This is a genomic window from Marinitenerispora sediminis (assembly GCF_003336425.1).
Taxonomy (GTDB): domain Bacteria; phylum Actinomycetota; class Actinomycetes; order Streptosporangiales; family Streptosporangiaceae; genus Marinitenerispora; species Marinitenerispora sediminis.
On sequence record NZ_QEIO01000018.1, the window covers coordinates 1 to 55683 of the forward strand.

The window sequence follows — 55683 nt, forward strand, 5'->3', positions numbered from 1 at the left end:
ACCCGGGGCCGCCGCCCGCCGCGCCGCCGTGGCCCGGCCAGGCGCCGACGGGAGGCCAGCACCCCCTGCAGGGCCGGGTCATCCCGCCCGGCAGCCCCGATCCCGGGGCCTCGCGGGCCGAACCCGTCTTCCCCGACGCCGCGACGCAGAACATGAACGCGGTCGTGGACGACGGCGCCACGCAGATGATCCCCCCGGTGGCCGACGACGGCGCCACCCAGACCATCCCGCCGGTACGCGACGAGCGCCCGCCGGCACCGCCCGCCGAGGACGTGTTCGGCGGCCGGCCGATGTTCCGGGACGAGGCCCCGGCGCGCGACGCCGGATCCGCGACCGCCCAGTTCGACATGTCCGGCTTCGACGCCGGCCCCGGCCCCGGCCGCGACGAGCGCGGCGGCCGGCCGCCGCGCGGCAGCGGACCGCAGGCCCGGCCGCGGCGCTCCGGCGGGCTGTCGCCGAAGGTCCTCGTGGGCGCCGGGTTCGGCGTGCTGGTGCTGCTCGGCGGGATCGGGGCCTTCGTGCTGGCCACCAACGGCTCCACCGGCCCCGGGGAGTACGAGGTCAGCCGGGTGGCCGACGAGGGTGTCGACCCCGACCCGCTGCAGGTGGACGACGTCTTCGGCGCCGAGAGCGTCGAGATCGGCGGCGAGACGTTCACCCGGGTGCAGACCGACGACACCGAGAAGTGCGACACCGTGACGCACGGGGACTACGGCCAGGTACTCGTGGAGAACGACTGCCGGCAGGTCGTACGGGCCTCCTACGTCAACGAGGAGGGCACCCGCGCCGTCACGGTCGGGGTCGCCGCGATGGCCGACCAGGGGGGCGCCCAGGCCGCGCAGGAGGGCCAGGACCTCGCTTCGTCCCAGTGGTTCGCCGGCCTCGCCGGCCAGGACGGCAGCGGAGCCGAGCGCATGGACGTCGCCGGCGGCCACGGCTCCGGCGCCACCTGGGGCCGCTACGTGGTCTTCGCGCTGGCGGCCAACGCGGACGGCCGCACCCCGGAGGGCGACGCCGCGGACCTGGCCGAGCTCAGCGGCCAGTTCGTCAACCTCCCGCTCGTCCCGCTGGGCGAGCGCGCGGCGTAGCCGCCGTCCCGGCACGCGGCCGGGACACCGCCCGAACCGGACGAGGGCCTCGCGGACCGGTGGAGCAGGACGTCTCCACCGGCTCCGGAGGCCCTCGCCGTCGTCCGCGGGTCCCGCCTGCGACCGCCGCTCGGGCGGTCCCGGCAGCCAGGAACCGCCGGGCCGCGGGTCCCGCCTGCGACCGCCGCTCGGGGCGTTCCGGCACCCGGGAACCGCCGGCCGGACCCGGCCAGGCGCATCGCCGCCCTCCCGGCGGGGCTCACCCTCCGGGCAGCGTCCGGACCCGGCGGGTGGCGCGGGCCCGTCCGGCCAGCTCGGCGTCGGGCGGGTAGCGCACCTCCTCCAGGCTGAGGCCGTGCGGCGGGACGACGTGCACCGCGGAGTCGCGGACTCCGGCGGCCAGCACCTGCCGCGGCCAGTCGGGCGCGCGACGGCCGTCGCCCACCGCGAGCAGGGCGCCGATCAGCGCACGGACCATGTTGTGGCAGAACGCGTCGGCCTGCACGGTCGCCGCGTACAGGTGGGCCTCCTCCCGGTCCCAGCGCAGCCGCAGCAGCTCGCGGATGGTGGTCGCGCCCTCCCGTCGGCGGCAGAAGGCGGCGAAGTCGTGCTCGCCGAGCAGCTCGGCAGCGGCCGCGTTCATCCGGTCGAGGTCCAGGGGGCGCTTGTGCCAGAGCACGTCGTTGCGCCGCAGCGGTGGTACGCCGGCCGGCGCGTCGCAGACCCGGTACACGTAGCGGCGGAACAGCGGGGAGAAGCGCGCGTCGAACCCCTCGGGGGCCGGCCGGACCGCGCGGACCCGCACGTCCGGCGGCAGGACGCCGGCCAGCCGCCGGAGCAGCCGGCCGCCCTCCGCGTCCCAGACCGCGGCGGGCACGCTCACCTCGGCCACCTGCCCCCGCGCGTGCACCCCGGCATCGGTGCGCCCCGCGCAGGTGATGGCGGCCTCCTCCGGCAATCGCAGCACCCGCGTGACGGCCTCCTGCAGGACGCCCTGCACGGTGCGCCGGCCCGGCTGGGCGGCCCAGCCGGAGAAGTCGGTGCCGTCGTAGGCGATGTCCAGTCGAAGTTTGACCGGTGCCGCCGCGTCGGCGCGGTCCTCAGTCATCCAGATCCGTCTCCCCCAGCAGATGCGAGAGCCCGCCACCTGCGCGGTGGCGGGCTCTCCCCGACTCTCGGGCGACCGAGGACGCGAGCGTCCTCAGCGGGTCACTCCTTGGTGTCCTCGGCCTTGTCCTCGGCGGCGGCCTCCGCGGCCCCCTCCGCCTGCGTGCCCTCGCCCGCCTGCGCGGTCTGCTCGGACGTGGTGTCCTCCGCGGGCTGCGAACCCGCCTCGGTCGCTGCCGGGGCCTTCGCGGTGGTCGCCGCGGGGGCCGGCAGCGCCTCGACCAGCTCGATCACGGCCATGGGCGCGTTGTCGCCCTTGCGCGGACCGATCTTGGTGATACGGGTGTAACCGCCCTCGCGGTTCTCGTACCGCGGGCCGATCTCGGTGAAGAGCTCGTGGACCACGCTCTTGTCGTGGATCTTCGTCAGCACCTGCCGACGCGCGTGCAGGTCGCCGCGCTTGCCCAGGGTGATGAGCTTCTCCGCGTAGGGACGCAGGCGCTTGGCCTTCGCCTCCGTGGTCTTGATACGACCGTGCTGGAACAGCGAGGTCGCCAGGTTCGCCAGCATGAGCCGCTCATGAGCCGGGCCGGAACCCAGGCGCGGCCCCTTCGTTGGCGTGGGCATGGTGTCGTTCTCCTAGTGGTGCGATCCTCGACCAGCACTCGGTCGTGGACCATGGGCGACGTCTTCTAGTACTGCTCGGTCTCGACGTAGGACTGGTCGTCCTCTTCGGACCCGTAGGAGTCGGCCGCGCTGGTCGGGTCGAATCCGGGCGGGGAGTCCTTCAGCGACAGGCCCATGTCGATGAGCTTCTGCTTGACCTCCTCGATGGACTTCGCACCGAAGTTGCGGATGTCGAGAAGGTCCTGCTCGGAGCGGGCCACGAGCTCACCCACACTGTGGATGCCCTCGCGCTTCAGGCAGTTGTAGGAACGGACGGTGAGGTTCAGGTCCTCGATCGGCAGCGCCAGGTCCGCGGCCAGGGCGGCGTCCGTCGGCGACGGGCCCATGTCGATGCCCTCGGCGTCGACGTTGAGCTCCCGCGCCAGGCCGAACAGCTCGACCAGCGTCTTGCCGGCGCTCGCGACGGCGTCGCGCGCCCGGATGGACGGCTTGGTCTCGACATCCAGGACGAGGCGGTCGAAGTCCGTCCGCTGCTCGACACGGGTCGCCTCGACCTTGTAGGTCACCCGCAGCACCGGCGAGTAGATCGAGTCGATCGGGATCCGGCCGATCTCCTGGCCCGGCTGCTTGTTCTGCGTCGCCGAGACGTAGCCGCGGCCGCGCTCGACCGTCAGCTCCATCTCCAGCTTGCCCTTGCCGTTCAGGGTGGCGATGTGCAGGTCGGGGTTGTGCACCTCGACGCCTGCCGGCGGCGCGATGTCGGCCGCCGTGACGACACCCGGTCCCTGCTTGCGCAGGTACATCAGAACCGGCTCGTCGTGCTCGGAGCTGACGACGAGGCCCTTGAGGTTCAGGATGATCTCGGTGACGTCCTCTTTGACGCCGGGCACGGTGGTGAACTCGTGCTCGACGCCCTCGATGCGGATGCTGGTGACAGCGGCACCGGGGATGGACGACAGCAGGGTCCGGCGCAGAGAGTTGCCGATGGTGTAGCCGAAGCCCGGCTCCAGGGGTTCGATGACGAACTTGGAGCGGAACTCGGAGACCGACTCCTCGGTCAGGGTGGGACGCTGAGCGATCAGCATGGTCCGTCTTCCTTTCCCACGACCGCCCGCTATATGACGGTCACTGGTCAGCTCCGCGGTCGCGGAGCCTGGTACCCGGCCCCGGGGGGCCCGAAGGCCCCCTCGGGGTCAGCGCGGCTGATTCCGCGGAGTCGGGTCAGACCCGGCGCCGCTTCGGCGGACGGCAGCCGTTGTGCGGAACCGGCGTGACGTCCTGGATGGAGCCCACTTCCAGGCCGGTGGCCTGCAGCGAACGAATGGCGGTCTCGCGTCCGGAGCCGGGGCCCTTCACGAACACGTCCACCTTGCGCACCCCGTGCTCCTGGGCGCGGCGCGCGGCGGCCTCGGCGGCCATCTGCGCGGCGAACGGGGTGGACTTGCGCGAGCCCTTGAAACCGACCTGTCCCGAGCTGGCCCAAGAGATCACCGCACCGCTCGGGTCGGTGATGCTCACGATCGTGTTGTTGAACGTGCTCTTGATGTGGGCGTGCCCGTGGACGATGTTCTTCTTTTCCTTGCGACGCACCTTGCGCGCGGCGCCCTGACGGCCCTTAGGCGGCATTCTGCATAACTCCCAAGATCATCGATCCGTTGGCGATCCGGACGAACAGCCCTCGTCCGGCTCTGAGGCGGACTACTTCTTGCCGGCCTTCTTCTTGCCGGCCACGGTCTTCTTCTTGCCCTTGCGGGTCCGCGCGTTGGTCTGCGTGCGCTGACCGTGGACGGGGAGGCCACGGCGGTGCCGGATGCCCTGGTAGCAGCCGATCTCGATCTTGCGGCGAATGTCGGCCTGGACCTCGCGGCGCAGGTCGCCCTCGACCTTGTAGTTGGCGCTGATCCACTCGCGCAGCTTGACCAGCTCTTCCTCGGTCAGCTGGTGGACGCGCGTGTCCGGGTTGACCCCGGTGTTCTGGAGGGTCTCGATGGCGCGAGAGCGCCCGATCCCGAAAACGTAGGTGAGAGCGATCTCCACCCGCTTGTCGCGGGGAAGGTCGACGCCTTCGAGGCGTGCCATCTGGGCGAACTCCTTCGTGCTGTAGCGGAGGTCTGTCCCGTCCGCGGTCCTCTCGTCGCCCAATCGACGAGGCCCCGGCCTCCGACCGGGGGTGGTTCCCGCCGACCGCCGCTCGGCGGGCGTCGGGAATCGGGACGGGTTTCGGTTGTGGTGTCCCGCGGACCGGTGGTCCGCGAGGCGGATCGCGCGATCAGGAAGTCAGGCTGGACTAGCCCTGCCGCTGCTTGTGGCGCGGGTCCGCGCAGATGACCATGATCCGGCCGTTGCGGCGGATCACTCGGCACTTCGCGCAGATCTTCTTGACGCTCGGCTTGACCTTCATGGTGGCTCCGGACTCGATGCATCCACCCCATCCCGGCCTGCGACCAGGTCGGGCGCGAGTGGTGCGGCTACTTGTAGCGGTAAACGATGCGCCCGCGCGTGAGGTCGTAGGGGCTCAGCTCCACGACGACGCGGTCGTCGGGGAGGATGCGGATGTAGTGCATCCGCATCTTGCCGCTGATGTGGGCAAGCACCTTGTGCCCGTTGTCGAGCTCCACTCGGAACATAGCGTTGGGTAGGGACTCGATAACGGAGCCCTCAATCTCGATGGCGCCGTCTTTCTTGGCCATGTCCTCCACGCTTCGTTCATCGACTTGGTTAACGTAACCCGACGGGTCTCCTACCGGGTGACCGGCACGCGTTCACGCGGGGCCGTCCCGGTTCGGGGTCCGGCTCCGGTTCTGGGAACGCTGGAAGATCAGGTCAACTGCAATAGCATACGCCAACGCGACGAACAGACGCGAACGAAGGCAGACTGACCCAACAGCCCGCGTGTGGGCACGCCCAGTCTACCCGGTCCCGGCACCAGCGGCGCCGGGGCGCGGGCGGGCGGGGCAGCGCGGCGCTAGTCGCGGCCGTCCGGTACGTCCGACCGGCGCACGGCGGCGATGCCGATGGTGGCGAACAGCATCACGATGCCCCACGGCGCCATCACCCAGATCCACCAGGGATAACCGCCGTGGGCGCCCGTGACCACCGTGATCAGCCAGATGGTGAAGCAGAGCGTGTTGACCCCGCCCCAGATGAGCCACGGGATCTGGACGATGGGCTCGCGCAGGACCCCGCGGCGGCGCCCCGGGCTCCGGCCGGCCGGCCGCCGCGGCGCCGGGCGCAGGTCGGCGAGGTCCCGCTCGGGGAGGTCCTCGGTGATGCGCTCCAGCTCCGCGCCGGTGCGCGCGCGGTACACCCGGGTCAGCCGCTCGTTGAAGTCGTCGCTGTCCAGCCGCCCCTGGGCGAAGTGCTCCTGCAGTCGCCGCGCCACCCGGTCGCGGTCGGCGTCGGAGGCCCTGGTCTCCGGGGAGAACTCGGACACGGTCATTCACCCATCTGGTCGGGGGCCGCGACCCGCGCGAGGCCCGTCACCGCCATGGTAGTGGCGGACGGGCCTCGCGATCCGGACTTCTCGGACGGGCTGGCGGCTCAGTACCCCGGGTCCGGCAGCCCCATGGCGGCGATGCGCTCGCGGTTGTCCTCGCGCGCGGTCAGCACCAGCGGCCCGTCGTCGGTGACCGCCACGGAGTGCTCGAAGTGCGTCGACCGCTTGCCGTCCCGGGTGACCACCGTCCAGCCGTCGTCGAGCTGGAGCACGTGCCGGGTACCCCGGTTGACCATCGGCTCGATGGCCAGGCACATGCCCGCCACGAGTTCGATGCCCTTCCCCCGGCGGCCGTGGTTGAGGACGTGCGGCTCCATGTGCATCTCAGTGCCGATCCCGTGGCCGCCGTACTCCTGCACGTTGCCGTAGCGCCCGCGCGCGGATATGAGGGAGTCGATCGCGTGGCCGATGTCGCCGAGCCGGTTGCCGACCCGCATGGCGTCGATGCCGGCCCACATGGCGTCCTCGCAGACCCGCATGGCCTCCTCGTCGGCCGGGTCGGCGGCGCCGACCGCCACCGTGATGGCGGAGTCGCCGTGCCAGCCGTCGAGGATGGCACCGCAGTCGATCGCGATGAGGTCGCCGTCCCGCAGCACCTTGTCGGCGCGCGGGATGCCGTGCACGACCTCCTCGTTCACGGACGCGCAGATGGAGCCCGTGAAGCCGTGGTAGCCCTTGAAGGAGGGCACGGCCCCCGCCTCGCGGATGCTGCGCTCGGCGATGGCGTCGAGGTCCAGCGTGCTGATCCCCGGGCGCACCGCCGCGCGCAGCGTGTCGAGCGTGCGGGCCACGACCTGGCCCGCCGCCCGCATCTTCTCGATCTGCGCCGGCGTCTTCAGCTGGACGTCCGGCTGGTCCCTGCGGAACATCAGTCCCGGGCTCTCAGCACCTCGAGGGCGCGCCGGGTGACCTCGTCCACCGCGCCGGTGGCCTCGATCGCCGTCAGGAGCCCCTCGTTGGCGTAGAAGGAGACCAGGGGCTCCGTCTGCTCCCGGTAGACGTCCAGCCGGTGCCGGATCGTCTCCTCGCGGTCATCGTCCCGCTGGAAGAGCTCGCCGCCGCAGACGTCGCACACGCCCTCGCGCTTCGGCGGGTCGTAGGCGACGTGCTGCACGTGCCCGCACCCGCGGCAGGTGCGCCGCCCGGAGAGCCGCTTGACGACCTCCTCCTCGTCGACCTTCAGCTCCAGGACGACGTCGAGCGCACGGCCGGAGTCGTCGAGCATCTTGTTCAGCCACTCGGCCTGGGCGACGTTGCGCGGGAAGCCGTCGAGCAGGAAGCCCTCGCGCGCGTCGGGCTCCGCGAGCCGGTCCCGGACCATCGCGTTGGTCACCTCGTCGGGGACCAGGTCCCCGCGGTCCATGTAGGACTTGGCGAGGTTACCCAGCTCCGTGCCGCCGCTGACGTTGGCACGGAAGATGTCACCGGTGGACACCTTCGGAATAGACAATTCGGACGCCAAGATTTGGGCCTGGGTGCCCTTACCGGCTCCCGGGGGTCCCACCAATACGGCACGCACTATCGCAGAAAACCTTCGTAGTTCCTCTGCTGGAGGTGACTCTCGATCTGCTTCACCGTGTCCAGCCCGACACCGACCATGATCAGGATGCTGGTGCCGCCGAACGGGAAGTTCCCGCTGGCTCCGGACGCTCCGAGCGCCAGCATCGGCAGCAACGCGATCAAGCCCAGGTAGAGCGCGCCGGGAGTCGTCAGCCGGGTCAGGACGAAGTCCAGGTACTCGGCGGTCGGACGCCCGGGGCGGATGCCTGGGATGAACCCACCGTACTTCTTCATGTTGTCGGCCACTTCAGCGGGGTTGAAGGTAATCGCGACGTAGAAGAACGCGAAGCCGACGATCAACGCGAAGAAGCTGGCCATGTACACGGGGTGGGTGCCCGTCGGGCCGAAGTAGGTCGAGAGGAAGTCCACGACCGGGTTGTCGCTGTCCTGGCCGAGCAGCCCGATGGCGAGCTGCGGCAGGTACAGCAGCGACGACGCGAAGATGACCGGGATGACACCGGCCTGGTTGACCTTGAGCGGGATGTAGGTGGAGCTGCCCCCGTACATCCGCCGGCCGACCATCCGCTTGGCGTACTGCACCGGGATCCGGCGCTGCGCCTGCTCCATGAAGACGACACCGGCGATCAGCACCAGGCCGGCGACGCAGATGATGGCGAAGATCCAGGGGCTCTGCTCGCTCCAGATCCGCGCCATGGAGGACGGGAAGACCGCGACGACCGTGGTGAAGATCAGCAGCGACATGCCGTTGCCGACACCGCGCTCGGTGATGAGCTCGCCGAACCACATGATGACGCAGGTGCCCGCGGTCATCACGAACACGATCGTGATCAGCGTGAGCAGGTCCTCGCTCGGCATGTAGCTGGAGGGCGGGCAGGCGCCCTGGAAGAGCTGGCCGGTCCGGGCCATCGCGATGATGCTGGTGGACTGCAGCAGCGCCAGCGCCACGGTCAGGTACCGCGTGTACTGGGTGATCTTCGCCTGTCCCGCCTGGCCCTCCTTCTTGAGGGCCTCCAGCCGGGGGATCACCACCGTGAGCAGGTTCAGGATGATGCTGGCGGTGATGTAGGGCATGATGCCCAGCGCGAAGATGGCCAGCTGCAGCAGCGCCCCGCCGCTGAACAGGTTGACCAGGGAGTAGAGCCCGGTCGTGTCCTCGGTCTGCGCGCCCTGGAGGCACTGCCTGATCGCGTCCGGGTTGATGCCCGGAGCGGGGATCACGGAACCCAACCGGTAGATGGTCAGGATGAAAAGCGTGAACAGCAGCTTGTTACGCAGGTCAGGCGTGCGGAACGCACGGACGAACGCACCTAGCACGTCTCCTCCTGCGAGGCTTCGGCGGCGGCGGAGCCGATTCGAGACATCGCGGCCGATCCTGAGTCGTCGTTGTACGTCAGCTCGGAGCCGGCGCCCCGAGCCCGGGAGTTCTCTTCGTAAGCAGATGGCACTTTAACAGCCGTTCGACAGGTGACGCGTGACGGCGACCTCACTACGCGTGCGACAAGGCCGATCGCCAGGTAACCCGCCGCTCTCCCTAAAAGATAACGGGGCGCCGGCCGGTTTCCCCAACCAAATGGGTTGACCCGGCAGACGCCCCGTGAACTCAACTATACGAGTCCGCGCTACAGCTCGGTGACAGTGCCACCGGCCGCGGCGATCTTCTCCTTCGCCGACGCCGAGAACGCGTGCGCGCTCACCTGCACGGCGACCGAGATCTCGCCGGTGCCCAGCACCTTCACGGGCTGGTTCTTGCGAACCGCGCCCTTGGCGACCAGGCCCTCGACGGTGACCTCGCCACCCTCGGGGAAGAGCTCGCCCAGCCGGTCCAGGTTGACGACCTGGTAGGTCGTCTTGAACTGGGCGTTGCTGAAGCCCTTGAGCTTCGGCACCCGGCGGATGAGCGGCATCTGGCCGCCCTCGAAACCGGCCGGCACGGTGGAACGAGCCTTCGTGCCCTTCGTACCACGACCAGCGGTCTTACCCTTGGACGCCTCGCCGCGGCCCTTGCGGGTCTTCGACTTGTTGGCGCCCGGAGCGGGACGCAGGTGGTGGATCTTGAGCAGCTCGTCGGGAGAGTAGTCGTTCATTCGCCGACCTCCTCGACGGTGACGAGGTGCGCGACCACGTTCAGCTGGCCGCGGACCTCGGGACGGTCCTCACGCACGACCGACCGGCCGATCCGCCCGAGTCCGAGCGACCGCAGGCTGTCGTGCTGCTTCTGCTTGCCGCCGATCTTGGAGCGGACCTGCGTGATCTTCAGCTTCGCCATGACCTAGGCCCCCGCCTTCGCTTCCGCGCGGGCCCGCAGCATGGCAGCCGGAGCGACGTCCTCGATCGGCAGACCGCGGCGCGCCGCGATCTCCTCGGGACGGTTCAGGCCCTTCAGCGCGGTCACCGTCGCGTGCACGATGTTGATCGGGTTGGACGAACCGAGCGACTTGCTCAGGACGTCGTGGATACCGGCGCACTCCAGCACGGCGCGCACCGGGCCGCCCGCGATCACACCGGTACCGGGGGCCGCCGGACGCAGCAGCACCACGCCGGCCGCGTCCTCGCCCTGCACCTGGTGGGTGATCGTGCCCTGGATGCGCGGGACGCGGAAGAAGTTCTTCTTCGCCTCCTCGACACCCTTGGCGATCGCGGCCGGGACTTCCTTGGCCTTGCCGTAGCCGACACCGACCATGCCGTTGCCGTCGCCGACGACGACCAGGGCGGTGAAGCTGAAGCGCCGGCCGCCCTTGACGACCTTGGCGACCCGGTTGATGGTCACCACACGCTCGATGTAGGAGACACCCTTGTCTGCGGCGCCGCCGCGGCGATCGTCACGGCGGTCACGCCGCTCGCCACCGGCGCCGCGCCGCGGAGCTGCAGCCATCAGTGGTTCCTCTTCTCGTTGACGTAAATGCCCTTGGCCGGAGTCATCACTTAGAGCTCCAGCCCGCCGGCACGCGCGCCGTCGGCCAGCGCGGCGATACGGCCGTGGTACTTGTGACCGCCCCGGTCGAAGACGACCGCGGTGACGCCGGCGTCCTTCGCACGCTTGGCGAGCAGCTCGCCCACCTTGCGGGACTTCTCGGTCTTCGTGCCCTCGAACGCACGGAGGTCCTTCTCCAGCGTGGAGGCCGACACGAGGGTGATGCCCTTGGTGTCGTCCACGATCTGGACGAACATGTGCTTGGAGGAGCGCGTCACGACCAGGCGCGGACGCTCGGGGGTGCCCGTGACCTTCTTGCGGATCCGCAGGTGCCGCCGCGCACGGGAAGCCGCGCGCGAGGCCGTGCCCTTGCGGACCAGCGTCGTGCTCTTCGCCATGCTTACCTACCAGCCTTTCCGGCCTTGCGGCGGATCTGCTCACCCTTGTAGCGCACGCCCTTGGCCTTGTACGGGTCGGGCTTGCGCAGCTTGCGGATGTTGGCCGCGACCTCGCCGACCTTCTGCTTGTCGATGCCGTCGACGTGCAGCAGGGTCGGCTTCTCCACCCGGAACGAGATGCCCTCGGGCGGCTCCACCACGACGGGGTGGCTGTAGCCGAGCGAGAACTCCAGGTTGGCGCCCCGGGCCTGGACCCGGTAGCCGACGCCGTGGATCTCCAGCGTCTTGCTGAAGCCCTTGGAGACGCCCTCGATGTTGTTCGCGAGCAGCGCGCGGACCAGACCGTGCAGTGCACGGTTGTCCGGCTTGTCGTCGGGACGCCCGACCTTGATCTGGCCGTCCTCCAGGACGACGGTGATCGGGTCGACGACGGTGTGCGTCAGTTCGCCCTTCGGCCCCTTGACTTTGACGTCTTGCCCGTCAATCGTGACTTCGACGCCCTTCGGGACCGAGATCGGCAGTCGACCGATACGCGACATGCTGAAATCTCTCCCTCTACCAGACGTAGGCGAGGACTTCGCCGCCCACGCCACGCTTCTTGGCCTGCTTGTCGGTCATCAGGCCGCCGGACGTCGAAATGATCGCCACGCCGAGGCCACCCAGGACCCGCGGAAGGTTGTCCTTCTTCGCGTAGACCCGCAGGCCGGGCTTGGAGACCCGGCGGACGCCGGCGATCGAACGCTCACGGGTGGGCCCGTACTTCAGCTCCACCACGAGGTTCTGGCCGACGGGCGCGTCCTCGGTACGCCAGCCCTGGACGTAGCCCTCCTGCTGGAGGATCTCGGCGATGTGCGCCTTGATCTTGGAATACGGCATCGTCACGGTGTCGTGGTACGCCGAATTCGCGTTACGCAGACGCGTCAGCATGTCTGCGATCGGGTCGGTCATCGTCATGGCCGATTGGCCCTTCCTCGCCGCGGTTTCCCCAAGGACAGACTGTCCCTCACAGCCTGTTCCCCCGCCTGGGCGGGAGTTCCTCTAGGACCTTCGGCGTGGTCATGGGCACCGTGTCGGGGCCGAGCTCGGTCGGTCCGACACCGTGCCTGGTCGGTTATGTGTCTTCGTGCGGCGGATCACCAGTGACTTCGCGGGCCACTGGCTCCGGGGGCCGCCGCGGGCGCCGCCGGACCCGGTACACACCGGGGCCGGCCCTCGCGGGCCGGCCGACCGGTCGCTACCAGCTGGACTTGGTGATGCCCGGGAGCTCACCCCGGTGCGCCATCTCGCGGAAGCAGATGCGGCAGAGGCCGAACTTCCGGAAGACGGCGCGCGGGCGGCCGCACCGCGAGCATCGAGTATACGCGCGAACCTCGAACTTGGGCTTCCTGTTCGCCTTGGCGATCAGTGCCTTCTTAGCCATGTCTGGTTACCCTTCGGGCTTCCTGGTCGTCCCCGGCCGCCTCGGCCACCCGGAACGAACTACGCTTCCTTGAAGGGGAAACCAAGCCGCCTGAGCAGGCTCCGCCCCTCGTCGTCGTTGGTCGCCGTGGTGACGACCGTGATGTCCATACCGCGCTGGCGGTCGACCTTGTCCGGGTCCACCTCGTGGAACATGACCTGCTCGGTCAGCCCGAAGGTGTAGTTGCCGTTGCCGTCGAACTGCTTCGGCGAGAGGCCGCGGAAGTCCCGGATACGGGGCAGCGCCAGGGAGAGCAGCCGGTCGAGGAACTCCCACATCCGGTCGCCGCGCAGCGTGACGCTGGCGCCGATCGGCTGGCCCTCGCGCAGCTTGAACTGCGCGATGGACTTCTTCGCGCGGTTCACCTTCGGCTTCTGGCCGGTGATGGCCGACAGGTCGGCGATCGCGCCCTGGATCAGCTTCGCGTCGCGGGCCGCCTCGCCGACGCCCATGTTGACCACGATCTTGGTCAGCCCGGGCACCTGCATGATGTTGCCGATCTCGAACTCCTCGCGGAGCCCCGGCACGATCTCGGTGCGGTACTTCTCCTTGAGGCGCGGCAGCGCCGGAGCGGCCGTGTCACTGGTGACCGTCATCAGATGTCCTTACCGGTACGGCGGGAGATCCGAACCTTGGTGCCGTCTTCCTCGAAGCGGTACCCGACGCGGGTGGGCTTGCCGTCCTCGACGATCGCCACGTTGCTCACGTGGATCGGCGCCTCCTGGGTGACGACCTCGCCCTGCTGGCCGCCCGCCTGGTTGGCCTTCTTGTGCTTCTTGATGAGGTTGACGCCCTCGACGACGACACGCTGCTCCTTGGGAAGGGCCCGCAGGACCTTCCCGGTGGCACCCTTGTCCTTGCCGGCGATGACGATGACCTCGTCGTCCTTCTTGATCTTCATCGCCTACAGCACCTCCGGCGCTAGCGAGATGATGCGCATGAACTTCTTGTCCCGCAGCTCGCGGCCGACCGGGCCGAAGATACGGGTGCCTCGCGGGTCCCCACCGTCCTTGATGAGCACGGCGGCGTTCTCATCGAAGCGGATGTAGGAGCCGTCGGGCCGGCGGCGCTCCTTGGTGGTGCGCACGACAACGGCCTTGACGACATCGCCCTTCTTCACGCCGGCGCCGGGAAGGGCGTCCTTCACCGTCGCCACGATGATGTCGCCGATGCCCGCGTATCGCCGACCCGAACCGCCGAGGACACGGATGGTCAGGATCTCCTTGGCCCCCGTGTTGTCGGCGACCTTGAGTCGCGACTCCTGCTGAATCACGTCTGCTCCTGATATATCGCGCGGGAACGCGTCCCGCGCTGCTAGGTGGTCTCACCCCAGCGGCGGCCGATCTCCACCAACCGGCCGCCGATGCAGGGGTCTACTTAGCCTTCTCCAGGATCTCCACGACGCGCCAGCGCTTGGTCGCCGACAGCGGGCGGGTCTCCATCAGGCGGACCCGGTCGCCGACACCGGCGGTGTTCGCCTCGTCGTGGGCCTTGTACTTCGTGGTGCGGCGGAGGACCTTGCCGTACAGCGCGTGCTTGACGCGGTCCTCCACCTCGACAACGACGGTCTTGTCCATCTTGTCGCTGACAACGTAGCCCTCGCGGACCTTGCGGTAGTTCCGCTGGGTCACGGCCTTGTCCTCGCTCATTCGGCTGCTTCCTTCGTCTTGTCAGCCGACTCGCCGGCCAGCGCCACGATGCCCAGCTCGTGCTCCCGCATCACGGTGTAGATCCGGGCGATCTCCCGCTTGACGGTGCGCAGCCGAGCGTGGTTGTCGAGCTGCCCGGTGGCGGCCTGGAAGCGGAGGTTGAACAGCTCCTCCTTCGCCTCCTTGAGCTTGCCGACCAGGTCCTCCACGGACTGGTCCCGCAGCTCCTGGGCGGTCAGGGACTTCGCCATCACGCCTCCACTTCGCGCTTCACGAACTTGCACTTCATCGGGAGCTTGTGCATGGCCCGACGCATGGCCTCCTTGGCCACCGCCTCCGGCACACCCGACAGCTCGAACATCACGCGCCCGGGCTTGACCGGGGCGACCCACCACTCCGGGGAGCCCTTACCGGAACCCATGCGGGTCTCCGCGGGCTTCTTGGTCAGCGGCCGGTCCGGGAAGATGTTGATCCACACCTTGCCACCGCGGCGGATGTGCCGGGTCATCGCGATACGCGCCGACTCGATCTGCCGGTTGGTGACGTAGGCCGACTCCAGGGCCTGGATGCCGTACTCACCGAAGTTGACCTTCGTACCGCCCTTGGCGCGACCGGCCAGGCTGGGGTGGTGCTGCTTGCGGTACTTGACCTTGCGGGGAATAAGCATCGGTCAGCTCCCCTCGTTCCCGGACTTCGCGCCCGCCTCCGCGCCCTGGGGCGCCTCAGCCGGCTTGCTGCTCTCGCCCTGCGGCCCCTGGCCGCCGCCCTGCTGGCCGCCGCGGCGGCGGCGCTGCGGGCGCTCACGACGCTGGCCGCCGCCGCCCGGAGCGCGCTGCGCGGCCTGGGCGGCCTCGCGCTCGGCGCGGGTGGCCGGCGCGTCGCCCTTGTAGATCCACACCTTCACACCGATGCGGCCGAACGTCGTACGGGCCTCGAAGAAGCCGTAGTCGATGTCGGCGCGCAGCGTGTGCAGCGGCACCCGGCCCTCGCGGTAGAACTCCGAGCGCGACATCTCGGCGCCGCCGAGGCGGCCGCCGCACTGCACCCGGATGCCCTTGGCGCCGCTCTTCATGGCGCTCTGCATCGCCTTGCGCATCGCCCGCCGGAACGCGACCCGGCTGGAGAGCTGCTCGGCGACGCCCTGGGCCACGAGCTGGGCGTCGATCTCGGGGTTCTTGACCTCGAGGATGTTCAGCTGGACCTGCTTGCCGGTCAGCTTCTCCAGGTCGCCGCGGATGCGGTCGGCCTCGGAACCGCGACGGCCGATGACGATGCCCGGCCGGGCGGTGTGGATGTCGACGCGGACCCGGTCGCGGGTGCGCTCGATCTCGACCTTGGAGATTCCGGCGCGCTCCATGCCGCGGTTCAGCATGCGGCGGATGGCCACGTCTTCCTTGACGTAGTCCTTGTAGAGCTTGTCGGCGTACCAGCGGCTCTTGAAGTCGGTGGTCACGCCCAGCCGGAACCCGTGCGGGTTGACCTTCTGCCCCACTATCGGGTCCTTTCCTGCGTCTTGGTGGACGAGGCGCCCGCGGTCTCACGCGGCGCGACGACCACGGTGATGTGGCTCGTCCGCTTCGTGACCCGGAACGCCCGGCCGAAGCCCCGCGGCCGGATCCGCTTCAGGGTCGGACCCTCGTCCACCCAGGCCCGGCTGACGACCAGCGTCTCGCGGTCCAGTTTGTCGTTGTGCTCGGCATTGGCGATGGCGCTCGCGAGCACCTTGCCCACCGGCTCACTCGCCGCCTGGGGCGCGAACCGCAGCACCGCCTGTGCCTCGTCAGCGGGCAACCCGCGAATAAGGTCCACCACCCGGCGGGCCTTTCGGGGCGTAACACGGACAAACCGTGCCTGTGCCCTCGTTCCCATCGCTCTTCCCTCGCTCACGGAACTCACCCCCACGCACCGTGGGGAACATTGCTCTTACTCTGCGTGCAACCGCTAACGGCGGCTACGGCGGTCTTCCTTGACGTGGCTGCGGAAAGTGCGCGTGGGAGCGAACTCGCCGAGCTTGTGACCGACCATCGACTCCGACACGAACACCGGGATGTGCGTCTTCCCGTTGTGCACGGCGATGGTGTGCCCGATCATCTCGGGGATGATCATGGAACGGCGGGACCACGTCTTGATGACGTTCTTGCTGCCCTTCGCGTTCTGCTCCTGCACCTTCTTGAGCAGGTGTTCGTCGACGAACGGGCCCTTCTTAAGGCTACGTGGCATCAGACGTGCTCCTTACCGCTTCTTCTTGCTACGCCGACGCACGATGAGCCGGTCACTGGCCTTGTTCGGCTTGCGGGTGCGGCCCTCGGGCTTGCCCCACGGGCTGACCGGGTGGCGGCCACCCGAGCTCTTGCCCTCGCCACCGCCGAGCGGGTGGTCCACCGGGTTCATGGCGACACCGCGGACGGTCGGGCGCTTGCCCTTCCACCGCATCCGGCCGGCCTTGCCCCAGTTGATGTTGGACTGCTCGGCGTTGCCGACCTGTCCCACGGTCGCCCGGCAGGACACCTCGACCTGCCGCATCTCACCGGAGGGCATGCGCAGCGTGGCGTAGGCGCCCTCCTTCGCGAGCAGCTGGATCTGCGAGCCCGCGGAGCGGCCCAGCTTGGCGCCACCGCCCGGCTTCAGCTCGACCGCGTGCACGAACGTACCCGTGGGGATGTTGCGCAGCGGGAGGCAGTTGCCCGGCTTGATGTCGGCCTGGGGGCCGTTCTCGACGCGGTCGCCCTGCTTGAGGCCGGCCGGCGCGAGGATGTAGCGCTTCTCGCCGTCCACGTAGTGGAGCAGCGCGATGCGCGCGGTGCGGTTGGGGTCGTACTCGATGTGCGCGACCTTGGCCGGGACCCCGTCCTTGTCGTGGCGCCGGAAGTCGATGACCCGGTAGGCCCGCTTGTGTCCGCCACCCTGGTGGCGGGCGGTGATACGGCCGTGGCCGTTGCGCCCGCCCTTGGAGTGCAGCGGACGCACCAGGGACTTCTCCGGCGTCGAACGCGTGATCTCGACGAAGTCGCTCACGCTGGCGCCGCGACGACCCGGTGTCGTCGGCTTGTACTTACGAATGCCCATCTTCTTCGCGCATTCCTTTACGTGGTGCTTGAGATGAAGCGGTCAGGCCGGTGGATCAGACGCCGAAGATGTCGATCCGGTCGCCGTCCCGCAGGCTCACGATCGCGCGCTTGGTGTCGGGGCGCTTGCCGTACCCGAACTTCGTGCGCTTGCGCTTGCCCTGACGGTTGATCGTGTTCACGCTGGTGACCTTCACGTCGAAGATCTTCTCCACCGCGATCTTGATCTGCGTCTTGTTGGCGTCCGGCCGGACGATGAACGTGTACTTGTTCTGGTCCATCAGGCCGTAGCTCTTCTCGGAGATCACCGGCTCGACGATGATGTCCCGAGGGTCGGGGATCCTCACTGGTCGTCCTCCTGAGACGTCGCAGCCGAGGCGCCCTGGACGTGGCCCAGGAACGCGTCGTAACCGCGCTCGGTGAACACGATGTCGTCCGCGACCAGGACGTCGTAGGTGTTGACCTGGCCGGCGTCGAGGATGTGCACCTCGCCGAGGTTCCGCAGCGCGAGGCGGTTGTGCTCGTCCTCGCGGCCGAGGACCACCAGCACCTTGTCGGAGTCGGTGACCTGGCGCAGCGCCTTCAGGGCCGTCTGGGTCCGCTTGGTGGTGACGTCGGCGGCGACGAAGTCGCTGATGACGTGCACGCGGCCGTGGCGGGCCCGGTCGGAGAGGGCGCCCCGCAGCGCGGCGGCCTTCATCTTCTTGGGGGTGCGCTGGCTGTAGTCGCGCGGCTTGGGGCCGTGCACCACGCCGCCGCCGGTGAACTGCGGAGCGCGGATGGAGCCCTGCCGGGCGCGACCGGTGCCCTTCTGGCGGTACGGCTTCTTGCCGCCGCCGCGGACCTCGCCGCGGGTCTTGGTGGAGTGCGTGCCCTGCCGGCCCGCGGCCTCCTGCGCGACAACGACCTGGTGGATCAGCGGGATGTTGACCTGCTGGTCGAAGATCTCACCGGGGAGCTCGACGCTCCGGCCGGCCGCGCCGTCGGGGTTCTTGACCTCGATCGTCGCCATGGCTTACTTCTCCCCCTTCGCGGCGGTGCGGACGAGCACCAGCCCGCCGTTGGGGCCGGGGACCGCACCCTTGACCAGGATGAGGCCCTTCTCGGCGTCAACCGCGTGCACGGTGAGGTTCTGGATGGTCTTGCGCACGTTGCCCATACGACCCGCCATCCGCAGGCCCTTGAACACGCGGCCGGGGGTGGCGCAGCCGCCGATGGAACCCGGCGAGCGGTGCTTGCGCTGGGTGCCGTGCGTGGCGCTGAGGCCGCGGAACCCGTGGCGCTTCATGACGCCCGCGAAGCCCTTGCCCTTGCTCTTGCCGGTGACGTCGACGAGCTGGCCCGCCTCGAACGTCTCGGCGGTGAGCTCCTGGCCGAGCGTGTACTCGGTGGCGTCGGTGGTGCGGACCTCGACGTAGTGGCGGCGCGGGGTCAGGTCGTGCTTGCGCAGGTAGTCGCCGAGCGGCTTGTTGACCTTGCGCGGGTTGATCTGCCCGTAGCCGAGCTGGATGGCGGAGTAGCCATCGGTCTCCGGAGTGCGGACGCGCGTCACGACGCACGGACCGGCCTTCAGGACGGTCACCGGCACGATCTTGCCGGCGTCGTCGAAGACCTGGGTCATGCCGAGCTTCTCGCCCAGGACTCCCTTGATCTGCTTGGTGGCCATGTCTGTGCGTCCCTTAAAGCTTGATCTCGATGTCGACGCCGGCCGGGAGGTCGAGCCGCATGAGCGAGTCGACGGTCTTCGGCGTCGGGTCGATGATGTCGATCAGCCGCTTGTGCGTGCGCATCTCGAAGTGCTCGCGCGAGTCCTTGTACTTGTGCGGCGAACGGATGACGCAGTACACGTTCTTCTCCGTCGGCAACGGCACCGGGCCAGCGACCTGCGCGCCGGTCCGCGTCACAGTCTCGACGATCTTGCGCGCCGAGCTGTCGATGACCTCGTGGTCATAGGCCTTCAGCCGAATGCGGATCTTCTGTCCCGCCATGGTGGCCTTTTCGTCCTTCGCTTCAGTGTCCGTAGAGGCGCGGTACCGTGATCGGCCCGGTGCCCTCCGGGGCTGCCCTTGTGTTCGAGGCTCTATTCACCTGAGAAACCGCTGCAGGGCTGTCCCCTGAGTGAGGTGGCATCACCGCTACAGAGCCCGATGACGTCGTTCATGGTGGGGCGGCCGAACCGACCAGCGGCTCGGCCGCCCCACCGGGGCGGGCCCACGGTTCCCCGTCGGCGCCGCCCCGCGCGGTCGTGCTACTTGATGACCTTGGTCACCCGGCCGGCGCCCACCGTCCGACCACCCTCGCGGATGGCGAACTTCAGGCCCTCCTCCATGGCGACCGGCTGGATGAGCTCCACCTTCATCTCGGTGTTGTCACCGGGCATGACCATCTCGGTGCCCTCGGGCAGCGTGACGACGCCGGTGACGTCCGTGGTGCGGAAGTAGAACTGCGGCCGGTAGTTGTTGAAGAACGGCGTGTGGCGGCCACCCTCGTCCTTGGACAGGATGACGACCTGGGCCTCGAACTCGGTGTGCGGGGTGGTCGTGCCCGGCTTGATGACGACCTGGCCGCGCTCGACGTCCTCGCGCTTGGTGCCGCGCAGGAGCAGACCGACGTTGTCACCGGCCTGGCCCTGGTCGAGCAGCTTGCGGAACATCTCGACACCGGTGACCGTGGTGGTCTGCTTCTCCGTCTTGATACCGACGATGTCGACGGTCTCGTTGACGTTGATGACACCGCGCTCGATGCGGCCGGTGACGACCGTGCCGCGGCCGGTGATCGAGAAGACGTCCTCGATCGGCATCAGGAACGGCTTCTCGACGTCGCGGACGGGCTCCGGGATGTTCTCGTCCACGGCCTTCATGAGCTCCAGGATGGCCTGGCCCCACTCGGCGTCGCCCTCCAGCGCCTTGAGCGCGGAGACCTTGACGACCGGGACGTCGTCACCCGGGAACTCGTACTCGTTGAGGAGCTCGCGCACCTCGAGCTCGACGAGCTCGAAGATCTCCTCGTCGTCCACCATGTCGGCCTTGTTCAGGGCGACAACGATGTACGGAACGCCGACCTGGCGGGCCAGGAGCACGTGCTCCTTGGTCTGCGGCATCGGGCCGTCCGTGGCGGCGACCACCAGGATCGCGCCGTCCATCTGGGCGGCACCGGTGATCATGTTCTTCACGTAGTCCGCGTGACCCGGGCAGTCGACGTGGGCGTAGTGGCGCGCCTCGGTCTGGTACTCGACGTGCGCGATCGAGATGGTGATACCGCGCTCGCGCTCCTCCGGCGCCTTGTCGATGTCCTCGAACGGCGTGAAGGGGTTGAGGTCGGGGTACTGGTCGTGCAGGACCTTGGTGATCGCCGCGGTCAGCGTGGTCTTGCCGTGGTCGATGTGACCGATGGTCCCGATGTTTACGTGCGGCTTGGTCCGCTCGAACTTGGCCTTCGCCACTGGATTTCTCCTACTGGGTCTAACGCCGTGTGACGTACGAGGTTGCTAGCTGTCTGGTTACGTGGCGCGGCTACTCGCCGCGGGCCTTCGCCACGATCTCCGTGGCGACGTTGGACGGAACCTCCGCGTAGGAGTCGAACACCATGGTGTAGTTCGCCCTCCCCTGCGTGCGGCTGCGAAGGTCGCCCACGTAGCCGAACATCTCCGACAGCGGCACGAGTGCCTTGACGACGCGCGCACCCGCACGCTCGTCCATCGACTGGATCTGTCCGCGTCGGCTGTTCAGGTCGCCGATCACGTCGCCCATGTAGTCCTCGGGCGTGGTGACCTCGACCGCCATGACCGGCTCCAGAAGAACCGGCTTGGCTTGCCGCGCCGCTTCCTTGAAGGCCATGGAACCGGCGACCTTGAAGGCGAGTTCGGAGGAGTCGACGTCGTGGTAGGCGCCGTCCTGCAGCGTCACCTTGACGCCCACCAGCGGGTACCCCGCCAGGATGCCGAACTCCGCGGCCTCCTGGCAGCCGGCGTCCACCGACGGGATGTACTCCCGCGGGACACGGCCACCGGTGATGTTGTTGACGAACTCGTACCCGGCACCGTCGCCGTCGCCGTCGACCTCGAGCGGCTCGAGGTCGATGATGACGCGACCGAACTGGCCGGAGCCACCCGTCTGCTTCTTGTGGGTGTACTCGACCTTCGCGACCTTCTTGCGGATGGTCTCGCGGTAGGCGACCTGCGGCTTGCCGATGTTCGCCTCGACCTTGAACTCGTCGCGCATGCGGTTGACGAGCACCTCGAGGTGCAGCTCACCCATACCGGCGATGACCGTCTGCCCGGTCTCCTCGTCGGTGTTCACCTGGAAGGACGGGTCCTCCTCGGCGAGCCGCTGGATGGCGATGCCGAGCTTCTCCTGGTCGCTCTTGGTCTTCGGCTCGATCGCGACCCGGATGACCGGCGCCGGGAAGGTCATGGACTCCAGCACGATCGGCGAGGACGAGTCGCAGAGCGTCTCACCGGTGGTGGTGTCCTTCAGACCCATCACGGCCACGATGTCGCCGGCGCCGACGCGCGCGATCTCCGTGCGCTTATTGGCGTGCATCCGGTAGATCTTGCCGATCCGCTCCTTGCGGCCCTTCACGCTGTTCAGGACCTGCGAGCCGGCCTCCAGCACGCCGGAGTAGACGCGCAGGTAGGTCAGCTTGCCGAGGTGCGGGTCGCTCATGATCTTGAAGGCCAGGGCCGCGAACGGCTCGTCCTCGCTCGGCTTGCGGGAGAGCGAGGCCTCCTCGGTCTCGTCCTTCGGGTCGTGACCGGTGATCTCCTCGACGTCCAGCGGCGAGGGGAGGTAGTCGACGACCGCGTCGAGCAGCGGCTGCACGCCCTTGTTCTTGAACGCGGTACCGCAGAGGACCGGGACAGCCGTGCCGGCGATCGTGGCGCGCCGGATGGCGGGCACCAGCTGCTCGACCGTGGGCTCCTGGCCCTCCAGGTAGAGCTCCATGATCTCGTCGTCGGCCTCGGCCAGCGTCTCGACCAGCTTGTCGTGGCCTTCGCGCGCCGCGTCCGCGTGGGAGTCCGGGATCTCGATGGTGTCGTACATCTCGCCCTTGGCGGCCTCGTCGCTCCAGACGTAGGCCTTCATGCGGACGAGGTCGATGACACCCTTGAAGCCGGCCTCGGCACCGATGGGCAGCTGGATCGCCAGCGGGTTGGCCCCGAGACGGTCCGTGATCATGTCGACGCACCGCTGGAACTCGGCGCCGATCTTGTCCATCTTGTTGACGAAGCAGATCCGGGGCACGTTGTAGCGATCGGCCTGCCGCCACACCTGCTCCGACTGGGGCTCCACGCCCTCCTTGGCGTCGAACACGGCGACCGCACCGTCAAGGACACGCAGGTTCCGCTCGACCTCGACCGTGAAGTCGACGTGGCCCGGCGTGTCGATGAGGTTGATGGTGTGGTCGTCCCAGTGAGTGGTGGTCGCGGCGGACGTGATCGTGATGCCGCGCTCCTGCTCCTCCTTCATCCAGTCCATGGTGGCCGCGCCCTCATGGACCTCACCGATCTTGTACGTCACACCGGTGTAGAAGAGGATCCGCTCGGTCGTCGTGGTCTTACCCGCGTCGATGTGCGCCATGATCCCGATGTTGCGGACCTTGGCAAGGTCAAGAGCAGTGGTAGCCATGTGGCTCGTCTTCTCTCGGTCTCTCGTCTCGATAGGCCGCGGGGATTACCAGCGGTAGTGGGCGAAGGCCTTGTTCGACTCCGCCATCTTGTGCGTGTCCTCGCGACGCTTGACGCTCGCGCCCAGGCCGTTGCTGGCGTCCACCAGCTCGTTCAGCAGGCGCTCGGTCATGGTCTTCTCGCGACGCTGGCGGGCGTACTGCACCAGCCAGCGCAGGGCGAGCGTCGTGCTGCGGGACGAACGGACCTCGACCGGCACCTGGTAGGTGGCGCCACCGACGCGGCGGCTGCGCACCTCCAGAGCGGGCTTCACGTTGTCCAGCGCACGCTTCAGGACCACGAGCGGGTCCTGTCCGGTCTTCTCGCGGGCTCCTTCGAGGGCGTCGTACACGATGCCCTGCGCGATGGAGCGCTTGCCGTCGAGCAGCACCTTGTTGATCAGTGCGGTGACCAGCGGCGAACCGTAGACCGGGTCGGTGATCAGCTGGCGCTTTGGCGCCGGGCCCTTGCGCGGCATGCTTACTTCTCCTTCTTAGCGCCGTAACGGCTGCGCGCCTGCTTGCGGTTACGGACGCCCTGGGTGTCCAGAGAACCGCGGATGACCTTGTACCGGACACCCGGCAGGTCCTTCACACGGCCACCGCGCACGAGCACGATGGAGTGCTCCTGGAGGTTGTGCCCGACGCCGGGAATGTAGGCCGTGACCTCGATCCCGCTGCTGAGCCGGACACGGGCGACCTTGCGCAGAGCGGAGTTCGGCTTCTTCGGCGTAGTGGTGTAGACACGCGTGCACACACCACGACGCTGCGGACTCCCCTTCAGCGCCGGGGTCTTGTTCTTCGAGACCTTGTCCTGTCGGCCCTTGCGGACCAGCTGCTGGATGGTGGGCACCGCGTCTCCGTCTTTCTCGTGACCTACGCCGGTTCTGTTAGCCGATTGCGCTATTGACCTGCTGGATTTCCCGTCTCCCCCGACCCCCGCATCCGGGCGTGTCGCACTCTGCCCGAACATGACGGTGCCGACACGCTCGACCTCGCGGCCGACTGTCGTGGGAGGAGGTGTCACGCGTCGCTGTCGGGACGCCACCTCAAGGCAACCGGGGAAGCCCAGGAGGAACGGTCTCCAAAGCGCACACGTGTGACCCGCTGACTCACGGGCACGAAGTTGAAGAGTACCGAACGGCGTCTACCTGGTCAAAACAGCGGCGTCCGTGCTCGGTACCCGTGGCTCCGCAGCCTCATGCTGCCGTAGGTCACCCTCTAGTGTACGGGCAGTCAAGAGTGGACGCGTTCCGATTTTCGCGCTCCCCGGCGTCCGCGCTCCGGCCCCGGTTCACTCTGCCCCTCGCCCTACCCATCCGGGACCGCGGCACACGTGCCGACCGCACGAACCTCCGAACGCGTACGGCCCGCCCCGACCGGAGTCGGAAGCGGGCCGTACGCGGCGCCGGCGGCCCCGGCTCAGAACAGCAGCGACACGCCGCCGATGACGATCTCCAGCACCGACAGCGCGATGCCGATCCACGCCGTGACGACTCCGCCGCGCACCAGGTGCTCCCCCTCCAGCTGCCCGTTGGAGGACCGGATGGCCCGCCGGACGCCGGGAGCGAGCACCAGTGCGGCGATCGCCGTGCACAGGCCGAGCACCGGGACCAGCCCGAGGATGCCCAGCCAGAGCGTGGCGCCGGCGCGCGGCGCGGTCTCCGGCCAGTCGTCGATGTTGTCGTAGCCCGGGTACTCCTCACCCGCCGAGCCGCCGAGCGGGCGGTCGTCGAAGCCGGGGAACTCGTCGGCCACCCGGTCCCGGCCGCCGCGGCCGCGCCGGCCGCGCGGCCCGGGACGCGCGGTCCCGTCCGCCTCGTCGTAGCCGCCGGACTCCGGGTAGTCCGGGTAGTCCGGCTCGTCCCGGTAGTCGGCGCGGTCGTCGTACCGGTCGTCGTAACCGCGCTCGCCGTACCGGTCGTCGGCGCGGTCGTCGTACCGGTCGTCGTAACCGCGCTCGCCGTACCGGTCGTCGGTACGGTCGCCGTACCCCCGGCCGTCGTGACCGCGATCGCCGTACCGGTCGTCGGTACGGTCGCCGTACCCCCGGCCGTCGTGACCGCGGTCGCCGTACCGGTCGTCGACGCCGTCGCCGTACCCCCGGTCCTCGTCACCGCGGCCGGGTTCGCCGTAGCCGTCGGCCTCGCGGCCTCGGGCGAAACCGGCGTCCTCGTCGCGGCGGTCCCCCCGCTCGTGCGGTTCGCCACCGAGGAGGTCGTCGCTGAGGACGGGCATCGCCTGGGTGCCCTCACCCGGGTCCGGGTGGTGCGGGTCGGCGTGCCAGTCCTCGCCGGTCACGGGCGGCACGGGGCCGTCGCCGCGCAGGTCCTCCGGCCGCAGCGCCTGGGTGGTGTGCGTCGGGTTGCCGTCCCGGCGCCGGTCCTGGGCCTCGGCGCCGATCCGCCGCACCTCCTCCGGAAGGCGCGGATCGTCCCGGCTGAACGCCCAGGTGTTGCCGCTGCCGGTCCCGAGGTCGCCGCCCAGGGTGGGCTGCTCCGCGGCCGGCGGCTCAGGACGCGACTCGGTTCCGGCCCGTCCGCCCGCGGGTTCGAAGGGATCGGTGAGCGGGTCCGCGGCGCGGTCCGCCGCCGGACCACCCGGCGAACCGGCGCCGACGGGTGCCGGGTCCCGCCAGTCGCGGGGAGCGCCGAGCTCGTCGGCAGGCGCGCCCCCGGTCGGCGGCCGGTGGCCGCCATCCCAGGGCTCGGCGCCCAGCGGGTCGTCGTACCTGCGCTCGGCATCGGCGCGGTCGGTGTCGAGGCCGCCCGTGCTGGGCGGCCAGGCGGTGTCGGCCGCGAGCGGGTCCGGCCCCGGGGTCCCCGCCGCCTCCCGGCGTGTGTCCCAGTGCCCCGCGCCCGGCGATCCCGACAGCGGGTCCGACCGGTAGTCCGCCAACGGATCCAGCGGATCGGGCCGGCGGTCCCCCAACGGTCCGCGTGTGTCGTGCTCGGCCGCCCCGGCCCCCCGGTACGTCGGTCCGCCGAGCGGGTCCGCGTCCGCCCGCTCCGGGGCCTCCGGAACCCGGTACGGCCCGTCAAGGGGATCGAAGCCCGGGTACGCCGGCTCCGGGCCGCCGGACGGGCGGCCCAGCGGATCGGCGTCGCCCGCGGACGGCCCCCGGTCCTCGGCGCGCGGCCAGGCGGTGTCGGCCGCGAGCGGGTCCGGCCCCGGGGTCCCCGCCGAATCCCGAGGCGTGTCCCAGTGCCCCGCGCCCGGCGCACCCGAGGGCGCATCCGACCGGTAGTCCGCCAACGGATCCAGCGGGTCGTGCTCGGCCGTCCCGGCCCCCGGGTACGTCGGCACGCCCGGCGGTTCCGCGTCTGCGCGGTCGGGCGCGCCCGGGCCCCAGCCGGGATAGCCGGCGGCGGTCCCGCTCCCGCCGGAGGAGAACGCCGCCGGCTGCTCGCCGGTCGGCACGCGGTAGACGCCGGCGTGCGGCGCATCGTCGCCGCCGCGGCCCGGCGAGCCGTCGGCCGCGGGTGCCGGGCCACCCAACGGGTCGCCGGCGCGCTCACCGGACGGCGCCGGGTTCCAGGCGTCGGCGGAGCCGGTGTAGGGCCGGTCCAGCGCGGGGTCCGGCCGCCGCGGTTCCCCGTGGTCGGAGGCGCCGCCGGCTTCGCCGGCACCGTTGCGGTACCCGCCCCAGTCGTCCGTGCTGCCGCCGGACGGCCATCCGCCGTCGGAGCGGGAGGAGGCCGCCCCGAGGCCGGAATGGCCGTCGGCCAGCGGGTCGCGGCCGGCGTCGGAGTACCCCCCGAAGGCGGCCGGCTCGCCGACCGGGGTGTGCGCTGCGGGCCACGGCCGGCCGTCGTCGAGCGGGCGCCCGGACCGGTCCGGTGCCGGCCCGCCGGCGTCGCCGGCGGGCCGGTAGGAGTCGCCCAGCGGGTCACCGTACCCCGTCGGCGGCCGCCCGTCCCCCTGCGCCGCGGCGGCGGCGTCGGGGTAGGCCCCCGGGTCTCCGGCCGGAGCCGGCTCCCCCATCCCGCCGAGGGCGGAGGGGTAAGGCTCGGCCATGCCGGGACGCCGGGCGGCGTCCCCGTAGCCGAGCCCCGGGTACCCGCCCGCACCGGGCGCCGCCACGTCACCGTGGCCCCGCAGATAGGGATTGTCCGTCAAAGGCGCGGGCCGCTCACCGCCGGGTGCGGTCTCGGGGCCGTCCTGAGTCCGCTGCTCGTCGCCGCTGGGGTCCTCGTACCGCGCCTGGGCCCGGTACCGGTCGCCGCTGGGCGTGAACCACGAGTCCGGCGTATGCTCCGGCTGCTCGTTCCGGTCCTCCGGCGACCTGTACGGCCCTCCCCCGTTTTCGGTCACTGTGTTCGATCTCCCGACCGCGCGTGCGCGCTCTTCCGACTGTCCGCCCGAGTATGGCGGGCGGCAACGACGAACGGCGGCAGTACCACCCCTCCGGAGTGGACCACCGCCGTCGCCAGTTCAACCAATCGATCTCACCGGTTGGTTCTCAGGTCACCTGTTGTAGGGACCGAAGTCGTACTCCTCCAGCGGGACGGCCTCGCCGGACCCCTGGCCGAAGGTGTACTCGCTGGGCTCCTCGTAGGCCGACACCGAGTACATCGACGCCTTGGCCTCCTCGGTCGGCTCGACCCGGACGTTGCGGTACTGCGGCATGCCGGTACCGGCCGGGATGAGCTTACCGATGATGACGTTCTCCTTGAGCCCGAGCAGCGGGTCGCTCTTGCCGTGGATGGCGTTCTCGGTGAGGACCCGGGTGGTCTCCTGGAACGAGGCCGCGGACAGCCACGACTCCGTGGCCAGCGATGCCTTGGTGATGCCGAGCAGCACCGGCCGGCCGGAGGCCGGCTGGCCGCCCTCGGCCACCACCTGGCGGTTGATCGCCTCGAACTTCGGACGCTCCACCATCTCGCCCGGCAGCAGCTCGGTGTCGCCGGACTCCAGGATGTTCACCCGCTTGAGCATCTGCCGCACGATGATCTCGATGTGCTTGTCGTGGATCGAGACACCCTGCGACTTGTAGACCTCCTGCACCTCCGACACCAGGTGCTGCTGGACCGCGCGCGGCCCCTGGATGCGCAGCACCTCGTGCGGGTTGATGGCGCCCTGGATGAGCTGCTGGCCGACGGTGACGTGGTCGCCCTCGCCGACGAGCAGCCGGGCCCGCATCGGAACCGGGTAGGCGATCTCGTCCGAGCCGTCGTCCGGGATCAGGACGATCTTACGGCTCTTCTCGGTCTCCTCGATCCGGATCCGGCCCTCGACCTCGCTGATCGGGGCCACACCCTTGGGGATGCGGGCCTCGAACAGCTCCTGGACGCGGGGCAGACCGTGCGTGATGTCCTGACCCGCGGAACCGCCCATGTGGAAGGTCCGCATGGTCAGCTGGGTGCCGGGCTCACCGATGGACTGCGCCGCGATGATGCCGATGGCCTCACCCACGTCGACCGGCTTGCCGGTGGCCAGCGAACGGCCGTAGCAGGTGCTGCACACGCCGATCTTCGCCTCGCAGGTCAGCGAGCTGCGCACCCGCACCCGCTCGACCCCCGCGGCGATCAGCTTGTCGATCATCGTCTCGGTGGTGTCGGTCAGCGCCGCGGCGACGACCTTGCCGTCCACGACGACGTCCTCGGCGAGGGTGCGGCCGAAACCGGTGTTCTCGACGTTGTGCTTGCGCACGACGACGCCGGCGGCGTTCTTCTCGCCGATCTCGTGCCACAGCGACCGGTCGGTGCCGCAGTCGATCTCGCGGACGATGACGTCCTGCGCCACGTCCACCAGGCGGCGGGTGAGGTAGCCGGAGTCGGCGGTCCGCAGCGCGGTGTCCGCCAGGCCCTTGCGCTGGCCGTGCGTGGAGATGAAGTACTCCAGCACGGACAGGCCCTCGCGGTAGGAGGACTTGATCGGCCGCGGGATGGTCTCGCCCTTGGTGTTGGAGACCAGGCCGCGGATACCGGCGATCTGGCGGACCTGCATCGGGTTGCCTCGGGCGCCGGAGTTGACCATCATCCACACCGGGTTGTCGGCGGGGAAGTTCTCCTCCATCTCCTTGGCGACCTCGTTGGTGGCCTTGGTCCAGATCTCCGTGAGCTCCTGGCGGCGCTCGTCGTCGGTGATCAGACCGCGGTCGTACTCGCGCTGGATCTTGTCGGCCTGCCGCTCGTAGCCGTCCAGGATGGCCTGCTTGCGCGGCGGGGCGACGACGTCGCCGATGCCGATCGTCAGGCCGGACCGGGTGGCCCAGTGGTAGCCGGCGTCCTTCAGCGCGTCCAGCGTGGTGGCCACCTGGACCTTCGGGTAGTTCTCCGCCAGCTCGTTCACCAGGGCGGACACCTGCTTCTTGCCCACCTGGTAGTTGACGAACGGGTAGTCCACCGGGGTGGTCTCGTTGAAGAGGTACCGCCCGAGGGTGGTCTCCAGCGTGTACGGCTCGCCCGGCTGGTGCTCCTCCGGCGCGATCCAGTCGCGCGGCGGCGGGGCGTCGCCCTCCAGGCGCAGCTTGATGCGCGCCTGCAGGTCGAGGTCGCCGAGGTCGTAGGCCATGATGGCCTCGCCCGGAGTGCGGAACGCCCGGCCCTCGCCCTTCGCACCCTCCTTGAGGGTGGTCAGGTAGTAGAGCCCGATGATCATGTCCTGGGTGGGCATGGTCACCGGCTTGCCGTCGGACGGCTTCAGGATGTTGTTCGTGGCGAGCATGAGGATGCGCGCCTCGGCCTGGGCCTCCGCCGACAGCGGCAGGTGCACCGCCATCTGGTCGCCGTCGAAGTCCGCGTTGAACGCGGTGCAGACGAGCGGGTGGATCTGGATCGCCTTGCCCTCGACCAGCTGCGGCTCGAACGCCTGGATACCCAGCCGGTGCAGGGTGGGCGCCCGGTTCAGCAGCACGGGGTGCTCGGTGATGACCTCTTCGAGCACGTCCCACACCACGGGGCGGGAGCGCTCGACCATCCGCTTGGCGCTCTTGATGTTCTGCGCGTGGTTCAGGTCCACCAGGCGCTTCATCACGAACGGCTTGAACAGCTCCAGGGCCATCTGCTTGGGCAGACCGCACTGGTGCAGCTTCAGCTGCGGACCGACGACGATGACCGAGCGGCCGGAGTAGTCGACGCGCTTGCCGAGCAGGTTCTGGCGGAACCGGCCCTGCTTGCCCTTGAGCATGTCCGACAGCGACTTCAGCGGCCGGTTGCCCGGGCCGGTGACCGGACGCCCGCGGCGGCCGTTGTCGAACAGCGCGTCGACGGCCTCCTGCAGCATCCGCTTCTCGTTGTTGACGATGATCTCGGGCGCGCCGAGGTCGAGCAGCCGCTTGAGGCGGTTGTTCCGGTTGATGACCCGGCGGTACAGGTCGTTCAGGTCCGAGGTGGCGAACCGGCCACCGTCGAGCTGGACCATGGGACGCAGGTCCGGCGGGATCACCGGGATGCAGTCCAGGACCATGCCGTTCGGGCTGTTGCGCGTGTTCAGGAACGCCGAGACGACCTTGAGCCGCTTGAGGGCGCGGGCCTTCTTCTGGCCCTTGCCGGTGCGGATGGTCTCGCGCAGCTTCTCGGCCTCGGCGTCGAGGTCGAAGTTGGCGAGGCGCTCCTGGATCGCCTGGGCGCCCATGCCGCCCCGGAAGTACTTGCCGAAGCGGTCGCGCATGTCGCGGTAGAGCAGCTCGTCGCCCTCGAGGTCCTGAACCTTGAGGTTCTTGAAGCGGTTCCACACCTCTTCGAGGCGGTCGATCTCGCGCTGGGCGCGGTCGCGGATCTGCCGCATCTCGCGCTCGGCGCTCTCGCGGACCTTGCGGCGCGCGTCGCCCTTGGCGCCCTGCTCCTCCAGCTCGGCCAGGTCGGCCTCAAGCTTGCGGTGCCGCTCCTCGACGTTGGAGTCGCGCCGCTGCTCCAGGTGCTGCCGCTGGACGGAGATCTGCGCCTCCAGGGACTGGAGGTCGCGCTCCCGGGCCTCGGTGTCCACCCACGTGACCATGTAGGCCGCGAAGTAGATGATCTTCTCGAGGTCCTTCGGAGCGAGGTCGAGCAGGTAGCCCAGGCGGCTGGGCACGCCCTTGAAGTACCAGATGTGGGTCACGGGCGCGGCGAGCTCGATGTGGCCCATGCGCTCACGCCGGACCTTGGCCCGGGTGACCTCCACACCGCACCGCTCGCAGATGATGCCCTTGAAGCGGACCCGCTTGTACTTGCCGCAGTAGCACTCCCAGTCCCGGGTCGGACCGAAGATCTTCTCGCAGAAGAGCCCGTCCTTCTCCGGCTTGAGGGTGCGGTAGTTGATGGTTTCCGGCTTCTTGACCTCGCCGTGCGACCACTGACGGATGTCCTCGGCCGTCGCGAGGCCAATTCGCAGCTCGTCGAAGAAGTTGACGTCGAGCACTTAATTCGTCCCCTGCTCTTGGATCGCGGAATTAGACCTCTTCGACGCTGCTCGGCTCGCGCCGACCCAGGTCGATTCCCAGTTCTTCCGCTGCGCGGAAAACGTCCTCATCGCTGTCCCGCATCTCGATGGACATACCGTCGCTGGACAGCACTTCCACGTTCAGACAGAGCGACTGCATCTCCTTGATGAGCACCTTGAAGGATTCGGGGATACCCGGCTCGGGGATGTTCTCGCCCTTGACGATGGCCTCGTAGACCTTGACCCGGCCCACGACGTCGTCGGACTTGATGGTGAGCAGCTCCTGGAGGGCGTAGGCGGCACCGTAGGCCTCCAGCGCCCACACCTCCATCTCGCCGAACCGCTGGCCGCCGAACTGCGCCTTGCCGCCCAGCGGCTGCTGGGTGATCATCGAGTACGGACCGGTGGAACGCGCGTGGATCTTGTCGTCCACGAGGTGGTGCAGCTTCAGGAAGTAGGTGTAGCCGACCGCGATCGGCTCCTTGAAGGGCTCACCGGTGCGGCCGTCGAAGAGCCGCGCCTTGCCGTGCTCGTTGACCAGGCGCTCCCCGTCGGCGTTGGGCAGGCTGGACGCGAGCAGGCCGCCGATCTCGTTCTCCCGCAGGCCGTCGAAGACCGGCGTGGCGACCTTGGTGCCGGGGGTGATGTCGTCGGCCCCGATGGCCCGCATCGCCTGCTTCCAGCCCTCGTCGTCGCCCTCGATCTTCCAGCCGCTCTTGGCCAGCCAGCCGAGGTGGATCTCCAGGATCTGCCCGACGTTCATGCGGCCGGGCACGCCCAGCGGGTTGAGCACGATGTCGACGGGCGTGCCGTCCTCCAGGAACGGCATGTCCTCCTGCGGCAGGATCTTGGAGATGACGCCCTTGTTGCCGTGCCGGCCGGCGAGCTTGTCGCCGTCGGTGATCTTGCGCTTCTGGGCCACGTACACCCGGACCAGCTCGTTGACGCCGGGCGGGAGCTCGTCGCCGTCCTCGCGGCTGAACACGCGCACGCCGATGACCTTGCCGGACTCGCCGTGCGGCACCTTCAGCGAGGTGTCGCGCACCTCGCGGGCCTTCTCACCGAAGATCGCGCGCAGCAGCCGCTCCTCCGGGGTCAGCTCGGTCTCACCCTTCGGGGTGACCTTGCCGACCAGGATGTCGCCGTCGACGACCTCCGCGCCGATCCGGATGATGCCCCGGTCGTCCAGGTCGGCGAGGACCTCCTCGCTGACGTTGGGGATCTCGCGGGTGATCTCCTCCGGGCCGAGCTTGGTGTCGCGGGCGTCGACCTCGTGCTCCTCGATGTGGATCGAGGACAGCACGTCGTCCTGCACGATGCGCTGGGAGAGGACGATGGCGTCCTCGTAGTTGTGGCCCTCCCACGACATGTAGGCCACGAGCAGGTTGCGGCCCAGCGACATCTCACCGTTGTCGGTGGACGGACCGTCGGCGAGCACCTGCTGCTCCTCGACCCGCTGCCCCTCCTCCACGATGGGACGCTGGTTGAAGCAGGTGCCCTGGTTGGTCCGCTTGAACTTGGCGACGCGGTACGTCTTGCGGGTGCCGTCGTCGGCCATCACGGTGATGTAGTCGGCGGTGACGTCCTCGACGACACCCGCCTTCTCGGCCAGGATGACGTCGCCGGCGTCGGTCGCCGCCCGGTACTCCATCCCGGTGCCGACCAGCGGCGCCTCGGAGCGGAGCAGCGGCACGGCCTGGCGCTGCATGTTGGAGCCCATGAGCGCGCGGTTGGCGTCGTCGTGCTCAAGGAACGGGATCAGCGCGGTCGCCACCGACACCATCTGGCGCGGCGAGACGTCCATGTAGTCGACCTCGCCCTTGTGGACCGCCTCGAACTCCCCGCCCTTGCGGCGGACCAGCACGCGGTCCTCGGCGAACGAGCCGTCGGCGTTGACCGGCGTGTTCGCCTGGGCGATGACGTAGCGGTCCTCCTCGTCGGCGGTGAGGTAGGAGATCTCGTCGGTCAGCCGGCCCTCGACGACCTTGCGGTACGGGGTCTCGACGAACCCGAACGAGTTCACCCGGCCGTAGGCGGCGAGCGAGCCGATCAGGCCGATGTTGGGGCCTTCCGGGGTCTCGATCGGGCACATGCGGCCGTAGTGCGACGGGTGCACGTCGCGGACCTCGAAGCCCGCGCGCTCGCGGGACAGGCCGCCCGGGCCCAGCGCCGACAGGCGGCGCTTGTGGGTCAGGCCCGCCAGCGGGTTGTTCTGGTCCATGAACTGCGACAGCTGGCTGGTGCCGAAGAACTCCTTGATGGAGGCGACGACCGGCCGGATGTTGATCAGGGTCTGCGGCGTGATCGCCTCGACGTCCTGCGTGGTCATGCGCTCGCGGACGACGCGCTCCATGCGGGCCAGGCCCAGGCGGACCTGGTTCTGGATCAGCTCGCCGACGGTGCGCAGGCGGCGGTTGCCGAAGTGGTCGATGTCGTCGACCTCGATCGGGAAGCTGCCGTGCTCGCGCGCCAGCTCGTCCTCGCCGGCGTGCAGCCGGACGAGGTAGTCGATCGTGGCGACGATGTCCTCTTCGGTCAGGGTGCCCTGGGTGTACTCCGCCTGCAGCCCCAGCTTCTTGTTGAGCTTGTAGCGGCCGACCTTGGCGAGGTCGTAGCGCTTGGGGTTGAAGTACAGGTTCTCCAGCAGCGTCTGCGCCGACTCCTTCGTGGGCGGCTCCCCCGGGCGCAGCTTGCGGTAGATGTCCAGCAGCGCGTCGTCGGTGCCCGCGGTCGGGTCCTTCTCCAGCGTGTTGCGGATGGACTCGTACTGGCCGAAGCGCTCCAGGATCTGGTCGGTGGTCCACCCCAGCGCCTTGAGCAGCACGGTGACGCCCTGCTTGCGCTTGCGGTCGATGCGCACACCGACGAAGTCGCGCTTGTCGACCTCGAACTCCAGCCAGGCCCCGCGCGACGGGATGACCTTGCAGCCGTAGAGGTCCTTGTCGGAGGTCTTGTCGACCTGGCGGTCGAAGTACACACCCGGCGAGCGGACAAGCTGCGACACGACGACGCGCTCGGTGCCGTTGATGATGAAGGTGCCCTTGACGGTCATGAGCGGGAAGTCGCCCATGAACACCGTCTGGCTCTTGATCTCACCGGTGTCGTTGTTGATGAACTCCGCCGTGACGAACATCGGGGCGGAGTAGGTCATGTCCTTGTCCTTGCACTCCTCTTCGGAGTACTTGGGCGGCTCGAACCGATGGTCGCGGAACGACAGCGACATCGTGCCCGAGAAGTCCTCGATCGGACTGATCTCCTCGAAGATCTCTTCGAGGCCAGACTGCTCCGGAACGTCCTTGCGGCCGGCGTTACGAGCCGACTCGACTCGGGTACGCCACTTCTCGTTACCGAGCAGCCAGTCGAAGGACTCGGTCTGCAGGGCGAGAAGGTTCGGGACCTCGAGTGGTTCCTGGATGCGGGCGAAGGAAACGCGGTTCGGACCAAGGGCGTTAGCGGAGGCGTTGCGCGAGGCTGCCAACAGGGGTCCTTCCGAAGGCTTGTGGCGGTTGATGCGCGCGCACGCCGGACGACCCGAATGTCGAGGAACCGCCGGACAGGGGCGGCTCCCATCTAGAGGACGTACGCACCAGCCCAATCACGCAAGAATTGGACACTACGTACGGACTCCGGCACAGGATTCGTCAATGGGCAGCGCAAAAGGGCAGTGTAGCCGAATACTACACCGCTGTCCAACGGCAGCCCCCGGAGTCAGTCACGACACCACGCAGCATCGCCGCAACCGGCGGATCCGTCAAGCCCAGATCCGACAGAACAGGTCATTCCGCCTCCGTGAGAGGTCCCACAGGCCCCGGCAGGTGTGAGGGAGCATACATCCGGGAAGGACTCCCGGTTCCCCCGCTTCTGCTGCCGGCCTCCCGCGCCGGCCCGCCCGTAACCCGTCCGCCGGCTCGGAACCGGCGGGAGGCGCGGACGGACGCCGTCGCGATTATTCCAGTCCCCGCGACCGCTCGCGGCGCCGACAGGCGGCGTCCCGCCGTTTTTCCGGGCCCGCTCCGCCCGCCGGCCCCGGGGACGCCGACGGGCGGCCGCCCCCGAGGGAGCGGCCGCCCGTACCGGCAGCCGGGAAGACCGGACTACTTGAGCGTGACGGTGGCGCCGGCGCCCTCCAGGGCGGCCTTGGCCTTCTCCGCGGTCTCCTTGTTGACACCCTCCAGCAGCGGCTTCGGGGCGTTGTCGACCAGGTCCTTGGCCTCCTTGAGGCCCAGGCTCGTGAGGCTGCGGACCTCCTTGATGACCTGGATCTTCTTGTCGCCCGCGGCCTCGAGGACGACGTCGAACTCGTCCTTCTCCTCCTCGGCGGCGGCCTCGCCGCCGCCGGCGCCCGGAGCGGCGGCCACGACCGCGGCCGGAGCGGCGGCGGTGACGTCGAAGCGCTCCTCGAACTTCTTCACGAAGTCCGCGAGCTCCAGGAGGGTCATCTCCTCGAAGGAGGCGAGCAGTTCGTCGGCGGTGAGCTTCGCCATGATTGCGGTCTCTCTTTCTCTTCCGGCCCGGGCGCCGGACGGCGCCGTGCCGAGCCTGTGCCTCCGGCGCGCGGCGCACCGGAGCGGGGTGGTCTGGGGTGGTTAGGCTTCCGCTCGCTTGTCGTGCAGCGCCTGGGCCAGCCGCACGGTCTTGGACGGGAGCGCCTGGAACAGGGCGGCAGCCTGCCCCTGCTTGGCCTTGAGCGCTCCGGCCAGCTTCGAGAGGAGAACCTCGCGGGACTCGAGGTCGGCCAGCCTGGTGATGTCCTCGGGGGTCATCGCCTTGCCGTCGATGACACCGCCCTTGATCACCAGCGGCGGGTTCGCCTTGGCGAAGTCACGCAGACCCTTGGCGGCCTCGACCACGTCGCCCTTGACGAAGGCGATGGCGGAGGGGCCCTGGAACAGGTCGAGGACCTGCTCGTCCAGGCCGGCCTCGGAGGCCGCGATCTTGGTGAGCGTGTTCTTCACGACGCGGAACCGCGCGTTCTGGCCGAGGCTGCGGCGCAGTTCGGTGACCTGCGCGACAGTGAGCCCACGGTACTCGGTCAGCACGGCGCCCGACGAACTCTGGAATTCCTCCGTGAGTTCGGCGACGGCGGCTGCCTTCTCCGGCTTCGCCATGGGACTCCTTCCAACTGTGAACACCGGCCAAGGAGCCATCGGAGTGGGCGGCGGAGGCATGAGAAAAGCCCCGGCGCGGGCGCACGGGGCGAGGGCCGGGTTGCGCTGCCGTCGGAGGGACGGGGCATCCGGCCACTGCTCACATCACGCCTGCGCTGGCCGCCCATTCGCATGGGACCTTGGGTCACCCGACGGGTGACGACCGGCGGTCTTCGGCACCACTCATACTAGGCCACGTTCCCGGGTGGTCAGAACAGGTGCGGCGCGGTCCGCAGCGGCCGGCCCTCGGTCTGCCGTCCCGGTCCCCGCGGCGCGGGTGGCCCGGAGACGCGCCGGGCGCCCCGGCCGCACGCGGGGTGCGGACCGGGGCGCCCGTGAGACCTGCGACGCCGGCGCGGGGCGCCGGCCGCTGTCAGGCGGAGGCCGCGGCGAGGTTGCGCGTCACGTTGGGGTCGACCGGGATGCCCGGGCCCATGGTCGTGGTCAGCGTGGCCTTCTTGATGTAGCGGCCCTTCGCGGCCGACGGCTTGAGCCGCAGCACCTCGTCGAGGGCGGCGCCGTAGTTCTCGACCAGCTTCTGCTCGTCGAACGACACCTTGCCGATGATGAAGTGCAGGTTGCCGTGCCGGTCCACGCGGAACTCGATCTTGCCGCCCTTGATCTCGGTGACGGCCTTGGCGACGTCAGGGGTGACGGTCCCGGTCTTGGGGTTCGGCATCAGGCCGCGCGGGCCGAGCACCCGGCCCAGCCGGCCGACCTTGCCCATGAGGTCGGGGGTGGCGACCACGGCGTCGAAGTCGAGGAAGCCGTTCTGGATCTCCTGGACGAGGTCGTCGTCGCCGACGTAGTCGGCACCCGCGGCGCGGGCCTGCTCGGCACGCTCACCGGTGGCGAAGACCAGGACCCGAGCGGTCTTGCCGGTGCCGTGCGGCAGGTTGACGGTGCCGCGCACCATCTGGTCGGCCTTGCGGGGGTCGACCCCGAGGCGCAGGGCGACCTCGACGGTGGCGTCGAACTTGACGGAGACGGTCTCCTTGGCGAGCTTGACGGCCTCGGCCGGCGCGTACAGCCGGCTGCGGTCGACCAGCTCGCTGGCCTTGCGGTGGTTCTTGCTGCGCTTCACGGAACACTCCTGTCGAGGGGCTGTGGTGTACGGGCCAGCGCCTGGCCCTGCCACGGTGGACGAGACCGGGACGGGCGTCAGCCCGTCACCTCGATGCCCATGGAGCGGGCGGTGCCGGCGACGATCTTCTCGGCGGCGTCGAGGTCGGCGGTGTTGAGGTCGGGCAGCTTGGTCTGCGCGATCTCCCGCACCTGCTCGCGGGTGATGGACCCGGCGCTGGTGCGGTTCGGGTCGGAGCTGCCCTTGTCGAGGCCGGCGGCCTTGAGGATCAGCTTCGGCGCCGGCGGCGTCTTGGTGATGAAGGTGAACGTCCGGTCCTCGTAGATGGTGATCTCCACGGGGATGACGCTGCCGCGCTGGGCTTCCGTAGCAGCGTTGTACTGCTTGCAGAAGTCCATGATGTTGACGCCGTGCGGACCGAGGGCGGTACCGACCGGCGGCGCCGGCGTGGCCTGCCCGGCCGGGAGCTGCACCTTGACGAGTGCCGCGATCTTCTTCTTCGGAGGCATTTCGGGTCCTTTGCCGGATCTACTGCGTGATGAGGTCCCTGCCCCACGCGTCGTGGGACCATGACCGTCCGCGAGGCCCCCGCCGCCCGGAGGCGGCACGGGGCGCCCCGGCCCTCGACGGGCGGGGGTGGACGCGCGTCCGCCGGGACCCGGGCGGGCGCGAACGAGCCCCGCCGAAGCGGGGCGCGGTGGGTCCGCCGGCCGGCGGACCCACCAAGTCTAGGCGATCGGCTAGATCTTCGAGACCTGGTTGAACGCCAGCTCCACGGGCGTCTCGCGGCCGAAGATCGAGACCAGCACCTTGAGCTTCTGGGTGTCGGGGTTGATCTCGCTCACCGTGGCGGGCAGCGTCGCGAACGGGCCCTCCATCACGGTGACGGACTCGCCCACCTCGTAGGCCACGTCCGAGCGGGTCTCGGTCTCCTTCTTCTTCGCCTGCTCCGCCTCCTCCTCCGGCTCCGGCGCGAGGAGGTCGGCGACCTCCTGCAGGCTGAGCGGAGCGGGGCGGTTGGACAGGCCGACGAAACCGGTGACGCCGGGAGTGTTGCGGACCGCCGCCCAGGACTCGTCCACCAGGTCCATCCGGACCAGGACGTAGCCCGGCAGCACCTTCTCGGTGACCTGCTGGCGCTTGCCGCTCTTGACCTCGGTGACCTCCTGCGTGGGCACCTCGACCTGGAAGATGTAGTCCTCCATGTTGAGCGACTGGGTGCGGCTCTCGACGTTGGCCTTCACCCGGTTCTCGTAGCCCGCGTAGGTGTGTACGACGTACCAGTCGCCCGGGAGCAGGCTCAACTGGGACTTGAACTCCTCGACCGGGTCGGGCCGGGGCGCCTCCTCCTCGGCGGCGGCCTCCTCCTCGACCTCCTCGGCACCCTCGCCGGCGGCCGCGGTGTCGGCCGCCGCGGCCTCGCCCGCGTCAGCAGCATCCGTCTGCTCGGTCCGCGGACCGGTCTCGTCCGCCGACGACTGATCCCGCTCCTCGGTGGGGAGATCGTCAGAGGTCAGTGGGGACTCGGACACGGCTGCTCTTTCTCTCGTCGGGTACGCGCTCCCAGCCGCGTGGCGGCCGAGAGAGTCGACAGCTGTCGACGCCTGTCGACAACGCCAGCTTACGGTCTCGGCCGGTGGGATGGGACCAACAGCCCATCAAAGCGCGGCACGGCCGGCGGCGCCGCGGACCCGACCCGGGTCAGGCCGGCGCGCCGAGGTTCCCGAACAGCCAGACAACGCCCTCCCCGAAGAGGACGTCGAGCCCGTAGACGTACCCGACCATGATCACGACGAACACGATGACGACGATCGTGTAGGTGATGAGCTCGCGGCGGGTGGGCCAGCGGACCTTGCGCAGCTCGCCGACGACCTGCTTGGTGAAGGTCACCGGACCGGTACGACGCTTGCGCTCCTTCTCCGGCTTGGCGTCGGCGTCAGTCTGTGTCACCTTGAGGTCCTTCGGAGTCGTCGGTTCACCTGGCACCTCCCGGCGATCCGCCGGTCGGCCGGGCGCTCACTACCACTGCGCTCCCAGATCGCTCTTGCAGGGCAGGAGGGACTCGAACCCCCAACCGCCGGTTTTGGAGACCGGTGCTCTACCAATTGAGCCACTGCCCTTCGGGGAACCCGCGTCCCCCACGATAGCCGCTGCGGCGAGCGGACGCGCGCGATTATTCGGCGTGTGCGCCACCCCAGGGCCCTCGGTCGCCTGAGTCTATGCCCATTCCGCGCACAGGACCAACCCGGCACGTCGCGGACGCCCGGCGGCGCGGTTCCACGCCTTCGCGGCGGCGCCCCCGCTCCGGGCCCGTCCGCCCCGCACCCGCCCGCCACGTGCGAGCATGGGCGTCATGACTGACCGACCTCGTATCTCCGCGCGTATCGGCGGCATCTCCGAGTCAGCGACCCTGGCGGTGGACGCGAAGGCCAAGGCCATGAAGGCCGCCGGGCGCCCCGTCATCGGGTTCGGGGCCGGGGAGCCCGACTTCCCGACCCCCGACTACATCGTCGAGGCCGCCGTCCAGGCGTGCCGCGAGCCCCGCTTCCACCGCTACACCCCGGCCGGCGGCCTGCCCGAGCTGAAGGAGGCGCTCGCCGCGAAGACGCTGCGCGACTCCGGGTACCAGGTGGACCCGAGCCAGATCCTGGTGACGAACGGCGGCAAGCAGGCCATCTACGAGGCGTTCGCCACGCTGCTGGACCCCGGCGACGAGGTCATCGTCATCGCGCCGTACTGGACGACCTACCCGGAGTCGATCCGGCTGGCCGGGGGCGTGCCCGTCTACGTCGTCACCGACGAGACCACCGGCTACCTGGCGTCGGTCGAGCAGCTGGAGGCCGCGCGCACCGAGCGCACCAAGGTGCTGCTGTTCGTCTCGCCGTCCAACCCGACCGGCGCGGTGTACACCCCGGAGCAGGTCGGCGAGATCGGCCGGTGGGCGGCCGGGCACGGGCTGTGGGTGCTGACCGACGAGATCTACGAGCACCTGGTGTACGGCGACGCCCGCTTCAGCTCGCTGCCGGTGCAGGTGCCCGAGCTGGCCGAGCGCACGGTCGTGGTGAACGGCGTCGCCAAGACCTACGCCATGACCGGCTGGCGGGTCGGGTGGGTCATCGGCCCCAAGGACGTGGTGAAGGCCGCGAGCAACCTGCAGTCGCACGCCACCTCCAACGTCGCCAACGTGTCGCAGGTCGCCGCGCTGGCCGCCGTCTCGGGCGACCTGGCGGCCGTGGCCGAGATGCGCACCGCGTTCGACCGGCGCCGGCGGACCATCGTCCGGCTGCTCAACGAGATCCCCGGTGTGTTCTGCCCCGAGCCGCAGGGCGCCTTCTACGCCTACCCCTCGGTCAAGGCGGTGCTGGGCAAGGAGATCCGCGGCCGCCGTCCGCAGACCTCCGCCGAACTCGCGGAGCTGATCCTGGAGCAGTCCGAGGTGGCCGTGGTGCCCGGCGAGGCGTTCGGCACGCCCGGCTACCTGCGGCTCTCCTACGCGCTGGGCGACGCCGACCTCGTGGAGGGGGTCGGCCGCATCGCCAAGCTGCTGGGCGAGGCCGAGTGACCCGGGCTCCCGGACCCCGCTGATCGCGGCCGCGGACCCGCTGTCCGCGGCCCCGCACCCTGCCGAGGGGGCCACCCCGATCTCCCGCGAGATCGGGGCGGCCGCGTTTTTCCGAGTACGGGACAACGGCCCGATCGGTTTGCGGCACCCTTGTGTCATGGAACGCCCGATCACTCGACTGCCCAAGGCCCACCTGCACCTGCACTTCACCGGATCCATGCGGCACGGCACGCTCGTGGAGCTCGCCCGGCTGCGCGGGGTGCACCTTCCGCAGGCGCTGGTCGAGGAGTGGCCGCCCAAGCTCAGAGCCACCGACGAGCGCGGGTGGTTCCGGTTCCAGCGGCTCTACGACATCGCCCGGTCGGTGCTGCGGGAGCCGGAGGACGTGTACCGGCTGCTGCGCGAGGCCGCCGAGGACGAGCGGGCCGCCGGCTCCGGGTGGCTGGAGATCCAGGTCGACCCGAGCGGGTACGCGGCGCGCTTCGACGGCCTCACCGCGACCATGGAGCTGATCCTGGACGCCGCGCGGACCGCCGAGCGCGGCACCGGAGTGGGGATCGGCGTGGTGGTGGCGGCGAACCGCACCCGGCACCCGCTGGACGCCAAGGCGCTGGCGCGGCTGGCCCGGCAGTACGCGGACCGCGGAGTGGTCGGCTTCGGGCTGAACAACGACGAGCGCCGCGGCCGGGCCCGGGAGTTCGAGGGCGCCTTCCGCATCGCGCGGCGGGCCGGCCTGCTGTCCGTGCCGCACGGCGGCGAGCTCCAGGGGGCCCGCAGCGTGCGGGAGTGCCTGGACGAGCTGGACGCCCACCGGATCGGGCACGGGGTACGCGCCGTCGAGGACCCCTACCTCGTGGAGCGGATCGCCACCCAGGAGGTCACGCTGGAGGTGTGCCCGAGCTCCAATGTCGGGCTCGGCGTGGTGGAGGAGCTCGCACACGTGCCGCTGCGCCGGCTGTTCGACGCCGGCGCGCCCATCGCGCTCGGCACGGACGACCCCCTGCTGTTCGGCCCGCGCCTGGCGGAGCAGTACGAAACCGCCCGGCACGTCTTCGGCTTCTCCGACGCCGAGCTGGCCGAACTCGCCCGGATGTCGATCCGCGGCTCCGGAGCGCCGGAGAGCCGGCGCAAGGAGCTGCTGGCCGGCGTCGACGCCTGGCTCGCCGCCCCGCCGGCCGGCGCCTGACCGCCGCGGCGCGCGGCGGCCGGGCGGGGCAGGCACGTCAGAACACCAACTGGCGGACGCCCTCGAAGACCATCGCGGCCCCGGCCACGAAGAACAGGACGGCCGCGCCGATCTGGATGGCGCGCTCCGGCAGCTTCTTGCCGAGCATCGCGCCGACCGCGATCGCGAGGCCGTCGGCCAGCACCATGCCTGCGGTGGAGCCGATCCACACCGGCAGCCACGGGTACTGGGTGCCCACCGTGATGGTGGCGAGCATGGTCTTGTCCCCCAGTTCGGCGAGGAAGAAGACCGCGCAGACGGTGAGGAAGCCCGAGCGGATGCGCCGGGAGGCCGCGCGCTTCTCGTCCTTGTCGGTCATCTCGTCTCCGCGCAGCGTCCACGCGCCGAAGGCGAGGAAGGCCAGACCGGCGACGAGGGTGACCCATTCGGTGGGGATCGCGAGTCCGAGCACTTCGGCGATGAGCACGCTGAGGCCGTGTACCGCGACGGTGGCGGCGGTGATGCCGAGGAGCACGGTGCGTGCGCGGTAGCGCGTCGCGAGGGACATCGCGACGAGCTGCGTCTTGTCCCCCATTTCGGCGACGAAAATGGCCGCGCCACTGACGCCGAGTGCGGTGAGGAATCCCACGGAGATCTCTGCCCTTCAGTCATGGACCGGGCAGAAGTGCGGGCGGACACACCACTTCGGCCCGGTACCGGCTACCGGGCCGAAGGTCTCGTCCGCCTGAACTCGGGTCAGGCCTGTGCGCCCGGGTCCCACCAGGGAGGACGGGGACCAGTCTGTCGAGCACACAATTGGGGACTACTCCCCTTCGACGAATTCCACGCTACCAGAAAAATGGATTCCCGCAATTTCTGGGAATGCCAATGAATTTCCGGTGAGTATCCGAAGAAATGAGTTCGGCGCACCGAAAAGAATTGCTGTCAGCCGTCAAGTGCGACGCCGACCATCACGGGCTCGTTGACCAGGGTGACGCCGAACGCCTCGGCCACACCGGCCCGCACCTCGCGCGCCAGTGCCAGCAGGTCGGCCGTGCTGGCCCCGCCGGGGTTGGTGAGGGCGAGGGTGTGCTTGCTGGATATGCGGGCCGGGCCGGTGCCGTGCCCCTTGGCGAAGCCGGCCCGGTCGATCAGCCAGGCCGCCGAGGTCTTCACCCGGCCGTCGGGCTCCGGGTAGCCCGGCGGCTCCACGTCGGGGCCCAGCCGCTCGGCGACCCGCTTGCGCAGCTCGGTGAAGGCGTCCGGGTCCAGCAGCGGGTTAGTGAAGAAGGAGCCCGCGCTGCGGGTGTCGGGGTCCGCCGGGTCGAGCACCATGCCCTTGCCGCGCCGCAGCCGCAGCACCGCGGCGCGGGCGTCGGCCAGGGGGACCCGCCCGCCCGGCTCGACGCCGAGCGTCCGCGCGAGTTCGGCGTAGCGGACCGGCCGGCTGAGGTCGGAGCGGGTCAGCTCGAAGACCACCTCGCACACCACGTAGCGGTCGGTGCCCTTGAAGGCGCTGTCCCGGTAGGAGAAGGCGCAGTCGGCGTTGCCGAGGACCCGCATGGCGCCGGCGGCGCGGTCGTGGACGAGCACCTCGACGACGGTCTCGCTGACGTCTTGGCCGTAGGCGCCCACGTTCTGGATCGGCGTCGAGCCGACGCGGCCCGGGATCCCGGACAGGCACTCGACCCCGCTGAGCCCTTCGGCGACGCACCGTGCGACGAGCGCGTCCCACTCCACGCCCGCGCTCGCGCGCACCCGCACGGTGCCATTCGCACCGGCCCGCAGGTCGATCCCCTCGGACGCGACATGCACGACCGTGCCCGGGAAGCCCGCGTCGGAGACCACCAGGTTACTGCCGCCGCCGAGGACGAGCAGCGGGTCGCCGGCGGCATCGGCCGCCACCACGGCCGCCACCAGCTCGTCGGTGGAGCGGGCCGTGACGAAGGCGGCGGCCGGGCCGCCGAGGCCGAGCGTGGTGTAGCGGGCCAGGGGCACGTTGCGGGTGGGAACAGCGGACACGGGCACCTCTGCGTCGGGGACGGGCGCGCCGGCGGGGGCCGGCGGGGACGGCCGGGTTCGTCAGGCCGCTCCGGGGCGGGGCTGCCGCGGCCCGGAGGCGGTCGAGGAACGCCTTCCTGGGCTGCTAGGCGAGCCGGACGACGGCGCTGGAGCGGGCCAGCACCTTGGCCCCGCCGCTGCGGGCGGTGATCTTCACGACGACCAGGTTGCCGTCGCGCTTCTCGCTGACCACGCCGCTCACGGCGATCTCGGCTCCGGTGTCGTCGTCGGGCACGACGACCGGGGCGGAGAACCGGACCCCGTACTCGACGAGGGCGCCGGGGTCGCCGGCCCAGTCGGTGACCAGCCGGCCGGCCTCCGCCATCGTGAACATGCCGTGCGCGATGACGTTGGGCAACCCGACGGACTTGGCGACGCGCTCGTTCCAGTGGATGGGGTTGAAGTCACCGGAGGCGCCGGCGTAGCGGACGAGGTCGAGGCGGCGCACCGGGAAGGTCCGCTCGGGAAGCTCGGTGCCGACCTCAACGTCGGCGTATCGGACGGTGGCGGTCATGGACTCTCCTCTGGCTGCCCGGGTCTGGCTACTTCACGTCCTGCTCGGCGCCGCCGCGTACCACCAGCATGATGACGGCGGTGACGACGTGCTCCCCCTCGACCGTGCTGATCTCGCTCTCCAGCGTCAGCATCTCGTTGCCGCCGAGCGCCTTGATGGCGGAGATCCGGGTGGCGGTCTCGACCACGTCGCCGGCCCGCATCGGCCGGCTGTAGCGGAAGGACTGGTCGCCGTGCACGACCATCGAGAAGTCCAGGCGCAGCTCCGGGTCGAGGGCGGCCTGGGCCACCCCCGCCATACCCATGATGATCGGGAAGGTGGGCGGCGCGACGACGTCGGTGTGCCCGGCGGCCTTGGCCGCCGCGACGTCGCGGTACACCGGGTTCGGGTCCTGGATGGCCTCGGCGAACTCCCGGATCTTGCCGCGGGTCACCTCGTAGGGCTCCGGGGACTGGTACACCCGCCCCAGGTAGTCGCGGTTGATCGGCATGGGCTCCCTCTCCAGACAGGTTCTCGGCGGCGGTCCGCCCGCGCGGCGCACCGGCCGGATCCGATCCTGCCAGCGCGGACCGGTCCGCGCACCGGGCGCCCACACAGTAGTAGCCCAGCGAGCGCGTCAGCTCACTGGGCTACGGGGTTCAGGCCGGTCGGTCCGCCACGGGTGCGGAGCGGGCCCTATCGGGTCTCGCGGTGCTCCGAGTGCTGCCGGCAGTTGGGGCAGTACTTCTTGAGCGAGAGCCGGTCAGGGTTGTTCCGCCGGTTCTTGCGCGTGATGTAGTTACGGTGCTTGCACTCCTGGCAGGCCAGGGTGATCTTCGGCCTCACGTCGGTGGCAGCCACGTTGGAGTGCCTTTCTCGCTGAACAACACGTCGAACACTGAAAAAGACCCGCGGTGACCCCTGAGCTGGCCAGGGGTCGCGCGAGTGGTAGCGGAGGCCGGACTTGAACCGACGACACAGCGATTATGAGCCGCTTGCTCTACCGACTGAGCTACTCCGCCTTAGAGCCGGGTTTCCGGACCTCTTCTGAGACTACCGGAACCCGATCAGACCGGCGAACATGATTTCCACCGGTCACCCACAGATGTGGACCGGACCTCATCAAGTGGTGGAGCCCCTTTACGGAATCGAACCGTAGACCTTCTCCTTACCATGGAGACGCTCTGCCGACTGAGCTAAAGGGGCGCGCTTCCGTGGCTTCCTCCCCGTGGGGGTTCCGCCCTTCGCGTCGGTCATGACTATACAGGGGTTCCGGGGTGCTCTGCCAACTCGGACGCGGCGGCCCGCCGGCGCCCGGCACCGGCTCCTCCCCGGCCGGGGAGGAGCGCCGCCGGCACCCGGCGGAGGGGCGCTCAGTCGACCCAGACGTTGGACATCGCGTCGCGGTGGATCATCCGGATGGTGGCCGGCAGGCCCAGCCGGTGCAGGGAGTCGGGGAGCCGGGTGTCGTGGGTGAAGACCACGAGCTGACGGTGCCGGCCGACCTCCGCCAGCACCGCCGCCAGGCCCTCGACGGTCTCGGTGTCCATGGCCTGCACCGGGTCGTCGAGCACCAGGAACCCGAACGGGTTGCCCGGGACCATGGTGCGCGGCAGGCAGATGGACAGCGCGAGCGCCTGGAACTCCCCCTGGCTGAGCAGCCCCGGCGCGTGCCCGGCGCTGCCGGTGCCGTCCACGCTGACGTCCACGGCGACCCTGCGCTGGGCGCCCCGGCCGACCAGGCGCAGCGCCTCCAGATCGATGTGGCGCTCCTGGCGGAGCCGCTGCCACACGCGTTCGGCGTGCGACGCGAGCGGGCGCAGCCGTTCGGCGCGCAGCTCCCGGGCGCACGCGGTGAACCAGTGCAGCGCCTGCTCCGCCGGGCGCAGCGTCTCGCGCGCCCGCAGCGCCGCGCGGGCGTCGTCGACCCACGCGGCGAGCTGCTCGGCGAGCTCCGCCCAGCCGTCGGTGGGATCGGCCAGCCGCTCCGTGGCCGCCTTGCGCGCGGCCACCGCGCTGGACCGCAGCCGCCGCCCGGTGCTCTCGATGTGCTCGGCCAGCTCCCCGAGGTCGGTGAGCTCGGCGCCGGCGGCCCACTGCGCCCAGACCTGTCCGAGGTCGCTGTCGGCCGGCAGCCACGAGGGCGGCGGGGCCATCAGGAACCTGGCCTGGTCGCGGGCCTGCTCGGCGCGCTCGTAGGCGGCCGCCGCACCGGCCGCCGCCGGCTCCAGCCGGGCGATCTCCGCCCGGGCGCGCGCCACCCAGTCGGCGTCGAGGGCGTCCGCCGCGCCGCAGGTCGGGCAGTCGGCGTCGCCGGGATGGCGCTGGTGGTGCTCCATGGCCTGGCGGAGCAGCTGGACCACCCCGCGGGCCCGGTCCCCCTTGGTGCCCGCGGCCATCGCCAGCTCCATCGCGGCGCCGCGCAGCTCGCTGACGACGTCGGCCATCAGCGCGCGTTCGGGGACCGCGAGGCGGCGCAGCCGGCGCAGCACCACCTGCCGGGCGGGGTCGCTGGGACCGTCGTCGGCGGCGACGGCGGCCACCCGGTCGAGGTCGATCGAGGGCGCGGTCAGCAGCTCCAGGGCGCGCGCGGCGCGCGGATCGGTGCTGCCGCGCAGCTGCTCCACCAGGTAGCCGAGGTCGCGCGCCGGGCGGCTCTGCTGCTTGTCCAGCCGGTCGCACGCCTTGGCGAGCCGGCGTTCGGTCTCCGCCAGCTCGGTGAGGCCGAGCAGCGTGGTCAGCGTGTCGTAGAGTTCGGCGGCCCGGCCGGTGACGGTCCGGCCGAGTTCGTCGTAGGAGAGGAACGGCCGGAAACGCAGCAGCTCGTCCCCCCAGCCCAGCTCGCCCAGCGGGCCCGTCTCCCCGGTGGGGAAGACCACCTCGCCGTGCGCCGAGCGGACGCTGGCGCCGGCCCAGGTCCGGGTGACGCGGGTCCACTGGGAGTCGCCGGCCATCTGGAGCTCGACGGTGATCTCGGTGCGGTCGTCGAAGTGCAGGTTGCGCCACCCGTCCCGCCATGCGGTGGGCATCCCGTCCCAGCGCAGGTTGCGGCCGGTGAGCGCCGCCTCGATGGCCTCGGCGAAGCTGGACTTGCCAGAGCCGTTGCGGCCGACGATCACGGTCAGCCCCGGGCCCGGCGGGAACTCCAGCACCGAGGCCCGGCCGATGCCGCGGAAGCCCTGGACCTCGACCCGGCCCAGGTAGCTGCGGCGCGAGCGGCGCACGGGCGAGCCCGGCTCGGCCGGCATGGGGAGGTCGGGCGCCTCGCCGCTGGCGCACGCGGCCAGGGCGTCGTCGCCGTGCAGGGCCGCGACGACCCACCGCCGGGCGGCGGGGTCCAGCGGCGCGGCCGACAGCCGCGCCGTGAGGGACTGCCCCGCCTCGGGCGCGTCCTCGTCGTTCCGTCGTCGTGGAGCCTCATTGGCGGACGTTGTCAGGGCTGTCGTCACTGTCGTCACCACACCCGCTCCATTCTTGACTTCGCCTCTGCAGACTAGGACAGGACGGGTGAAACCAGTAGAGCGTTTCTCGCATCCGGGCGGAGGCGGGCCAAGTGTGGCCGGAGTCATAGCAGGGCGGGCGCGGGCGTTCGCGCCCGGCCGGGTCCGTGCCGGAGGCCGCCGGGCCGACCGCGGGCACGGCAGGGGGCACCCGTAGCCGCGGTGGGCGTCGGCCGGGCCCCACGCCCCGGCCACCGTACGCCGCGCCCATCGGAAACGGCCACGTCCGCGCCCGCACGCGGACGCCGCCGCACCCCCGGCCGCCCCGAGGAGGCGGGTCACCGCACACGGGGCCGGCACCTGCCGCGCGTCCAGCGGGCCGTGGCCGGCCCCGGGCTGCCGACTGGCCGGGGCCACCGTGTGACGGCGGGTCCGGACCTGTGCCGGGGCGTCCCCGTCCCGGCCGCCGCCCCGGCGGCTCTCCGCCGATGGGCGGCCGCACCGGGCCGCGTCAGCGCCGCTGCGGCCGCTGACCGGCACCCGGCCCCGCCGACCGGGCTACACCCCCACCATGCGGCGCCGGTTGCCGTCCCAGCTGAAGTGCAGGGTGGCGATGCCGGGGGTGGCGGGGTCCCGCAGGCACTCGTAGATGTGCAGGCTCGGCACGGTGGGGAAGCAGCCCCAGACGCGTTCCGAGGTGAGGACGAAGTCCAGGTCCAGCTCGACGAGGAGGCCGAGCAGCCGGCCGTGCGTGGGCTCGTCGACCTTGGCGAAGGCGTCGTCGAGCAGGATCAGCCGGGGGGCGTGCGGCGCGCCGGAGGCCAGGGAGTCGAACTGGGCGGCGGCGGTGGCGAACAGCACCAGGTAGGCGATCACCCGCTGCTCGCCCTGGCTGAGCGCGGTGCGGTGGCTGAGCCGGCGCTCCCGCTCCGGATGCGCGGCGTCGGTGACGTAGACGGTGAAGGCGAACCAGGACCGGTAGTCCAGCGCCATGCGCAGCTGCGCGCCGTTCGCGGCGGTGGGGTCCAGCCGCCGGATCGCCTCGATGCAGCGGCGCAGGGCGTCGCGCAGCCGGGTGGTCTCCACCCGCGTGCGCTGCTCCGCGGGGCGCTCCAGCAGCGGGACCACGGCGCTGACGTCCTCGTCGGCGTCCGGGGCCAGCCGCCAGTCCAGGCGCACGCCCAGCCCCTGCGAGGTGGTGACGTCGCGCAGCACGGCGTTCATCCGGGCGATGAGCGAGCGCGCCTCCTCGATCTGCCGGGACAGGTGCCCGGCCAGCTCGCCCAGCAGGTGCCGCTCGAACGCCTCCTCCTCCCGCAGCCGGACGGTCTCCTCCGCCTCCGCGATGGCCTGCTCCAGGCGTTGGGCGTAGCCGGTCACGTCGTGGGCGCCGTCGTCGTCGTGGACCGTGAGCCGCTTCACGCCGGCCGGCTCGGTGAGCTCGGTGCGCGCCCCCACGACGTCGGTGGAGGCGAGCGCCCGGTGCAGCTCCTCCCGCCGGCGGAGGATGCCGTTGTCGTCGACGTCGGTGGCCGGGTCGGGGTCGAGGCGGGTCGCGACCGCGTCCACGAACGCGGCCAGGGCCGCCACCCGTTCGGCGGGCTCCGCCGTCCGCGCGGCGTCGTAGCCGGTGAGGGCGCCATCGGGGGCGGCCGGCTCGTCGAGGCCGGCCGCGGTGAGCAGCGCCGGGTCGGGCTCGCCGTGCGCGTCCTGGAGCATGGAGCGCAGCGCGTCACCGGCCGCGAGGGCCCGGCGCGCCTGCTCGGCGCGTTCGCGGCGGGCGGTCTCCAGCCGGCTCTCGGCGGCCACCCGGTCGTCCCGGGCCCGCTGGGCGGTGCGCTCCAGCTCGGGGAGCCGGTCGGCGGCGCCGTCCATGCGGGCCCGCACCTCGGCGACGGCGGCCTCGATCTGGGCGGGGTCGGCGGTGCGCGCGCGGTCGGTGAGTTCGGTCTGGCGGCGCACGGTGATCATGTCGCCGATCGCGGTCGCGCGCACGTCCTCGGCGACCACGCGGTCGGCCCGCGCCCGCTGCCACTCCTCGACGTGCGCCCGGTAGTCCTCCAGGCCGTGCGCCAGCGCCTCGAGTTCGCGGTGGGCGGCCCAGACCCGTACCAGCAGCCGGCCGAGCGCCGCCCGGGTCTGGGCGAGCTCGTCGCGGTCGGTCGGCAGCGCGTGCTCACGGGCCAGCGCCGCGACGTCGCCGCGGAGCTCCAGCGCGGTGCGCCGGGCGGAGTCGGCGGCCTCCTGCGCGGCGGCGAGCTCGCGGGTGGCCCCGGCGAGCCAGGTCCGCGCGTCGTCCAGCGCCGCCCAGGCCGCGATCAGTCCGCCGCCGCTCGGCAGGGCGCGGGCGGTCGCGATGAGCTCGTCGTGCTGGCGTTCGACGTCGCCGCGGCGCTCCTGGGCCTCGGCGAGCAGCGCCTCGGCGATCGCGATCCGCCGGTCGAGCTCGGCGAGGTGGCGGGCGCGGCTCTGCGTGCGCGCCTCCTCGCCGATGTACTCGGGGACGGCCTTGCGGTGGGCGCCCGCCGCCACGCCGAGCCGCCAGCGGCCGTCCACCGACACGGCGCTGGACGCGGGCGCGGCGCGTTCGAGGTGGAAGAGCGGACCGAGTTCGTCGGCCGGCTCGGCGCCGGCGGGGTCCAGCCGGACGGAGCCCAGCAGTGCGCGGACGTCGGCGGCCGCGACCCCCGAGCCGGGCACCTCGACCGGGATGAGGACGTCGGCCAGGCTGCGGCCGGATACCGGGCCGGCCGGGCTGAGGAGCAGATCGCGGGTGCCGGGGTCGACGACCGCACCGCCGGGGGCGATCCAGCCGGAGAGCAGCCCGGACGCCTCCAGCGCGGCCTCCAGGCCGGCGCGCTCGGCGGGGACGAGCTCGTCGGCGAAGTCCACGGCGAGGTAGAGCGGCACACCCGCGGCGGTGTCGCGGGCGGCCGTGGCCCACGCGGCGCGCGGAGCGGGGAGGTGCTCGCCCACCGCGGCGCGCCGCTCGGAGAGGTCGTCGAGTTCGGTGGCGAGTTCGCGCTCCTCCTCCACCGCCGTGTCGCGCCGGGCGCGCAGGTCGGCGAGCGGAGGATCGACGATCTCGTTCGCGCGCCGCGCCACCTCGGCGGGGACGTCGGCGTCGAGGACGCGCAGCGCGTCGTCCAGCGGCATCTCGACGCACTCCTCCAGGGCGGTGAGTGCCGCCTCCAGGTCGCTGTCGGGAGCCGCGGCCCGGACCGCGCCGATCCAGCCCCGGACCTCCGCGGCGTAGTCGGCGCTCGCGGCGCGCACGGCGGCGATGCCGGCTGCCTCGCGCTCCCTGGCGCGCTCCACGGCGGCGTCGGCCCACTCCGCCTCGTCGGCGAGTGCCTCGGCCCGGCGCTCGGCGGCGGCGAGGCCGGTGGCGCGCTCGAACAGGTCCGTCGCGGCGGCCTCGCGCTCGGCCCCCCGCTCGGCGCCCCGCGTCAGCCGGTCGTGCAGTTCGGCGAGCCGTCCGCGCAGCTCGGCGAGGTCCACGCCGGGGACGGGGTCGCGCTCGACGGCCTGCTCCAGGCCCTCCAGGTTCACGTGGGTGCTGCTCTCGCGAGGAGCGAGCACGATGCTGGCCGCCCGGGGCACCTCGCCCAGCTCCGCCGGGTCCACGCCCGCCGCGCGGGCGGCGTCCGCGAGCGGGGCGTGCGCCTGGCGCAGGCCGGTGAGCGCCCGGTCGATGGCGGCGACGTCGGCGGTGAGCCGCCGCTCCGCCTGCCGCTCGGTGGTGAGCGCGTGGCTCGCGGCCGCCCACGCGGCCTCGGCGGCGCGGATGTAGGCCGTGACGGCGGCGAAGCGTGCCTGCCGTTCGGCCTCGCTCGGGGCCGGGGCGCCGGGCGTACCGGCGGACAGGGTCGCGACGTCGGCGGCCGCGGTGTCGCGCGAGCGCCGCGTCTGGTCGCGCTCCTCCTGCACGGCCCCCTCGGCCGCCGTGAGCCGGTCCAGCTCCTCGGCGAGGCGGTCGACCTCGGCGTCGCGCTCGGCGTGGTCGTCGAGCTGCCGGCGCACGACCTCCGCCTGGCCGCGCAGCCGGCCGTGCAGGTAGCGGCGGTAGTCGGCGAGGAACTCCTCGACGCGCTCCCTGGCGGAGCGCAGCCCGGTGAGGCGGGCGCGGGCGTCGTCGAGGTCGGAGATGTTGCGCGCCACCGCGTCGAGCACGGTCTCGTCCATCGGCGGCAGCGCCTCGGACAGCACCTCCACCAGTTCGCCGGCCTCCAGCCGCTCGCCGACCGTGGGGCGGCGCAGCCGGTAGAGCAGGTGGACCAGGTTGCGGTAGCGCATCGGGTCATCGAGCCCGAACAGCTCCCGCATGACCCGCGCACGGTAGCCGGTGGCGGTGTCGTAGCAGTTCTCCGGACCGACCTCGGCACGCAGCCGGTCGATCGCGAGCGGGCGTTCGCCGACGACGAGGGCGAGGTCCTCTCCGACCCGGCGGTCGGTGACGAAGAACACGGCACGGGCGTCGCCGGCGCCGGGGGAGGCGGTGATCGCCGCGCCCAGGGTGCGCCACCGGGGCCGGTCGGCGCCGTCGCGCCCGGCGAACTCGATCCACAGGTAGCCGAGGGTGCTGGTCGGCGCGGCCTCGGCGGCGCCGGCGTCCGGCGCGGCGGCCCGGCTGTCCACCAGGAGCCAGCGCAGGCTGGTCCGGCTGGTGCCGGTGGTGTCGAGCCGGCGGGCGTCGCCGTCGAGCAGAAACGGCAGCAGCATCTCCAGCGCCTTGGACTTGCCGGCGCCGTTGCGGCCGCGCAGCAGCAGCCGGCCCTCAGCGAACCGGAAGACGTGGTCGTCGTACTGCCAGACGTTGTGGATACCGGCCCGGTTCAGCCGGTAGCGGCCGGGAGGAGCCGTCTCCTCCTCCGCCGTGGCGGGGTGTCCGGCGTCACTCATCGACCACCCTCCGCTCCGTTCCGCGCCGCGTCGCGCGGTCTGGGTCCACTGCTGACGGTCGTGTCATTCTCCCGGATCCGAGAGGCGGCCGCGTCCCGGCCGCCGGCGACCGGAGGGCCGCCCGCCGGACCCGCCGGCCGCGACCGGATCCGCCCGGACGCCCGTCCGTGGTGGCCGCCAGCGCCGTGCGGGGGCCCGCACCGGACTCCGCGCGGGACGTGCACCGGCGCACACCCGGCACCGGCCCGCAGCAGGGCGAGCTGCGGAGGGGCGGCCGCGCCGGTTCCCGTCGGGGCCGGGTCCCGGCAAGCACGGCAGGACGACGTCGTCCGGGCCGGTCGGCGGCGGTCGGCGCCGGAGGCGCGGTGCACCCGGCCCGAGCACGACGGCGTCCCGAGCGGCGGGTGCGACGGGCGCTGAGCGGCGCGGCCACGGGCCGCACCGCGGACACGCGTCCTCGGTCCGGACCGCCTGCCCGGCCGGCACCCGTGTCCGGCGCCCGGGCGTCCTCCCCCGCGGCCCCGCGCGGCCGGGGGCGGAGTCCCGGTCGGGCGGGCCACCGGAGGAGTCACCGGTCCTCCTCCGCGGCCGGCTCCGAGCGGCCCGCGTCCGGCGGGACGGTGTCCGTGCGGCTCGGCCCGTACCGTCCCGCTGCGGCGAGCAGCCGCCATCCAGAGCCGGAGGCCGCTCCCGTCTCGCGCGCCATGAGCCGGGCGTCGGCGAGCACGCCGAGGACGCGGCCGGTGAAGTCGGCCGCGTCGGGGACGTAGCTGACGGCCGCGCGCGACCAGGGGCGGCCGGACTCCGCGTCGGAGCCCGCCAGCCGGTCCAGTTCGGCGCGCAGCAGGTCGTCCGGCACCGGGACCTCTGGAGCAGGCCCGGCGGCCGGCCGGAGCTGGTGGACCAGCCGGCCGACGAGCAGCAGCGCCGCCTGGCCGACGGGGTCGGAACTGGGGAAGGCGGCGGGGCGGTCGGTGCCGCGGGCGTCCGACCCGCCGTCGTCGGGCATGATCAGCGCGACTCCCTCGGCGCGGATCTCCGCGTCGCATCCGAGGAGGGCGGCGAGTTCGGCCACAGCCCGCCACTGGTGGTGGGCGAGCCGGTCGCGGTGCTCGGCCGGCAGGTCGTCCCGGTACAGGACCGCGGTCTCCGCCAGGCGCCGGCGGATGGTGAGTTCGACGCCGCGGGTGCCGGCGGGGGCGGCGTCCGCCGCGGCGAGGAAGCCGCCGGAGTCGGCGGCGGCGCCCGGCGGGTGCGCGAGCACCTGGCGGACCGCCTCGTGGTGGACGTCGAGGACGGCCTCGGAGCCCTCGGCGCCGTATCCGGACAGGGTGCCCTCGTGCTCCTCGACGGCCCCCCAGTCGGCGAGGACGCGCAGCGCGGCGGCGAAGGCGCGCCGCTCGCCCGCGCGGTCGGCCGGGTCCAGGCCGAGTCCGGCCTCCCCCGCGGCGACGCGGACGTCGGCCGCGAGCCGGGTGACCGCGATCCGCGGCGGGGCCTCCAGGAGGGCCGCGACCGCGAGCGCCAGGTAGCTGTAGGTGCGCGGGGTGAAGTACCCGCCGCTGCCGCGGACCAGCGGCCGGCGCACCGCGGCGACCAGTCCGGTCTTGACGAGGCGGGCGTGCTCGGCGGCCACGGTGAGGCGGTAGTCGAGGACGCGGCGGAAGCGCTGCACCAGCCACTCGGCGTGCGCGCGGATCAGCGCGAAGTCCTCCGGGTGCGTGTGCGCGGTGACGAGCGGGTCGGCGAGCAGCCGCCGGGCGGCGGTCTGCCGCTCCACGGTGAGGGCCACGTCCTCCCTGGAGGCCATCAGTGGGGTCACCTCCCTGCGTGCCGGTCGGGGGCGGACGCGCGGTCGCCGGGTGGATCCGTTCGGGCCTCGGCGCCGCTGGCCCGGCGGTCCCGCCGCCCTTGGCGGTCGCCCGGTACGTGCGACCGGAGTCCCATGGTGCCGTGCCCGGCCCGGGCCGTCAGGGGTCGATGGGCGCAGGGTGATCCGTCTCTCATCCGTGCCGCGCCAACCGGTGGGCGATGCGGTGCCGGGCCGGGCGGCCGGCGCCGGGCTCGGGCTCCGGCGGGCCGCCGGGCTCCTCGGCCGCGTAGCCGGTCGCCCGTAGCCGGAGGGACTCCAGGACGAGGTCGCCCCCGGCCTCGCGCAGGGTGAGGACGGCACCGGGGTCGTGCCGGACGTGCAGCCGCACGTCGAGTTCCAGGTCTCCGGCCGAGACGGGGGCGGAGCCGGCGTCACCGGAGCCCAGGGCCGCCGTGAGCAGCTCCATGAGCACGTCCATGGCGGCCGAGGACAGCCGCAGCGGTTCACCGTCCGCGGCGGGCTCGGCCAGCACGCGGCGGACCTCCTGCGCGGCGGACCGCCGCCAGTGGGCGGCGGCCTCGGCCGCGTCGCGCAGCCGCGCCTGCTGCTCCGAGTGGTCGTCGACGAGCGCGGCCGGCCCGCGGGGCGCGGAGCGGGACACCGGGGT

Annotated in this window: 57 protein-coding genes and 3 tRNA genes (1 of these 60 only partly in view); 3 read left to right on the forward strand and 57 right to left on the reverse strand. The window is 71.2% G+C overall.

The window, feature by feature from the left end; translation table 11 throughout:
• Nucleotides 1-1088, forward strand: a 1088-nt coding sequence (locus DEF28_RS05410) for a hypothetical protein (protein ID WP_325048980.1), incomplete at its 5' end; no start/stop codon positions are given.
• Between the two features lie 259 nt (nt 1089-1347).
• Here DEF28_RS05410 and truA read toward each other — a convergent pair.
• The 46 genes from truA to DEF28_RS05640 form a co-directional block, all read right to left on the reverse strand.
• Nucleotides 1348-2196 (reverse strand): tRNA pseudouridine(38-40) synthase TruA, encoded by an 849-nt coding sequence (gene truA / locus DEF28_RS05415; protein WP_114396129.1) that lies wholly within the window; start codon nt 2194-2196, stop codon nt 1348-1350.
• A gap of 101 nt (nt 2197-2297) precedes the next feature.
• Nucleotides 2298-2822: a 50S ribosomal protein L17 gene (rplQ, locus tag DEF28_RS05420; RefSeq protein WP_114396130.1), complete on the reverse strand. Its 525-nt coding sequence runs from the start codon at nt 2820-2822 to the stop codon at nt 2298-2300.
• A 65-nt stretch (nt 2823-2887) separates the two neighbouring features.
• On the reverse strand, nt 2888-3907 hold the full coding sequence (locus DEF28_RS05425) for a DNA-directed RNA polymerase subunit alpha (protein ID WP_114396131.1): 1020 nt from the start codon (nt 3905-3907) through the stop codon (nt 2888-2890).
• A 136-nt stretch (nt 3908-4043) separates the two neighbouring features.
• Nucleotides 4044-4448 (reverse strand): 30S ribosomal protein S11, encoded by a 405-nt coding sequence (gene rpsK / locus DEF28_RS05430; RefSeq protein WP_114396132.1) that lies wholly within the window; start codon nt 4446-4448, stop codon nt 4044-4046.
• A 72-nt stretch (nt 4449-4520) separates the two neighbouring features.
• Nucleotides 4521-4901, reverse strand: a complete 381-nt coding sequence (gene rpsM / locus DEF28_RS05435; protein ID WP_114396185.1) for a 30S ribosomal protein S13 — start codon at nt 4899-4901, stop codon at nt 4521-4523.
• 208 nt (nt 4902-5109) lie between these two features.
• Nucleotides 5110-5223 carry a 50S ribosomal protein L36 gene (gene rpmJ / locus DEF28_RS05440; RefSeq protein WP_114396133.1) on the reverse strand — a complete coding sequence of 38 codons (114 nt, stop codon included), beginning with the start codon at nt 5221-5223 and terminating at the stop codon, nt 5110-5112.
• 67 nt (nt 5224-5290) lie between these two features.
• Nucleotides 5291-5512 carry a translation initiation factor IF-1 gene (gene infA / locus DEF28_RS05445; RefSeq protein ID WP_017593374.1) on the reverse strand — a complete coding sequence of 74 codons (222 nt, stop codon included), beginning with the start codon at nt 5510-5512 and terminating at the stop codon, nt 5291-5293.
• Nucleotides 5513-5787: 275 nt separating this feature from the next.
• Nucleotides 5788-6261: a DUF1707 SHOCT-like domain-containing protein gene (locus DEF28_RS05450; RefSeq protein ID WP_309485793.1), complete on the reverse strand. Its 474-nt coding sequence runs from the start codon at nt 6259-6261 to the stop codon at nt 5788-5790.
• A 101-nt stretch (nt 6262-6362) separates the two neighbouring features.
• Nucleotides 6363-7187 carry a type I methionyl aminopeptidase gene (gene map, locus DEF28_RS05455; RefSeq protein ID WP_114396134.1) on the reverse strand — a complete coding sequence of 275 codons (825 nt, stop codon included), beginning with the start codon at nt 7185-7187 and terminating at the stop codon, nt 6363-6365.
• The gene (locus DEF28_RS05460; RefSeq protein ID WP_114396135.1) at nt 7187-7837 is read right to left on the reverse strand and encodes an adenylate kinase; all 651 of its coding nucleotides are present in this window, start codon (nt 7835-7837) and stop codon (nt 7187-7189) included. Before DEF28_RS05460 ends, map begins: the two co-directional genes overlap by 1 nt.
• Nucleotides 7837-9153 (reverse strand): preprotein translocase subunit SecY, encoded by a 1317-nt coding sequence (gene secY / locus DEF28_RS05465; protein WP_114396136.1) that lies wholly within the window; start codon nt 9151-9153, stop codon nt 7837-7839. Before secY ends, DEF28_RS05460 begins: the two co-directional genes overlap by 1 nt.
• A gap of 305 nt (nt 9154-9458) precedes the next feature.
• A complete protein-coding gene (gene rplO, locus DEF28_RS05470; protein WP_114396137.1) occupies nt 9459-9923 on the reverse strand; it encodes a 50S ribosomal protein L15 in 465 nt (154 codons plus the stop codon).
• Entirely contained in the window at nt 9920-10105 is a 186-nt protein-coding gene (gene rpmD, locus DEF28_RS05475; RefSeq protein ID WP_114396138.1) for a 50S ribosomal protein L30, read from the reverse strand. The genes rplO and rpmD overlap by 4 nt, the downstream gene beginning before the upstream one ends.
• A 3-nt stretch (nt 10106-10108) precedes the next feature.
• Nucleotides 10109-10711 carry a 30S ribosomal protein S5 gene (gene rpsE / locus DEF28_RS05480; RefSeq protein ID WP_114396139.1) on the reverse strand — a complete coding sequence of 201 codons (603 nt, stop codon included), beginning with the start codon at nt 10709-10711 and terminating at the stop codon, nt 10109-10111.
• A 50-nt stretch (nt 10712-10761) separates the two neighbouring features.
• A complete protein-coding gene (rplR, locus tag DEF28_RS05485; RefSeq protein ID WP_114396140.1) occupies nt 10762-11148 on the reverse strand; it encodes a 50S ribosomal protein L18 in 387 nt (128 codons plus the stop codon).
• 2 nt (nt 11149-11150) lie between these two features.
• A complete protein-coding gene (rplF, locus tag DEF28_RS05490; protein ID WP_114396141.1) occupies nt 11151-11687 on the reverse strand; it encodes a 50S ribosomal protein L6 in 537 nt (178 codons plus the stop codon).
• Nucleotides 11688-11703: 16 nt separating this feature from the next.
• Nucleotides 11704-12102, reverse strand: coding sequence for a 30S ribosomal protein S8 (rpsH, locus tag DEF28_RS05495; RefSeq protein ID WP_114396142.1), 399 nt, complete (start codon nt 12100-12102; stop codon nt 11704-11706).
• Between the two features lie 280 nt (nt 12103-12382).
• A complete protein-coding gene (locus tag DEF28_RS05500; protein ID WP_114396143.1) occupies nt 12383-12568 on the reverse strand; it encodes a type Z 30S ribosomal protein S14 in 186 nt (61 codons plus the stop codon).
• A gap of 59 nt (nt 12569-12627) precedes the next feature.
• The gene (gene rplE / locus DEF28_RS05505; RefSeq protein ID WP_114396144.1) at nt 12628-13203 is read right to left on the reverse strand and encodes a 50S ribosomal protein L5; all 576 of its coding nucleotides are present in this window, start codon (nt 13201-13203) and stop codon (nt 12628-12630) included.
• Nucleotides 13203-13508 carry a 50S ribosomal protein L24 gene (rplX, locus tag DEF28_RS05510; protein WP_114396145.1) on the reverse strand — a complete coding sequence of 102 codons (306 nt, stop codon included), beginning with the start codon at nt 13506-13508 and terminating at the stop codon, nt 13203-13205. Before rplX ends, rplE begins: the two co-directional genes overlap by 1 nt.
• A 3-nt stretch (nt 13509-13511) precedes the next feature.
• Complete coding sequence (rplN, locus tag DEF28_RS05515; protein WP_078763265.1) at nt 13512-13880, reverse strand: 50S ribosomal protein L14; 369 nt, start codon at nt 13878-13880, stop codon at nt 13512-13514.
• Nucleotides 13881-13980: 100 nt separating this feature from the next.
• Nucleotides 13981-14256 (reverse strand): 30S ribosomal protein S17, encoded by a 276-nt coding sequence (gene rpsQ, locus DEF28_RS05520; RefSeq protein WP_114396146.1) that lies wholly within the window; start codon nt 14254-14256, stop codon nt 13981-13983.
• Complete coding sequence (rpmC, locus tag DEF28_RS05525) at nt 14253-14507, reverse strand: 50S ribosomal protein L29 (protein ID WP_114396147.1); 255 nt, start codon at nt 14505-14507, stop codon at nt 14253-14255. Before rpmC ends, rpsQ begins: the two co-directional genes overlap by 4 nt.
• Nucleotides 14507-14923 (reverse strand): 50S ribosomal protein L16, encoded by a 417-nt coding sequence (gene rplP, locus DEF28_RS05530; RefSeq protein WP_114396148.1) that lies wholly within the window; start codon nt 14921-14923, stop codon nt 14507-14509. Before rplP ends, rpmC begins: the two co-directional genes overlap by 1 nt.
• 3 nt (nt 14924-14926) lie before the next feature.
• Nucleotides 14927-15748, reverse strand: coding sequence for a 30S ribosomal protein S3 (rpsC, locus tag DEF28_RS05535; RefSeq protein WP_114396149.1), 822 nt, complete (start codon nt 15746-15748; stop codon nt 14927-14929).
• Nucleotides 15748-16125, reverse strand: coding sequence for a 50S ribosomal protein L22 (rplV, locus tag DEF28_RS05540; RefSeq protein WP_114396150.1), 378 nt, complete (start codon nt 16123-16125; stop codon nt 15748-15750). The genes rpsC and rplV overlap by 1 nt, the downstream gene beginning before the upstream one ends.
• Before the next feature lie 72 nt (nt 16126-16197).
• Nucleotides 16198-16476, reverse strand: a complete 279-nt coding sequence (gene rpsS, locus DEF28_RS05545; protein WP_114396151.1) for a 30S ribosomal protein S19 — start codon at nt 16474-16476, stop codon at nt 16198-16200.
• Nucleotides 16477-16488: 12 nt separating this feature from the next.
• Nucleotides 16489-17322, reverse strand: coding sequence for a 50S ribosomal protein L2 (rplB, locus tag DEF28_RS05550; protein WP_114396152.1), 834 nt, complete (start codon nt 17320-17322; stop codon nt 16489-16491).
• A 55-nt stretch (nt 17323-17377) separates the two neighbouring features.
• On the reverse strand, nt 17378-17668 hold the full coding sequence (rplW, locus tag DEF28_RS05555) for a 50S ribosomal protein L23 (protein WP_114396153.1): 291 nt from the start codon (nt 17666-17668) through the stop codon (nt 17378-17380).
• Nucleotides 17665-18333, reverse strand: coding sequence for a 50S ribosomal protein L4 (gene rplD, locus DEF28_RS05560; protein ID WP_114396154.1), 669 nt, complete (start codon nt 18331-18333; stop codon nt 17665-17667). Before rplD ends, rplW begins: the two co-directional genes overlap by 4 nt.
• 3 nt (nt 18334-18336) lie before the next feature.
• Nucleotides 18337-18987, reverse strand: a complete 651-nt coding sequence (gene rplC / locus DEF28_RS05565) for a 50S ribosomal protein L3 (RefSeq protein ID WP_114396155.1) — start codon at nt 18985-18987, stop codon at nt 18337-18339.
• 13 nt (nt 18988-19000) lie between these two features.
• The gene (gene rpsJ, locus DEF28_RS05570; protein WP_013156110.1) at nt 19001-19309 is read right to left on the reverse strand and encodes a 30S ribosomal protein S10; all 309 of its coding nucleotides are present in this window, start codon (nt 19307-19309) and stop codon (nt 19001-19003) included.
• Between the two features lie 260 nt (nt 19310-19569).
• Nucleotides 19570-20763 carry an elongation factor Tu gene (tuf, locus tag DEF28_RS05575; RefSeq protein WP_114396156.1) on the reverse strand — a complete coding sequence of 398 codons (1194 nt, stop codon included), beginning with the start codon at nt 20761-20763 and terminating at the stop codon, nt 19570-19572.
• A gap of 70 nt (nt 20764-20833) precedes the next feature.
• Complete coding sequence (gene fusA, locus DEF28_RS05580) at nt 20834-22948, reverse strand: elongation factor G (protein ID WP_114396157.1); 2115 nt, start codon at nt 22946-22948, stop codon at nt 20834-20836.
• A 45-nt stretch (nt 22949-22993) separates the two neighbouring features.
• The gene (rpsG, locus tag DEF28_RS05585; RefSeq protein WP_114396158.1) at nt 22994-23464 is read right to left on the reverse strand and encodes a 30S ribosomal protein S7; all 471 of its coding nucleotides are present in this window, start codon (nt 23462-23464) and stop codon (nt 22994-22996) included.
• Between the two features lie 2 nt (nt 23465-23466).
• On the reverse strand, nt 23467-23838 hold the full coding sequence (rpsL, locus tag DEF28_RS05590) for a 30S ribosomal protein S12 (RefSeq protein ID WP_114396159.1): 372 nt from the start codon (nt 23836-23838) through the stop codon (nt 23467-23469).
• A 569-nt stretch (nt 23839-24407) separates the two neighbouring features.
• Entirely contained in the window at nt 24408-27002 is a 2595-nt protein-coding gene (locus DEF28_RS05595; RefSeq protein ID WP_147280057.1) for a DUF4190 domain-containing protein, read from the reverse strand.
• A 450-nt stretch (nt 27003-27452) separates the two neighbouring features.
• Nucleotides 27453-31328 carry a DNA-directed RNA polymerase subunit beta' gene (locus DEF28_RS05600; RefSeq protein ID WP_114396161.1) on the reverse strand — a complete coding sequence of 1292 codons (3876 nt, stop codon included), beginning with the start codon at nt 31326-31328 and terminating at the stop codon, nt 27453-27455.
• Between the two features lie 31 nt (nt 31329-31359).
• On the reverse strand, nt 31360-34827 hold the full coding sequence (gene rpoB / locus DEF28_RS05605) for a DNA-directed RNA polymerase subunit beta (RefSeq protein ID WP_114396162.1): 3468 nt from the start codon (nt 34825-34827) through the stop codon (nt 31360-31362).
• 616 nt (nt 34828-35443) lie between these two features.
• Entirely contained in the window at nt 35444-35833 is a 390-nt protein-coding gene (gene rplL, locus DEF28_RS05610; protein WP_114396163.1) for a 50S ribosomal protein L7/L12, read from the reverse strand.
• 102 nt (nt 35834-35935) lie between these two features.
• The gene (gene rplJ, locus DEF28_RS05615) at nt 35936-36457 is read right to left on the reverse strand and encodes a 50S ribosomal protein L10 (RefSeq protein WP_114396164.1); all 522 of its coding nucleotides are present in this window, start codon (nt 36455-36457) and stop codon (nt 35936-35938) included.
• 412 nt (nt 36458-36869) lie between these two features.
• Nucleotides 36870-37580: a 50S ribosomal protein L1 gene (gene rplA, locus DEF28_RS05620; protein ID WP_114396165.1), complete on the reverse strand. Its 711-nt coding sequence runs from the start codon at nt 37578-37580 to the stop codon at nt 36870-36872.
• A 77-nt stretch (nt 37581-37657) separates the two neighbouring features.
• The gene (gene rplK, locus DEF28_RS05625; RefSeq protein ID WP_114396166.1) at nt 37658-38089 is read right to left on the reverse strand and encodes a 50S ribosomal protein L11; all 432 of its coding nucleotides are present in this window, start codon (nt 38087-38089) and stop codon (nt 37658-37660) included.
• Nucleotides 38090-38320: 231 nt separating this feature from the next.
• The gene (gene nusG / locus DEF28_RS05630; protein WP_114396167.1) at nt 38321-39112 is read right to left on the reverse strand and encodes a transcription termination/antitermination protein NusG; all 792 of its coding nucleotides are present in this window, start codon (nt 39110-39112) and stop codon (nt 38321-38323) included.
• A 169-nt stretch (nt 39113-39281) separates the two neighbouring features.
• Nucleotides 39282-39530 carry a preprotein translocase subunit SecE gene (secE, locus tag DEF28_RS05635; RefSeq protein WP_114396168.1) on the reverse strand — a complete coding sequence of 83 codons (249 nt, stop codon included), beginning with the start codon at nt 39528-39530 and terminating at the stop codon, nt 39282-39284.
• Between the two features lie 97 nt (nt 39531-39627).
• A tRNA-Trp gene (locus tag DEF28_RS05640) sits at nt 39628-39700 on the reverse strand.
• A gap of 233 nt (nt 39701-39933) precedes the next feature.
• Between DEF28_RS05640 and DEF28_RS05645 the strand changes: the two genes are divergently transcribed.
• Nucleotides 39934-41142: a pyridoxal phosphate-dependent aminotransferase gene (locus DEF28_RS05645; protein ID WP_114396187.1), complete on the forward strand. Its 1209-nt coding sequence runs from the start codon at nt 39934-39936 to the stop codon at nt 41140-41142.
• Between the two features lie 157 nt (nt 41143-41299).
• Nucleotides 41300-42328 carry an adenosine deaminase gene (locus tag DEF28_RS05650; protein WP_114396169.1) on the forward strand — a complete coding sequence of 343 codons (1029 nt, stop codon included), beginning with the start codon at nt 41300-41302 and terminating at the stop codon, nt 42326-42328.
• Between the two features lie 37 nt (nt 42329-42365).
• Here the strand turns inward: DEF28_RS05650 and DEF28_RS05655 are convergent, their stop codons facing one another.
• The 11 genes from DEF28_RS05655 to DEF28_RS05705 all read right to left on the reverse strand — a co-directional run.
• Nucleotides 42366-42956 carry a TMEM165/GDT1 family protein gene (locus DEF28_RS05655; protein ID WP_114396170.1) on the reverse strand — a complete coding sequence of 197 codons (591 nt, stop codon included), beginning with the start codon at nt 42954-42956 and terminating at the stop codon, nt 42366-42368.
• A gap of 296 nt (nt 42957-43252) precedes the next feature.
• On the reverse strand, nt 43253-44329 hold the full coding sequence (locus tag DEF28_RS05660; protein ID WP_114396171.1) for a UDP-N-acetylmuramate dehydrogenase: 1077 nt from the start codon (nt 44327-44329) through the stop codon (nt 43253-43255).
• A 124-nt stretch (nt 44330-44453) separates the two neighbouring features.
• Nucleotides 44454-44882 carry a MaoC family dehydratase gene (locus tag DEF28_RS05665; RefSeq protein WP_114396172.1) on the reverse strand — a complete coding sequence of 143 codons (429 nt, stop codon included), beginning with the start codon at nt 44880-44882 and terminating at the stop codon, nt 44454-44456.
• Between the two features lie 28 nt (nt 44883-44910).
• A complete protein-coding gene (locus DEF28_RS05670; protein WP_114396173.1) occupies nt 44911-45372 on the reverse strand; it encodes a MaoC family dehydratase N-terminal domain-containing protein in 462 nt (153 codons plus the stop codon).
• A gap of 185 nt (nt 45373-45557) precedes the next feature.
• A complete protein-coding gene (gene rpmG / locus DEF28_RS05675; protein ID WP_114396174.1) occupies nt 45558-45722 on the reverse strand; it encodes a 50S ribosomal protein L33 in 165 nt (54 codons plus the stop codon).
• Between the two features lie 85 nt (nt 45723-45807).
• A tRNA-Met gene (locus tag DEF28_RS05680) sits at nt 45808-45883 on the reverse strand.
• A gap of 108 nt (nt 45884-45991) precedes the next feature.
• Nucleotides 45992-46067: transfer RNA gene (locus DEF28_RS05685), tRNA-Thr, on the reverse strand.
• 167 nt (nt 46068-46234) lie between these two features.
• Nucleotides 46235-48322, reverse strand: coding sequence for an AAA family ATPase (locus tag DEF28_RS05690; protein WP_374058054.1), 2088 nt, complete (start codon nt 48320-48322; stop codon nt 46235-46237).
• A 537-nt stretch (nt 48323-48859) separates the two neighbouring features.
• Nucleotides 48860-53203 (reverse strand): TIGR02680 family protein, encoded by a 4344-nt coding sequence (locus DEF28_RS05695; RefSeq protein ID WP_114396176.1) that lies wholly within the window; start codon nt 53201-53203, stop codon nt 48860-48862.
• Nucleotides 53204-53771: 568 nt separating this feature from the next.
• Nucleotides 53772-55013: a TIGR02678 family protein gene (locus DEF28_RS05700; RefSeq protein ID WP_114396177.1), complete on the reverse strand. Its 1242-nt coding sequence runs from the start codon at nt 55011-55013 to the stop codon at nt 53772-53774.
• A 193-nt stretch (nt 55014-55206) separates the two neighbouring features.
• Nucleotides 55207-55683, reverse strand: the 3' portion of a protein-coding gene (locus tag DEF28_RS05705; RefSeq protein WP_114396178.1) for a DUF2397 family protein. The gene runs 252 nt beyond the window's last position; 477 of the gene's 729 nt are visible here — the last part of the coding sequence; the start codon falls outside the window, past its right edge; its stop codon occupies nt 55207-55209.

Excerpts from the sequence above, each read along its gene's own strand:
- fusA (WP_114396157.1), bottom strand. The coding sequence starts at position 22,948 with ATGGCTACCACTGCTCTTGACCTTGCCAAGGTCCGCAACATCGGGATC.
- rplK (WP_114396166.1), bottom strand. The coding sequence starts at position 38,089 with ATGCCTCCGAAGAAGAAGATCGCGGCACTCGTCAAGGTGCAGCTCCCG.
- rplO (WP_114396137.1), bottom strand. The coding sequence starts at position 9,923 with ATGAACGACTACTCTCCCGACGAGCTGCTCAAGATCCACCACCTGCGT.
- rplC (WP_114396155.1), bottom strand. The coding sequence starts at position 18,987 with ATGGCCACCAAGCAGATCAAGGGAGTCCTGGGCGAGAAGCTCGGCATG.
- rpsM (WP_114396185.1), bottom strand. The coding sequence starts at position 4,901 with ATGGCACGCCTCGAAGGCGTCGACCTTCCCCGCGACAAGCGGGTGGAG.
- rplV (WP_114396150.1), bottom strand. The coding sequence starts at position 16,125 with ATGGGAACGAGGGCACAGGCACGGTTTGTCCGTGTTACGCCCCGAAAG.
- rplB (WP_114396152.1), bottom strand. The coding sequence starts at position 17,322 with ATGGGCATTCGTAAGTACAAGCCGACGACACCGGGTCGTCGCGGCGCC.
- rpsJ (WP_013156110.1), bottom strand. The coding sequence starts at position 19,309 with ATGGCGGGACAGAAGATCCGCATTCGGCTGAAGGCCTATGACCACGAG.
- rplF (WP_114396141.1), bottom strand. The coding sequence starts at position 11,687 with ATGTCGCGTATCGGTCGACTGCCGATCTCGGTCCCGAAGGGCGTCGAA.
- rpsH (WP_114396142.1), bottom strand. The coding sequence starts at position 12,102 with ATGACGATGACCGACCCGATCGCAGACATGCTGACGCGTCTGCGTAAC.
- DEF28_RS05500 (WP_114396143.1), bottom strand. The coding sequence starts at position 12,568 with ATGGCTAAGAAGGCACTGATCGCCAAGGCGAACAGGAAGCCCAAGTTC.
- rplL (WP_114396163.1), bottom strand. The coding sequence starts at position 35,833 with ATGGCGAAGCTCACCGCCGACGAACTGCTCGCCTCCTTCGAGGAGATG.
- rpmC (WP_114396147.1), bottom strand. The coding sequence starts at position 14,507 with ATGGCGAAGTCCCTGACCGCCCAGGAGCTGCGGGACCAGTCCGTGGAG.
- rplP (WP_114396148.1), bottom strand. The coding sequence starts at position 14,923 with ATGCTTATTCCCCGCAAGGTCAAGTACCGCAAGCAGCACCACCCCAGC.
- rplJ (WP_114396164.1), bottom strand. The coding sequence starts at position 36,457 with ATGGCGAAGCCGGAGAAGGCAGCCGCCGTCGCCGAACTCACGGAGGAA.
- truA (WP_114396129.1), bottom strand. The coding sequence starts at position 2,196 with ATGACTGAGGACCGCGCCGACGCGGCGGCACCGGTCAAACTTCGACTG.
- rplX (WP_114396145.1), bottom strand. The coding sequence starts at position 13,508 with ATGAAGATCAAGAAGGACGACGAGGTCATCGTCATCGCCGGCAAGGAC.
- infA (WP_017593374.1), bottom strand. The coding sequence starts at position 5,512 with ATGGCCAAGAAAGACGGCGCCATCGAGATTGAGGGCTCCGTTATCGAG.
- DEF28_RS05645 (WP_114396187.1), top strand. The coding sequence starts at position 39,934 with ATGACTGACCGACCTCGTATCTCCGCGCGTATCGGCGGCATCTCCGAG.
- DEF28_RS05700 (WP_114396177.1), bottom strand. The coding sequence starts at position 55,013 with ATGGCCTCCAGGGAGGACGTGGCCCTCACCGTGGAGCGGCAGACCGCC.
- rplE (WP_114396144.1), bottom strand. The coding sequence starts at position 13,203 with ATGACGGTCACCAGTGACACGGCCGCTCCGGCGCTGCCGCGCCTCAAG.
- DEF28_RS05695 (WP_114396176.1), bottom strand. The coding sequence starts at position 53,203 with ATGAGTGACGCCGGACACCCCGCCACGGCGGAGGAGGAGACGGCTCCT.
- DEF28_RS05670 (WP_114396173.1), bottom strand. The coding sequence starts at position 45,372 with ATGCCGATCAACCGCGACTACCTGGGGCGGGTGTACCAGTCCCCGGAG.
- map (WP_114396134.1), bottom strand. The coding sequence starts at position 7,187 with ATGTTCCGCAGGGACCAGCCGGACGTCCAGCTGAAGACGCCGGCGCAG.
- DEF28_RS05650 (WP_114396169.1), top strand. The coding sequence starts at position 41,300 with ATGGAACGCCCGATCACTCGACTGCCCAAGGCCCACCTGCACCTGCAC.
- DEF28_RS05595 (WP_147280057.1), bottom strand. The coding sequence starts at position 27,002 with ATGGCCGAGCCTTACCCCTCCGCCCTCGGCGGGATGGGGGAGCCGGCT.
- rpsG (WP_114396158.1), bottom strand. The coding sequence starts at position 23,464 with ATGCCGCGCAAGGGCCCGGCGCCAAAGCGCCAGCTGATCACCGACCCG.
- rplQ (WP_114396130.1), bottom strand. The coding sequence starts at position 2,822 with ATGCCCACGCCAACGAAGGGGCCGCGCCTGGGTTCCGGCCCGGCTCAT.
- rpsE (WP_114396139.1), bottom strand. The coding sequence starts at position 10,711 with ATGGCTGCAGCTCCGCGGCGCGGCGCCGGTGGCGAGCGGCGTGACCGC.
- DEF28_RS05665 (WP_114396172.1), bottom strand. The coding sequence starts at position 44,882 with ATGACCGCCACCGTCCGATACGCCGACGTTGAGGTCGGCACCGAGCTT.
- rpmD (WP_114396138.1), bottom strand. The coding sequence starts at position 10,105 with ATGGCGAAGCTGAAGATCACGCAGGTCCGCTCCAAGATCGGCGGCAAG.
- rpsQ (WP_114396146.1), bottom strand. The coding sequence starts at position 14,256 with ATGAGCGAGGACAAGGCCGTGACCCAGCGGAACTACCGCAAGGTCCGC.
- rpsS (WP_114396151.1), bottom strand. The coding sequence starts at position 16,476 with ATGCCACGTAGCCTTAAGAAGGGCCCGTTCGTCGACGAACACCTGCTC.
- DEF28_RS05425 (WP_114396131.1), bottom strand. The coding sequence starts at position 3,907 with ATGCTGATCGCTCAGCGTCCCACCCTGACCGAGGAGTCGGTCTCCGAG.
- rplD (WP_114396154.1), bottom strand. The coding sequence starts at position 18,333 with ATGGCGACGATCGAGGTCAAGAACCCCGACGGCGCGGCCGGCCGGAGC.
- rpmJ (WP_114396133.1), bottom strand. The coding sequence starts at position 5,223 with ATGAAGGTCAAGCCGAGCGTCAAGAAGATCTGCGCGAAGTGCCGAGTG.
- rplR (WP_114396140.1), bottom strand. The coding sequence starts at position 11,148 with ATGGCGAAGAGCACGACGCTGGTCCGCAAGGGCACGGCCTCGCGCGCG.
- rpsK (WP_114396132.1), bottom strand. The coding sequence starts at position 4,448 with ATGCCGCCTAAGGGCCGTCAGGGCGCCGCGCGCAAGGTGCGTCGCAAG.
- DEF28_RS05450 (WP_309485793.1), bottom strand. The coding sequence starts at position 6,261 with ATGACCGTGTCCGAGTTCTCCCCGGAGACCAGGGCCTCCGACGCCGAC.